This window comes from Shewanella psychrotolerans (assembly GCF_019457595.1).
Taxonomy (GTDB): domain Bacteria; phylum Pseudomonadota; class Gammaproteobacteria; order Enterobacterales; family Shewanellaceae; genus Shewanella; species Shewanella psychrotolerans.
This window is the reverse complement of the sequence record NZ_CP080419.1, coordinates 1,441,790-1,499,460: the sequence shown is the minus strand read 5'-3', so window position 1 is coordinate 1,499,460 and position 57,671 is coordinate 1,441,790. Positions and strand designations below refer to the sequence as shown.

Sequence of the window (57,671 nt, the reverse complement as noted above, 5' to 3'; positions counted from 1 at the left end):
CTGTATCTCGCTCGATAACCTCTAATGGCTGCCCTGTATGATTGGCCAACATTTGGTTTAATTTGTTCTTAATTCCAAGGATCTCTTGCGCGTGAATCGCGATATCAGACGCCTGTCCTTGAAAACCACCTAATGGCTGATGGATCATTACCCGTGAGTTAGGCAAACAATGTCGTTTACCTTCGGCACCACCGGCTAGTAGGAATGCGCCCATGCTTGCAGCCTGACCGATACAAACGGTACTGACGTTAGGCTTAATGAATTGCATTGTATCATAAATAGCCATACCCGCAGTAACCGAGCCACCTGGTGAGTTGATATATAAATAGATATCTTTATCTGGGCTTTCTGACTCTAAAAACAACAACTGAGCTACAATAAGATTCGCCATATGTTCTTCAACTTGGCCAACCAAAAAGATGACGCGCTCTTTTAAGAGACGAGAATAGATATCATATGAGCGTTCGCCTTTAGCTGTTTGTTCAACAACCATTGGGACAAGTGCATTCAGTACAGATTCTGGCGCATTTTGCATTGTTAACTTCCCTAAATAAAAATGGCTCGCATGAGGAGCCTCATACGAGCCATTATAAATGGCTAATAGCCATTTAAGTCAAGCTTAGGTTACGCGCGACCGGTAGCCTTGTTCATAAATTCTTCGAAATTAACCTCTTTTTCGGTCACTTTCGCAGATTTAAGCAATGCTTCTACCGCTTGTTCTTCTAACGCAACGTTACGCATGTTCTGCATCATCTCTTGGTTGCTGTTGTAATATTCAACAACTTCACTTGGATCTTCATATGCTGAAGCCATAGATGCGATCAACGCTTGTACGCGATCGTCTTCAGCTTTAAGTTCGTTAATCTTAATCACTTCACCAAGAAGCAGACCAACTTTTACGCGGCGCTCAGCTTGCTCGGTAAACAGATCCGCTGGTAACTCAGGCATGTTAGCAGTTTGCTGACCAAAACGTTGCATAGCTTGTTGACGAAGTACATTCACTTCACCATCAATCAAAGCTTTTGGCAGGTCGATTTCGTTTTGCTCAAGTAGACCATTTAAAACTTGATCTTTAACATTCGCTTTAAGCGCTTGCTCAAGTTCACGGCTCATGTTCTTAGTGATTTCAGCTTTAAGTGCCTCTAGGCCACCTTCTTCAACACCAAACAATTTAGCAAACTCATCATTAACTTCTGGAAGGTTAGCTGCTTGAACTTCTTTAAGGGTGATTGCAAATTTTGCAACTTTACCTTTTAGGTTTTCTGCGTGGTAATCTTCAGGGAAAGTCACCTCGATTTCGAACTCTTCACCCGCTTTATGACCTTCAACACCAGATTCGAAACCTGGGATCATGCGGCCGCTACCAAGTTGAAGTTCAAAATCTTCAGCTTTTCCGCCTTCGAACTCTTCACCGTCGATAGAACCAACGAAATCGATTTTCGCCTTGTCACCTTCCGCAGCTTCACGATCAACAGCTTCGAAAGTAGCGTGTTGCTTACGTAACGTTTCGATCATGCTGTCTACATCAGCATCAGTTACTTCCGCTTTAGGCTGTTCAACTTCAATCGCATCTAGACCTTTTAGTTCTACTTCTGGGTAGATCTCGAAAGTAGCCACAAACTGGAAGTTTTCAGCATCAGTTTCGCCAGGAACGAAAGTGGGTGCACCAGCTGGGTTTAACTTTTCAGCGATGATTGCTTCAATAAAGTTACGCTGCATCACCTCACCAGTGATATCTTGACGAATCGCTTTACCGTAACGCTTATTGATCACGCTTACAGGTACTTTACCTGGACGAAAACCAGGAATACGAGCGCGCTTAGCTTCGTTTTTCAAACTATCTGAAACGGCTTTCTCGATCTGCTCAGCTGGAACAGAAATAGTTAGACGGCGTTCTAAACCTTGTGTTGTTTCTACAGAAACTTGCATTGTTTTACCTCGAAATATGTCAAACGTCTTTTTGTAATAGCCGAATATTCAACTATTAAGGTATTCGTTTCTTGATCTAAAAAAACGACTAAAATGGCTTGGTAACTGGGTTTGGCAGTCGTCGCACATAGTTGAAATTTATCAAGACGCGACATTATAGCCACGGTTTTCTGCATAGTCGAGCCTGAAAGTTCGAATTACAGACGTAAAAAAAGCGACTCAAGGTCGCTTTTTTTATTTTCTTCTTAAAAAAGAAGTGGGGTGACTGATGGGACTTGAACCCACGACAACCGGAATCACAATCCGGGGCTCTACCAACTGAGCTACAATCACCACTGTTTGGTACGCCCGGCAGGATTCGAACCTGCGGCCATCCGCTTAGAAGGCGGATGCTCTATCCAACTGAGCTACGGGCGCTTCGTTATGAACTGGGTTCATATCCTAACTGGGCTAGAGAATGTTTTCACACTCGCTAAAAATTTGGTCGGTGATAGAGGATTCGAACCTCTGACCCTCTGGTCCCAAACCAGATGCGCTACCGGGCTGCGCTAATCACCGAAGGTCTTACATGTCTCGTCGAGAACGGAGCGCATCTTATCCCCTCACTTAATAGTCGTCAACGATTTTTTTTAAAAGGCCATTTAGGTGCTGAATTTAACACCTATCCGATAATAAATCATACAAACCCAAGGTTTATTGCATTTGTTTTATACTCCCGCAGCCCGATAAAACGAATGTAATTGTCCCCACTAGCGCCAAGGGTTATCGCCCATATTTATTATTCTTAATATAAAACGGTCTGTTATACCGCTAAATCAATGACACTGGTTATCACCCCTGTTAAAATGTCGCCGATTTTATTATCGCGCCATATAAAGGAACTCCTACCCCCATGACAGCCCAAATAATCGATGGCAAAGCGATCGCCCAATCCATTCGAACTCAGTTAGCCGCGAAAGTAACCGCCCGTAAAGAGGCAGGGCAACGTGTACCAGGTTTAGCCGTAATACTTGTAGGTGCAGATCCTGCCTCTCAAGTTTATGTTGGTAGTAAACGACGTGCATGTGAAGAAGTTGGCTTTTTATCTCAATCATTTGATCTACCATCGGATACCAGTGAAACAGCACTACTTGAACTAATCGATCAATGTAATAGCGATCCTGCTATCGATGGCATCTTAGTGCAATTACCACTACCAAAACATATCGAAGAATCAAAAGTCATTGAACGGATCCGTCCCGATAAAGATGTCGATGGTTTTCATCCATACAATGTAGGACGCTTAGCGCAACGTATTCCCGTGCTACGCTCTTGTACCCCAATGGGGATCATGACGTTAATTAAATCAACTGGTGTTGATACATATGGCCTTGATGCGGTAGTTGTTGGTGCATCAAACATCGTGGGGCGTCCAATGACCTTAGAGCTGCTCCTTGCAGGCTGCACCACAACCACTTGTCACCGGTTTACTCGCAACCTTGAAGATAAGATCCGCCGCGCAGATTTAGTTATCGTTGCCGTAGGCAAACCAAACTTCATTCCTGGTGATTGGATTAAACCTGGCGCTATCGTTATCGATGTGGGAATTAATCGTTTAGACGACGGTAAACTTGTCGGTGATGTGCAATATGACGTCGCAGCAGAGCATGCTAGCCACATTACCCCAGTTCCTGGTGGTGTAGGACCAATGACGATTGCGAGCCTACTCGAAAATACGCTTTACGCAGCGGAAAACTATCACGATTAGCCTGGCTTCTGGCTTCTGGCTTCTGGCTTCTGGCTTCTGCAAACATAAAAAATGCCTGCGTTATAATAACGCAGGCATTTTTACTAATACGATTTTTAACTCGGACAATAAATTACTTCTTACGCCAAGTTGTGCCTTCAGGGCCATCTTCTAAGATAACACCTAGGGCATTTAACCCATCGCGAGCCACATCTGCTGCAGGCCAATCTTTTTCGGCGCGGGCGCGATTACGCTCTGCAATCAAGGCTTCAATTTGAGCTACTTCATCATCGCTGCCCTCGCCTTTGAAAAATGCATCAACATCTTGATCTAAGATCCCCAGCACGTCGGCAAGCTGCTTCATGCTAACACCAAGCGCTGAAGCCGCAGCCATATCATCGACCTTAAGACGATTAATTTCGCGCACCATATCAAATAATACTGAATAAGCTTCAGGCGTATTGAAATCGTCATCCATTGCCGCCTTAAATTTAGCAACAAATTCCTCAGCAGGTGCAGCATCAACCGTTAGATCTAACCCCTTTAAGGCGGTATAAAGACGCTCTAACGCCGCTTTAGCCTGCTTAAGGTTGTCTTCAGAATAATTAAGCTGACTACGATAATGACCCGATAATAGGAAATAGCGCACTGTCGATGGTTCATAATGTTCAAGCACGTCACGAATGGTAAAGAAGTTGTTTAATGACTTAGACATCTTCTCTTTATCAACCATCACCATGCCAGTGTGCATCCAATAGTTCACATAGGGTGTGTCGTGGGCGCAGCAAGATTGTGCTATCTCATTTTCATGATGTGGGAACTGCAGATCAGATCCACCACCGTGAATATCAAAATGCTCACCTAAATGCTTGCTGTTCATCGCAGAGCATTCGATGTGCCAACCTGGACGGCCAGGTCCCCATGGAGAGTCCCAGGTAGGCTCACCTGGCTTAGACATTTTCCATAACACGAAATCCATAGGATCGCGCTTATTCTCATCAACTTCAACGCGAGCCCCCGCTTGTAGCTGGTCTAAATTCTGACCAGATAAGCGCCCATATTCAGGAAATGAGGAAACGCTAAAGAGTACATCGCCATCGTCTGCAATATAAGCGTGCTCACGCTCAATGAGGCGCTCAACCATCTCGATAATTTCTGGAATATGTAGGGTCGCACGAGGCTCAAAATCTGGGCGTTTCATATTAAGCGCATCAAAATCACGATGCATCTCACCAATTAAACGTTCTGTTAATGACTCGCAGCTTTCGTTATTTTCAGCAGCACGCTTAATAATTTTGTCATCGACATCGGTAATATTACGCTGAAAGTTAACGTCATAACCGCTATAACGAAGATAGCGAACGATCATGTCAAAACTAACAAACGTACGTCCATGACCAATATGACACAAATCATAAATGGTAACCCCGCAGACATACATGCCGACTTTACCTGGCTGTAATGGCTTAAATTCCTCTTTTTGGCGGGTAAGACTGTTGTATAGCTTCAACATTGAGATTCTCTATAAATAATTGACAACAAATAGGAGAGTCAGTTTACCACCTGAAAACCAACGCTTCCAGCATGATAGCGTGAATCTAAAGCGTTTTTTGTCCTCAAACACATTCCCGACAAATTGCTGACTAAAAGCGCAGCAAATTGACACGCTTCAAACACAAAAGTCAGGAGAATCGCTTTATGCGTTAAAGGTAATAGGCTAGAATCGAGCGCTATCCGTTACAAACGATGAGAATGAATCAAATGATCATAATGCAAACCAATCACGGCGAAATCAAAATTGAGTTAGATGCCGAAAAAGCACCTGTAACCGCAGCGAACTTCGTTAAATATGTAGAAGACGGGTTTTACGATGGTACTATCTTTCACCGTGTGATTGACGGTTTCATGGTTCAAGGCGGTGGATTCACCGAAGATATGGCCCAAAAACGCGTTAACGAATCTATCGAAAACGAAGCGAACAATGGTCTATCTAATAAAGTTGGCACCATTGCAATGGCAAGAACGTCAGATCCGCATTCAGCAACAGCCCAGTTCTTTATCAACATTAACGACAACACGTTCTTAGATTTTAAATCAGAGTCTTCACAAGGTTGGGGTTACTGTGTATTTGGTAAAGTTGTTGAAGGTATGGACGTTGTCAACCAAATCAAAGCTGTTGCGACTGGCAACCGCGGTATGCACCAAGATGTTCCACTAGAAGCTGTGATCATCGAAAAAGTGACAATAGCAGAATAATCCATTGCTAAATCATACCCTGTTCGTGGGCGACCTGCATTTAAGTGCTGATCGCCCCGATATTCTCAACGCTTTTTATCAATTTCTCGATCAGATCAGCGCTGAATGTGACGCTTTATATATTCTTGGCGATCTCTTTGAAGTCTGGGTCGGTGACGATATTGCAGAGCCTTTTGCTATTGAATTAGCAGCAAGGTTAAAGCAGTTCTCAACTAATACGCCGCTCTATTTCATTCATGGTAATCGTGATTTTCTACTAGGTAGACAGTATGCCGCGTTAGCAGGCATGACGTTATTACCAGAAGTACATCGACTTAACTTATATGGACAAACAACGGTGCTGCTCCACGGCGACAGCTTGTGTACTTTAGATAAAGCGTATCAACGCTTTCGCTGGTTTAGAAACCAGCCTTGGACAAAGTTTATCTATAATCACCTACCTAAAAACCAGCGGGTGAGCATTGCCACAAAACTGCGCAGTAAAAGTCAGCAGAGTAATCAGCAAAAAAGCAATACCATCATGGATGTCGAACAAACGGCCGTAAACGCCTTGATGGATAAAACCGACGTCGATTTGATGATCCATGGCCACACTCACAGGCCTTTTATCCATCACCTCAAAAATGAGCGACAACGCATTGTGGTCGGCGACTGGTATGATCAAGGTAGCGTGCTAACAATTACTCCTGATGAGATAAGTCTTACAGCGTTGCCGTTCCGCTAAATTACCGTAAATAGCTTTTTATCAAGCACTAACACGCGGTATTTTAATCGCTAAATTGGACGCCCTGAGTGAAATTTAAACTCACTGTCTGGCGAGCAAATCAGCTCAGCTTCCACCTTCGCAAAATGCTCGACTCGCACAGCAATATCCTCGGCAGATATTGCTTGGGCAAGGGTTAAGTAATCTTGGTAGTGACGCGCCTCAGAGCGCAATAGAGACACATAGAATTTCTGTAGCCCTTCGTCTAAATAAGGTGCTAACTTAGCAAAACGCTCACAAGAGCGTGCTTCAATAAAAGCACCAACAATCAGCTTGTCTATTAATGTGGCTGGCTCATGTGTACGAACGTGCTTCATCATTCCCTTAGCGTAACGCCCAGCAGTTAAGTTTTGATAGGGAATATAGCGAGCCTGCATGATCTCTAACACTTGTTCAAAATGATGAAACTCTTCTTTTATCAAGCGAACCATTTTTGCAATCAAGTCGGGACCATAATCCACACCCGCTTTAGGCTTCAACTCGCCTATCAACTCATTCTTTTTAGCTTCTCTAGCTAAAAAGCCCTCTATTGAACGCTGTTTATTATAAACAAACTCCTCATAAGGTTTGGCCCAATTAAGCAGTAATTCACCGCTGGCTTTATCAATCGCATACTTGCGAATTAAAAACATTGCGGTCTGCGCCGCCTTTAGCTCGCAATTACAATGATCGATCAATAACGCCGATAGCTGCTCTGGTCTTATCGCCTCAACTATCCACTCATCAGGGGTTTCGCATTGCAGAAACTGCTTTATTGGCGCTAATAACGCTTGCATTGAACACTCTATAATGGTGGTAAAACAGACCGAGTATTTTAACAAAAAACCGTAAGTTAGGCATATAGTTCCCACTAACATTTCAAAGTTAGCTTGACTAGTAGTAGTTTATGTTCAATAAATAAACTAAGTCAGTCACAATAAAATGACTGTTTGGGAGCCTAAGGTCTATTTGGTAGCAGACCAAAAGGCATGAGGGTTCGTCTGAAGTTTGGCGAGCGCAGGTTAAAGCTGAACAAGGATAACTATAATGATATTGAATCACTTAATGGGGTTATACACTCATCCAAAAGAAGAGTGGCACACAATTGAGAAAAACCACGAAGCAGTCAAGAGCAGCCTAAGTCATGTCCTATTGATCGCATTAATTCCATCAATTTGTACCTATTTCGCCTCCACGGCAATCGGATGGAACTTAGGGGTATCCGATCCACTTTTTCTGACGTCCAATAGCGCATTAGTGATGTCAATTAGTATGTATTTTGGCCTTATCGCAGGAGTATTTGCGCTGGCGTATCTCGCCTTTTGGATGGCTAAGACATTCGATGCCGAACCCAGCTACACCCAGGCATTAGAATTAGCGGCTTATACCGCGACACCATTATTTATGGTTGGACTCGCGGCACTGTACCCATCCATTTGGTTTATGATGGTTGTCGGCCTAGCCGGTCTTTCCTACTCGATATATCTGCTGTACACCGGCGTCCCGATTATTATGAATATTCCTGAAGAAAAAGGCTTTATCTACGCCAGTTCGGTTGTTACAGCGGGTCTGGTATTACTGGTCGCGTTAATGGCGTCGAGCATTATTTTATGGAGTATGGGTTTAGGCCCAATGTATCAATAGCCAACTGAATTACTCAATGAACCAATAGCTCACAATGTCTATAAATTAAAAAAGGCTTTAGGGGAAACCCTAAAGCCTTTTTGTCCATCCATAACTGACAACGTTATTAATTTGAAGAATCTCGCAGGGCAACGGTTAAATTAAATACTAAGTGCTCAGGGGAAGAGTCTTTGCTATCGACACAAAAATAACCTTCACGTTCAAACTGATAGGCTTTTTCAGCTTCAGCATTAACCAAACCGGCTTCCACTAAACCGTGTTTAACCACCAACGAATTAGGGTTTAGCACTTCATCCACCGTATCTGCCGCAGCAGGGTTGGCTTGGTTAAACAACTTATCGTAAAGACGGAATTCGGCTTTAGCGGCAGTTGTCGCCTCAACCCAATGAATAACGCCCTTTACTTTACGACCATCAGCAGGGTTTTTACCCAATGTTTGATCATCATAAGTACAGTAAATTGCAGTGACATTGCCATCAGCATCTTTCTCGCAACGCTCGGCTTTAATCACATATGCATTACGTAAACGCACTTCTTTGCCTTGGACTAAGCGCTTGTATTTCTTATTCGCCTCTTCACGGAAATCATCTGCATCGATGTAGATCTCACGACCGAAGGCTAGGTCACGATGCCCCATAGACTCAATCGTTGGATGCGCAGGCGCAGTCAAATGCTCAACCTGCCCTTCTGGATAATTTTCAATAATAAGCTTAACAGGATTAATCACAGCCATGGCTCGTGGTGCATGCTCATTAAGCTCTTCACGAATACACGCATCAAGCATGCCTACTTCAACCATATTCTCTTGTTTGGTGACACCAATGCGGCGGCAAAACTCACGGATAGATGCAGGCGTATAACCACGGCGACGAAGACCTGCAATGGTTGGCATACGGGGATCATCCCAGCCTGACACCAAACCTCGAACCACAAGATCGTTAAGCTTACGCTTAGACATCAAGGTGTATTCAAGATTTAGACGCGAGAACTCATACTGACGAGTACGATTAGGCGCTTGGAAATCGTCGAGGTTATCCAACACCCAATCATACAAGCGGCGATTATCTTGGAATTCCAAAGTACACAATGAATGAGTAATGTTTTCGATTGCATCAGAGATACAATGAGTAAAGTCGTACATTGGGTAAATGCACCACTTGTCACCCGTTTGATGATGGTGCGCAAAACGAACACGGTAGATAATAGGATCGCGCATACACATAAACGGCGATGCCATATCCACTTTAGCCCGCAGTGAACATTCACCTTCCTTGAACTCGCCTTTACGCATTTTTTCAAATAACGCTAAGTTTTCTTCAACAGAAGTATCGCGATAAGGACTGTTTTTTCCTGGCTCTTTTAAGGTGCCACGATACTCACGAGTCTGTTCTCCATTAAGAAAACAGACATAAGCTAGCCCTTTATTGATCAGCTCAACAGCATATTGATGAAGTTTATCGAAGTAATTCGACGAGTAGCGAATATCGCCATCCCATTGAAACCCTAACCACTGCACGTCGGCCTGTATAGAGTTAACGTAATCGATATCCTCTTTCTCAGGGTTAGTATCATCAAAACGTAAGTTACATAGGCCCTTATAGTCTTGAGCTAAACCGAAATTCAAACAGATCGACTTTGCATGACCAATGTGAAGATAACCATTTGGTTCTGGCGGAAAACGTGTATGTACATTGCTATGCTTACCGCTTTCTAAATCTTCATCTATGATATTACGAATGAAGTTACTTGGACGAACTTCAGTGTCCATATGACTCATGGAAATCCTCTTTACCAACAGTGCTATCACCAATCCGCATTCTAGCCGATCAGTATCAATTAGGGAAAACCAGCATATTCCTACAGATCTGGTTGAGTTACAACGGGTCATGCATAAAAACCGTCATCATTTGCGACAAAAATAAAAAAGCAGCGACGAATCGCTGCTTTTCAAATGATGAGAAGGTCTACTCAGTCACAACATTAATTACCGGAATGATATTTTGTGGCTTCGGTGCTTTGCGCTTTAACCATAAATAGAAACTGATCAGCGCGACAAAGAAGAAACCAATCCACAAACTCGACTGCAACGGATGAGCGGCAAACGTAGCAGCCTGATAGAACACTGTCGCAGTGCCATAGGCCAAACCAAATGTCCATGTTGCCGCGAACGTCGCCCAACGCGAACCAAACTCACCAACCAAAGCGCCCATCGCCGCAACGCAAGGGGTATAAAGCAAAACAAACAGTAAATATGCAAATGCCGCTACCACACCAGAAAACCCAGCTTGCAATGCGCTGAAAGTCGTCGCTTCAACTTCTAACTCAGCCGATGCCGATTCAACAGTTGAGAGATCTCCGACAGAAAGTGATAACGGATCATCTGGCGCAATACCAAATAAGTTTTCTGGGATAGTCGCCAACGCCTCAGAAAAGCTTTCACTTAACGGCTTAAGCGCTTCCTCATCACCGGACGCTGTCGAATACAAACTGTTTAGAGTACCAACTACCGCCTCTTTAGCAAAAATACCTGTGATAATACCCACGGTGGCAGGCCAATTATCGGGTTCAATGCCCATAGGAGAAAACAGCGGAGTCACTTTTTGACTCGCCACACTCAATACTGATTCAGAGCTATTTTCATGACCAAATGAACCATCTATACCAATAGCATTGATAAAGTTAAGCAAGGTCACCACGATAACAATGGTTTTACCCGCCCCTTTGATAAAACTCTTAGTACGCTTACCCGTGCGAGCCATCACAGCCTTAAATTTAGGCTTCTCGTAATTTGGCAGTTCCATTACCACAGCGCTGCTAGTGCCAGGTAGTATTGTTGAGCGCAATAATAACCCAGTACCAATTGCCGCTAATATTCCGATGATGTACAACAAAAATACAAGATTTTGACCCGATTCAGGGAAAAAGGCCGCTGCAAACAGTGCGTATACTGGAAGACGCGCGCCACAAGACATGAATGGCGCCATCATGCCCGTAACAATACGCTCACGCTCACTACCTAAAGTACGCGTAGCCATAATGGCAGGAACCGAACAACCAAAACCGACGATCATAGGAACAAAAGCTTTGCCAGGCAGACCAATACGACGCATCAATCCATCAACGACAAATGCCGCTCTCGCCATGTAACCTGAACCTTCTAATACAGAAAGAGCCAAGAATAAGGCTGCAATAACAGGAATAAAAGTCGCAACAGTTTGAATACCTTGGCCAACACCACCAGCGATGATGGTCACTAACCACGCTGGGGCACCAATATTACTCATCCAAGAACCAAGATGATCGACAAATAACGCCCCTGCGGCGATGTCAAAGAAATCGATAAATGCGCTGCCCACGTTAATGCTAAACATAAACATTAAATACATAACCAATAAGAAAATTGGAATGCCTGCAACAGGATGCAGTATCATTTTATCGAGACGATCACTCATCGTCTGCACATCACCATTAGTCACAGATTGGTTAAACACCTTTTGAACAAAATCAAAACGCGTGGTGGCCACCATGATCTCAATATCTTGCCCTTGAGCCGCCAATCCTTCTGAACACTGTGCAACTTCGGTAAGCATTTGGCCATTCTTACACTGACCACAACCTAAACCGTTAGCTAACATAGCTAAAGCTCGGCCACGACTTAGACTCTCATCGCGGCTATACAGGGCTGCAATACCCGATTCAATCTGTTCATCATAACTGAGAACTAAAGGGGCTTCGGAGACCTTGCCATCGAGCAGATCGACAACTTGTGCCTTTACCTGTTCAATATCGGCTTCATCTCTTGAGCAGACAGCAATAACAGGACAGCCTAACTGCTCGCTCATTGCCGATGTGTCAATTTCAATCCCATGAGCCTTAGCCGCATCGATCTTATTGATCACTACGACCATAGGAATACCTAGTTCCCTCAGCTGCACAGTAAGATAAAGATGCCGTTCTATATTCGTTGCATCAACAAGGTTAATAATGCCATCCATAGTGGCATCAGCAAGATATTGTTGCGCAATCTGCTCATCGAGTGAACAGTCACAGCTACTGCCTGCGGGCAACAGATCGTAGATACCAGGAAGATCGGTTAATAATACATCGGTGCCATTAAGCGTGAACTGACCCGTCTTTTTCTCAACCGTCACGCCAGACCAGTTACCAACCTGTTGATTCGCGCCAGTAAGGGCATTAAAAAGGGTAGATTTACCCGCGTTTGGGTTACCTACAGTGACACAATGAAATTGTCTAGCCATGAGCAGCATCCACCTCGATCACATCCGCTAAATCTTTACGCATACATAATTTGCTGCCGCGAATCGCCAACTCGAGCCCAGAACCTAAGGGGGCTCTTCTCAATAAAGTAAAAGAGGTATTCGGTGTTATGCCCATCGATAAGAGTTTGCGTTTAACAACTGCTGGCAGGTCTATTTGACCAACAGCTGAGATAACGGCGCTATCGCCTGGCTTCAATTCGCTTAATTTCATATCGTATTACTACCTTTTCAGGCCTCGAATAGTCTTAACTAACACCGATTCTAACGGAGCATCCGCTAAAATAACTTTATCTAGATCAATATTTGGGATTGGAAACGATAATAGTTTTCAATTGTATTTTATATTATGTGACAGATATCTCAATCAGTAAAACCATTTATTAAATGATAATGATTTTCATTGCGACAGCAATCATAAGCATCTAACCAAACAGATATGTGATCCATGTCACATTTCACGCTAATTCCTTAAAAAACCTAAGTTACCAAATCAAATTGACAACATTATTTTCACACAAGAATCACATTTTCAGCCTATTATTTAGGTTTGGTAAATTAGCCATTAATTAATAACAACAATTAGAAACTTAGCGCAACCTGCTTGGGACGGAAAATGATGAAAATGGACTCTACTTTTTTAATAAGCCAACTTAAAAACCTCGGTTTATTAGCAACATCACTGCTATTTAGTATCACTGTCATGGCAACGCCATGGGATAAAACCCCAGCAAAAGAGGTTGAACAGATCCTCGATGAAAAATTCGCCCAAGGGCAATACTCGCCAAAAGGCGCAGACACCTGCCTAATGTGTCACAAGAAAAGCCAAACCGTTATGGCGCTGTTTGATGGCGTTCATGGCAATGCTCAGGTCAAAGGCTCACCAATGGCAGATCTGCAATGTGAAGCTTGTCACGGCCCCATGGGCAAGCATAACAAGGGAGGCAAGGAACCTATGATCACCTTTGGTGCCAACTCCCCCGTTCCCGCCTTCAAACAAAACAGCGTATGTATGAGCTGTCACAACGATGATAAGCGCATGGCATGGGATGGAAATCATCACGATACGGCCGATGTTGCCTGTAGTGACTGCCATCAGGTGCATACAGGCCATGATCCCATCTTAGACAAGACCCAAGAGGTCGACGTTTGTACCACTTGTCATACCCAACAGAAAGCCGATCTGCATAAACGCAGCTCACATCCTATGCAATGGCAACAGATGACCTGTAGCGACTGTCACAATCCTCACGGCAGCCTAAATGACGCTAGCCTTAAACAGATGAGCATCAACGAAAACTGTTATGCCTGCCACACCGAAAAACGCGGCCCTAAACTGTGGGAACATGCTCCTGTCACAGACAACTGCGCCAATTGTCACAATCCCCACGGCAGCGTCAACGAAGCTATGTTGACCGCTAAACCACCACAACTCTGCCAACAATGCCACGCCTCTGATGGACACACCTCCAATGCCGTCTTTGGTAACACTCCAAACGCATTCAATGCCGGTCAAAGCTGCATGAACTGCCATAACCAAGTTCACGGTTCTAACCATCCATCTGGCAAATTATTACAGCGTTAATAGGGAGCATTAGCATGAATAATTACAATCGACATAACGCGCTACCGCTTCGTCTTAGCACCCTAGCATTCGCCATTATGAGCACCATGGCTTACAGCGAAGGATATGGTATATCGTCGGCAAACCGAGACTCATTAAAGCTAGACGGTTGGAAATGCCAGCGCTGCGCCGTCACAACTGGCGCTCATGGCCAGGTAGGCATAGGTGCAGCCCACAATGATGGCGAAGATAGTCGTTTTGGCAATACCACAGGAACAGACGAGGATGGCGTCGTCGCCAGTCTCGAAGCCAATGTGACTCATCAAAATGAAACCGGCTATAGAACAAGATTCAAAGCTGATAGATTAGGTTATGAAAACGGCTCTGCCGATCTCACCACGGGTAGACCCGGACAATATGCCATTACAGCCGCTTATCGCGGCACTGCGCACTATGATACCAATCAAGCATTAACTCCCTATAAAACCCAAAATGGTCGTTGGCAATTACCCCAGCAATGGCAAGCGGGCGCGACAACAGCGAAAATGAGCGATCTTTACACCAGCAGCCTAGCAACAGCATTAAAGATAGCCAGAGATCGCTATCAACTAAATGGCGCTTATCGCGGTGATTTCTATCAGGCTGAGATTGATTACCAGCATGAACAGCGCCAAGGCCAACGTGCAGCCAGTGCTAACCTGCTGACAAACAGTACCATGCTTGCCCAGCGCATCGATGATTCAACCGATGAGCTCAGCGCTAAGTTATATCTACGCGGTGACAATTGGTTAGCAGGCATAGATGCTGAATTGAGTCATTACAACAACGATGAACAATCACTGCACTGGCAGTCCGCTTTCACCCCAACCTTTGGTGCAGCCTATTCTGGACAAAGTGCGGTAGCGCCAGACAATAAAGCCTATCGAATTGCAGGCAATACGCAATTTTCAGACGCTGGCCAGCAAGTGTTAATGCATATTGGGTTTACTCGCATGACCCAAGATCAGGCTTATCTGCCTGCGACCATCAATGGCCCTTCACCAATGTTGCCCAGTGCTAACTTAGATAGCCAAGTCGATATTATTGAGATGAAACTGAACTACTCAGGGCGAATCACCCGTGAACTTTCCCTTAGAGCAAGTTATGACTATCGCGACCGCGATAACAAAACGGAGATCAATAGCTATCCACAAATTGTTACTGACAGCTACTACGCAGGAAATGCAGCCAACCCCGAGTACGACAGAACTAAGCAGCAGGCAAATATCGCAGCAAAATATCGTATCGCACGCGCCGCCTATATCGATGTTGGTTATGAATATGATCATAATAACTACAGCGATTTAGACCGACAAAGCCTGAAAGAGTCGACCCTGTTTGGTAAATTTAACTATCGGGTGTCACCACAATGGCAACTGTGGCTAAAAGCCCAAGCCAGTGACCGTTCAGGCAGCAATTATGAAGCGGTAAATACCACATCGAGTCCGAGCAATCCACTACTTAGAAAAAGCTATTTGGCCGATAGAGAACGCCAACGCTATGCCTTGTACACGAGTTATTCGAGCGGCAGCTACAACATCAGTGCAAATGCACATTGGATGCAAGACGATTACACCGATACCCTCATTGGGCTTACAAATGTTAAAACCCAAGGCTATGACCTGTCAGCACAATACGCTATTAACGATAATCTCAATCTGAATGCCTTTTTGAACCAAGATTGGCGAGATAGCGATCAAGCTGGCAGCAGTAATTACGCAACGCCCAATTGGTATTCACGCTCAGAAGAGCAATCCACACTGATTGGTGCTGGCATCAATTACGCCAATTTAATGGATAAAAAGCTCAAGCTCGGCCTAGATTACACTTATGCAGATGGTCAAATCGATACCCAAGTCATGCAAGGATTGCATTCCCCTTATGGCAACTACTATTCAACCAAACATAACCTTAATGCTTTTGCTGATTATCGAGTCAGTGAAAAAGTTGGCCTGCGATTCGATTGGATATATGAACAATATCAAGATGCCGATTGGGCGAATCAAGGATTAGCCCTTGATGCAGTGCCCAACCTGCTGAGCTTTGGAGACTTAAGCCACGACTATAGTGCCCACTACTTTGGACTGACATTGAGTTATCAACTCTAACTGATGCCAATCACCAAAATGCCAAGGAAGATATGATGAAAAAGATGACAAACATAACATATTACGGGGCCGCTATCGGACTTGCTATCTTGCTCAGTGCCTGTGGAGGCGATGATGGCTCCCCAGGAAATCCAGGGGAGCCAGGTGGCCCACCAGCGATGGATATTAGTACGTTGCAGATCTCATTTGATGAGGTCGCTATGCAAGATGGTATTGCGACGGTTAATTACCGAGTCACCAACCAGGATGATGAGCCTGTAGTTGGCGTGGCAACTAGCACCTTTATTGCCGCGCAGTTACTCCCTCAAGGCTATACCAATGCAGGTGACAGCTCACAATGGCAATATTTCACCTCGGAAACCTGTGCGACTAGTTGTCCAGGAGAATACATCGACTACAAAAACGGTAACTATAGCTATACTTTTAGTGCGGCGTTTAACGGCATGAATGAGGTCAGCTATGAGGCGGGAGCCACCCAACGAATAGTCATCAAAGTCGGTGGAGATAGTCTGCCTGATGGTACCCAGTTACCCGTCACTAATCAGCATTTTGATTGGCAAGCACCTGAGACTGGCCAAAGCAGCAAACCAGTATACACCCGCAATATTGTTAAGATAGCAAGCTGTAATACTTGCCATAACGACTTAGCTTTCCACCGCGGTAGATATAATCAGGTAGAGACCTGCGTCGCCTGCCATAACGCTGATCATGTGAGTAATTCAGATAATATCTTCCCACAGATGATCCATGGTAAACATTTAACCGGGTTCCCAGGCTCTTTAGCTAACTGTCAAACTTGCCACGCTGAAGATGAAACATTAGCTGAGCAGCAAAATTGGGCCAGAGTGCCTACAATGGAAAGCTGCGGCTCATGCCATACTCGCATCGATTTCAAAGCTGGAGAAGGTCATCCAGCTCAAGCGAATAACGCGAATTGCGTCGCCTGTCATAACTCAGACTGGACAGCTAGCGTCCACAATGATGGTGGCAATGATGACGCCTTAGCTCAGTTCCTGCCACAGATTAGTGCGGCATCGTTAGCAGGTGATACAGTCTCATTTACCATCACGTTGCAAAATCCACAATCGGGTGAAATCTACACAGAGAGTGCCGATAATCTCAGCTTTATTTCAGATCTGCGCGTCTACGCCAATTGGGGAACCAGTTTCGACTATGCCACTCGTTCACCCAAATCAATAAAGCTTAAAGAAGTCACTCCCCTCTCTGGCAGTGCTGGACGTTATAGTTACCAAATTGCAGGCGTCACTGTTCCTGTGGGTAGCGAGATGGATAAAGGTACCTTAGCGATCCAAGGCAAGATTTGCGCTTCAGAAGGCGTATTAGGAGACTGTAACAACGAAGCTAATGCCGAAATCACGATCAAATCAAGCCATCAATTCTACAGCGCTCAATCGCTTTCTGATAGCGGACGCCGCGTGGTAGTGACCAATGACACCTGTGGCAGTTGCCATGGGGATCAACAACTCAACTTCCACGGCTCGCGAAATGACTTAGAGGGACAGTGTCAGATTTGTCACAACCCGAACATGGTCGCCGATGCAACCGACAATCCATCAACGGCAACGGCCGACTTTAAGCACTTAATCCATGGTATTCATAGCGGTAATCGAGAAAGCTATGAATCAATCAATTACCCTGGTGATATAGGCAACTGTACTCAATGTCATACGCAAGATAGTGGTATTGCCACTGTAGCACTGCCACTTTATGCCGGGGTTACCCCCCTAGCAATTGCAGGCGACCTATACACCAGTCCAACTGCGGCGATCTGTAGCGATTGCCATAACGGTGACACAGCCAAGAACCATATGATCCAGCAAGGTGCCGTATTTATGGGGACTCTGTCAGATGCTACCGCAGGTACTGAAAGCTGCACGACCTGTCATGGTCAGGGCGCTCCGGCAGATGTGTTAAAAGTTCATCCAATTAAGTAACCCGTGGAGGCGCTAGTATGGCTAGCGCCTATCCTAACAAGCATTGATAGATTAAAAATGGAACGCACTATGATGGATATAATGAGAAAGGTGAATCGATGGAGCCTCATTACCCTAAGTTGCAGCACGCTCCTGCTGGGTTGTGGCAGTGACGGGAAGGATGGTGAAGATGGCGCTGACGGCCCTATCGGTATCAATATCGATGACACACCGACCGTAATGGCAGAATTTACGGAGGCCTCGGTCGAAGATGGACAAGTAAGCGTGACCTTTAAGCTGGAAAATGCCAATGGCGTCGCCGTACTCGGCCTCACCAAAGATTATGATTTACGCTTTGGAATCGCCCAGCTCGCTAATGTCGTCGAAACTATAGACGGTCAGGAGTTTGATAGAGGCTACCAGTGGCAAGCCTATATCAATTCGTTAAGACAGCCAGGTTCTTTACCTGAAGATACTTCAGGGCTTAACCCCTCACCTCAGTACCAAGCAAACGTTGAGGCCGCAAGCAGCTGTGAAGACTGCTTAGTCGATAATCAAGATGGTAGCTATCGCTACACCTTCCAGCAAAACGTAGCCAATGTCACCGAACCTCTTAGCATCAGTTACAATGCTGACAATACCCATCGAGTGACACTGGAACTGAAACTGCCTCAAGCAACGGCCAACGCCCACCATGACTGGCAACCATCAACCGGTGCGACCAGTTCAATCCAGACGCGCAATGTCGTCAGCAAAGAGGCCTGCATGAACTGTCACCAGGAGGAGAGTCTGGCGCTCCACGGCGGTCGGCGCATCGATCTGGAAAACTGCGCCAGTTGCCACACCACAACCTCTGGCGATCCAGAGAGTGGCAATAGCATTGCATTTGCCTACATGATACATGCCATCCATAAGGGGCAGAACAGAGTCACCAGCACCCCTGAAGGCTATGTTCCCGCGCCTTATAAAATTGTGGGGTATAATGGAAGCCTGCACGACTATGGCAAGGTAATGTTTCCACAAAAGCCCGCAGCCAATTGTGCAGCCTGTCACGTCGAGGGCGAAAGTGCCCCTAGCGATGCCGCGCTGTTTAAGACCGATCAGTCAAACCTTGCCTGTATTGGCTGTCACACCGAAAAACCGTCACAAACTCACTCCAGCACCAACTGTGTTGCCTGTCATAATGCCACGGATACCTACTCAGGCACAGGTAACGCCGAGAAGCGTCATGGTGATGTCCTCAAGGCTTATGCGCTAGCCCAGGCCATGGGAGTCAACTTTAGCAACATAGGCTTAGACGCCGATGGGAAACTGAAGTTTGATGTGCAAGTTACCGATGCTTCAGGAAATGCAATCGGCGCCGACTATATTGAGCTGGGAACCCGAGTGGTCGTCGCTTGGGATGTCGATAAAGACTACCCAGCCTATAGCGACGCATCCTACAGCAACCGCCGTTTCAGGTTATCCGATGCCACTTACGACGATGCCAGCAAGACCTTTAACATTGTCGCTAACACCTTCGATATGCCACTAGATGCCACAGGCAAGACATTTGAACTCTGGTCAGCCATTGAGGTCTGCTTCAACAATGGTGGCTATGGTGTGGCTGAGGTGGTGATGACGGCCTGTAGCGATAACACCCGTTCGGTGGCGGTAAAAGAGGCGCCTTACCAATTCGTCTGGTCTGGTACTGGTGTCGACGAGAACGGGCAAATCGCCACGCGCCGTGCTATCGTCGATGCGGCAAAATGCCAAACCTGCCACAATCAGGAAAACCACCACTACAACAATGGCTACAACTGTCAGACCTGTCACACCTCTGATAAAACCACACGAGGAGATGAAGGCTACCCTGGCGGTCGTAAATCAACTAGCTTCGCCTTTAAGGCGCACGAAGCGGAAGGTCATTACCTGAAATACGCAGGCGTGCAGTCAGGCACAGTACTGAAAACAGACTGTCTCACCTGTCATACCGATGGAGGCTTTGAACTTGGCCGAGCCAGCAACCGCGTCTGGCGCTATGGCGATACCACCACAGGCATTGATATCTGGGTCTCATCCGATGCAGGTGCCTGCCTCAGCTGCCACCAGAAGTACCTTAAGGATTCTGGTGCGGCCCATATCCAGACCAATGGCGGTATCTTAGATGGTATGAGTGCTGATGACGTTCGCAACCGCGCGGCAGAGAGCTGCTCAACCTGCCATACACCAACTCAATTACTGGGTATTCATAACCCTTAATCGTCAGCTCAGAAAAGGAGGCTTTAGCCTCCTTTTCTTCACCCCGCCAACCTTTAAACAACATTCATACAACCACAAAAATACAGATTGTGACCAAACCAGGCGCAATCGATCATCAACCTCAGCCAGTGAGTTTGTCTTAGATCAATACATAAGCTAATAAACCCCCCATTTATTAAGCTTCACTTAAGGTAATGGCCAACTTTCCACTGCACCGTTTAACTTCGAGACAGAGCACAACCAGTAAGCAACTGTAATTATTGGGATTTAACATAGCTATCATTTTGTAACACCGTAAATAGATCCGCTTCACGTTTGGGCTGCCCCGTGCTCTCCATCTACCCCCTTTTGAGTAATATGCGCCCAAGGTGTCGCCAAGTCATTGAGGCAATAGCAATAACTCTGGCTCACCTTGTTCATACCAAAAATAAAATTGAGATCACTCTCATTCTCATGCAGGGGAAAAATGATGAAACGGTATTCAATCAGTACCGCTGTCAAAACAGCTTTTGGTGTTGGGGCCTTGTCCCTAGCGCTTGCCGGTTGTGGTGGCAGCGACGGTAAAGATGGTGAAGACGGCAAACCAGGTGAAATCGCAATTGATATCAACAGCGCAACCGCAGTCCAAACTAAAGTCGAGCTAGCAAACTATGATGAGGCTTCAAAAACACTAAGTTTTGAATTTAGCCTAACCAATCCCAATGGCGTCGCAGTAACAGGATTAGAAAATCTAACAGATCCGCTCAGAATTGCATTCGGCCGCATGGGCACACGCAGCGAAGCCTTTACTCCATTCAGCTTAGAAGACGGTACAGAAGTCACGGCTAGAGCCGATGGTGATGAAGAGATCTGGCTTTCTTACCGTAATGCCAGCAAAAATGGCGTACCAATGACAGGTTCTGACAACTGGCGCACAACTCGTGACTGCCCAGAAGGTGAAACCTGTCTTGCGTATTTAGGCCAAGGTAGATACAAAATCACCGCTCCAAATATCATAGACACTAACGGTTTAGACTACGATTATGATGCCAACCAGATCCAAGGCATCTATGTGATGACCTATGGAGTCGGTCAAAACAAGCTGAAAAATGTCGAAGCCTACTATTGGGATCCTATAACAGAGCAGTCTGTCGCCTCGCCTAAGAAGGTGCTGGAGATGGATACTTGTACTAACTGCCACGTTGGTCAAGACCATATCCGTCATGGTAACTATGGTAACACCGCCGATGGTTGTGGTTTCTGCCATACCGATTACACCGTTTATAGCGGCTCAGGTGTTGACGGAGAAGGTAATACGGTTGAATTTAACTTTGATGGTTCCATCAAAGGCCTAGTGCACGCGATTCATACAGGTATCACTGAAGGTGATCGCCGTGAGCTGGCAAAATTCAATACTGTCATTGCTAACGCAAGTAAAAACCCAGCGTTTGCATACAAGTTTGATGGGGCAGCGCTCGATAGCGAAGGCAACCCAAAGGCCGAGCTAAACTTCCCAGCCTCAACAGCCAACTGCCAAAGCTGTCACATTAGCTACACCACGACTGAAGAGACGCTGCCAGAAGGACTGACTCCTCATGCTATGGCATGGTTTGCTGATAAGGATGCCGTTGCCTGTCAAACTTGCCACGGTGATTACCATTACGGAAACCGCACTGAGCTTGTTGGAGAAGAAACCCAGCTGGTAGGCTGTGTCGCCTGTCACAGTAGCCACGACGGTAACACCCGTGGCGGCGCCTTCCGTCACTTCGCAGGGCATGAGCAAGAAAGCAGCGAGGCGGCATCACAGGCGGGGACTCTAATTGATGCCAGCTACAGTCAGATCAACTGGGATGAGGCTTCAAATACCTTAAGCTTTACCATGCACTTAACCAAAGGCGAAGAGATCGTATCTGGTGACTATACCACTGGCATGCGTCTCTATGTGAACGCTGTTGACGCGACAACGCCTGATGCTTTCCTCGCCGGACGCACCAGTGGTTCAGTCAGCGCGAATGCCGACGGTAGTTACAGTGTAACGGTTAATGCTGCGAACCCAGGTTATGGTCTTCCATCTCTGGCTGATGCTATCAAGGCTGGGGCTAACATTGCCATTACCCCAAGCTTTAAGACCTGTTTTACTAATAAGAGCTCAGATCTACTCGCCTTAGTCGACGGCGTTTGCCCACTCGACAGTCGCGATAGAGAGAATCCACTAAGCGCTAACGCTGCAACAACGGCATTTTTGACCCTAAGTGGTGAACAGGCTCCTGAACGCGCCAGCGCCGTTGACTATGAAAGCTGCGCAAGCTGTCACAACAACGACATGGTTGCCCGCAAAGGCGATACGCACTACCGCAATGCAGACGTGCACACTTGTGCTCAGTGTCACGAAGCCGGCGACTACAACAGCCTAATCGTTCGTGTACACGGTACATTCGGTAAAGCCCATGGCCGCGAAGATGTGCAAGCATTGGTGAGCAGCGCAAACTGCAGTGCATGTCATAGCGACAGCAGCTTCGGTCTAGAAAACGCCCGTTCAACCCCAATGCGCTGGAATAGAAAAGATGAAACTTTCTCTAGTCCACAAGCGGGTGTTTGTGCCTCATGCCACGTCTCATCAAGCTATGAGATCGGCGGAGGAAAAGAGGCGGCTAAATCACACATCGAAAGCATGGGTGGTGTCGTTGCGGGTAGCTACGAAGAAGCTATGCTTAACAGCGAGTCATGCCTAACCTGCCATAGTGCAGAAAAGGTTGCCGAGTTGCATAAGCAAGACTAAAAAAGTCGGTTTTAAATCATTAAAAGAGTGGAAAGCCTGGCTTTCCACTCTTTTTTTGTTTACCACACCCGCTTTAACTTCACCGAATAGTTTTCGCACAACTGCCCACACACTTATAAACAGCCGATCACCCTCCCGATCCCCCCTGTTCACATTGCCACAATGATTTAACAAACCCACCATTTAACTGACTGACTTTCTTAAGTGAAAATGAAAATTTCACTTTAAATGCATTTTTTTACCTACCTCTAAAGAAATAGTCAGATCTCAATCACATAAGCTGACTGAAACACCTGCTAAAAAGCTGCCATTTCGATAGCCTTAGAGGTGGAAATTAATTCCACACACTAAGCGGGTGTTTTCAACGTAGAAAACAATTACAGCACTCTGTTTCAGTGCTTGTTTTTATTGAATAACAATCAATTAGTGATGATTAAAACTATTGCAGGGAATAATCATGATGAAAAAGTTCAATGTTAATGCAGCGACAAAAGCTGTATTAGGTGCCGGACTTATCTCTCTCGCTTTATCTGGTTGCGGCAGCGACGGTAAAGATGGCGAAGATGGCAAGCCAGGTCCTATTGCTAACCCTATTGGCGAGGTTTCACACCTAAAATCGACTATTCAATCGGCCAGCGTAGATGACGCAGGTATCCTCACCATCAACTTCAATCTATCTGACGCTAACGGCGTTGCGGTATTCGGTCTCACACCAGCAGATATTGGTGCAGTTTCTTTTGGTCGTGTCGGCAACGAAGAGGAAGTGGGCAGCACAGATCTCGAAGGCAACCCACGTGATATCTGGCTAAGCTACTTTAATAAAGATAAAGGCGATGACCACTACACTGGCTCCTCCTACTTCAAAGGTTCAGAGTGTGAAACTTGCTTAACCGATAATGGTGACGGCAGCTATACGCTAGTGCTGGATAAACCTATCGACACCTTAGGCAAGTACGACTATAAGGCAGACGTCACTAATGGCATCTACCTCGGCGTTAAGGCGAGCAACTTTGCCGGTTCGTCAATGGTTGATAACAGCTTCTTCTATTGGCAACCAAGTTCTGACACAGTTCAAGATAAGCCTAAAGCTGTGATTGCAAATGATACTTGCCAGAACTGTCACCGTCCTAGCCAAGAAGGCGCTCTTGCCATGCATGGCGGCAAGCATGTCACACTTGAGTCTTGTACCTTCTGTCATACCGACTACAACACGTACATGAAAGACGAGAAAGATGACGCTGGCAACGTGGTACGTAGCTATGAGTTTGATGGCTCAATCAAAGGTATGGCACACGCTATCCATAGCCACTCAACTTACAATGGAATCTACCCACAAAGCGCGGGTAATTGCCAAACCTGTCACCAGGCAGATGAAAGCCTGACGATGGCTGACGCCTGGAAGGCTGACTTGGATACAGCAACCTGTATGAACTGTCACAACAGCCAAGATGCAGTACCAAGCTGGCACTGGGACAGCGAAAACAATCAAATTAAGGAAGACAAGCAAAACTGTGTGAGCTGTCATAACGATCCAAACGGTGGTGTACGCGGTGCAGAATCGGCCCACTACCTGAAAAATGACAATGCACAATCAGCAGCTGCAAAAGTGACCTTTAACAGCATGAGCTATGATGCTGATACTAAGACAGTAACGGCTAACATGACTGTGAGCTTAGGTGATACTAAGGTAACGTTGGCACAAATCGATCCTACGCCATACAAATATGGTGGTTTCACCAGTGCCATAGTATTCAACGGTGTGGTCAACGATGACTTCCTCGTGAACTACCAGAAGGTAGGTTACGACAACTTCGCTGCGGGCGAAGATGGGTCAATCAATGTCACTATCACAGATGGTGCATACAAGGTTGCTCAGGTTCTAGAAACCCCTGATGTGGCTGTTGCGCTAAGCAGCCAACTGCACATCTGCTTTGACGGCAAAGGCGCATTAGCCGACTGTACAGTCACAGAAGGCGTTGCAACCAATGCTGGCCCTTACGTGCCTTCTGACACAGCCTACTTCGCTGCCGATGGTACCAAGGTTGACCAGTCTCCACGCGTACAACATGCAGACATGACCGCTTGTCAGCAGTGTCACACTACTGCGATTAAGCATCGTTTCAGTAACGATATGGATGGCTGTGCAAGCTGCCACAATGGCACACGTGACAAGAAAGGCGCAGGTTCTTCTAACCTAGCTTATATTGTTCATAGTCAGCACTATATCAGGTTCCCTGAAAACTCAGAATTATTCTTCTTCAAGAAAACTGAGTGTCAGGCATGTCACGGTGACAAGGGATTCTCCCTTTCTAAGATAGATCCGAAAGCCGCACCTGTTGCCTTTGGTACGACTGATGGTAACCGTTTAAGTGACGCTAACGAGCAACTAGTGGTATCACCACAAACTGCTGCATGTGTTAGCTGTCACCAGGGAACTTACGGTATAAACGACGCAATGGTTGCACATATTCAGACTAACGGTGGACTGATCAAGCAAGAGGGGGCACCTCTCTCTACCTTAGGTGTACCAGCTAGCGATTATGATAGCCTCAACCCAGCAGAAACTTGCTCTACTTGTCATAATGACAGTCAACTGCTAGAAGCTCACGCTAACTGAGGTAATAGTCACTAGTGACTTAGCCTTCCCCTGATGGCTCATCGGGGAAATTCTGATAGCTAAAGGGAGGCACCGCCTCCCTTTGTTTTCAATAAAGAACAGCGAATACTAAAATAACAACAAAAATCGCAAAACTGTTTCATTTTGCAACATTTTTTTCATCAAACCTCGCCTTTATTAGCCCTTAAACCTACCTCTTTAGAAATAGAAAGATCTGGGTCACACATTAGACTCAGTCAGGCAGATTTTAGCCGTCTGTTACGTTAGCATTTCCTTGGGGATTTCTATTTCCAGCATTGACTTAGGCTGCACTACTTATAAAAGAGAATCGGCGCTATATAACAGGCCATGCACTTAAGACGATGCCAAACCTATGCAGGGAAAAAATGATGAACGTACAACACAATAAATTTAAGCTGCTTCTCGCAGCAGGTGCTGTCTCCATGGCTCTTACCGGTTGTGGTGGTAGCGATGGTAAAGATGGTAATCCGGGCAACCCAGGTGGCCCAGCAGCCGACGCCATTGAAGTGCTTCACCTTGATGTCACCAAGGTGGACTATGACAACGGTATTCCAACTATCACCGTCTTTGCGACCAACGAAGAAGATCTTCCTGTTATCGGTCTAAAAGATCTTGAAGTAAAAAAAGTAGTTCAACTGCTGCCACAAGGCGCAACCGGTGCCGGTAATGCCGCCGAATGGCAATTCATTGGCTCACAAAAAGCCTTTACCGATCATAAAGATGGTAACTACACCTTTACTATCGACGTGGAAGGTTACAACTCAGAGCTAACTCAACGCTACAACGTTATCGCCAGTGCATCAACACTGCTTGATGGTGTAACTGCCGTACCACGTACTGAGATCTCAGAAGATTTCTCAGGTGAAGGCTATGAAGCCCTTTACACTAAAAATGTCGTTGATACCGCCAGCTGTAACAGCTGTCACGCCGAAGGTGAGAAGATCTATCACAGCTACACAGATGTAGAAACCTGTGTATCTTGTCATACTCAAGAGATGGCTGATGACAAAGGCAAGCCGCAAGTTTCCTTCGGCCATCTAGTCCACAACGTGCACAACGACGCTAAGATGTACGGTCGTAACATGGATAAGAGCGCCGAAACCGCTCATCACATAGTGCAAGACAACTGCCAAACCTGTCACGTGCAGTCAGAAGAGCTAACCGAGTGGGGCAACTGGTCACGCGTTCCAACCATGGAAACCTGTACTAGCTGCCACGTCAACGTCGACTTCAAAGCGGGTAAAGGTCACTCTCAGCAAAATGACAACAGCAACTGTGTTGCCTGTCATAACGCGAGCTGGACTGCCGAGCTCCATACACAAACGGGCAACGACAAGAAAGCCCTTATCGACCAGTACGGCCTAAATGCGGAATCTGTTATCAACGCTGAAACCAAAGCAGCAACCATCAGTATTGAGGTTGTCGACGCCAGCGGCGCAGCCGTTGATATAAACACCATTCTGCCAATGGTACAGCGCTTCGAGATCGTCACTAACGTAGGGCCTAACAATGTTACTTTAGGCTACGGCGGAAAAGATTCTATCAATGCCGTGAAGAATGGCGTGGTCGATGCCAAAGCGATGATCCAAGATGGCAAGCTGGTTTACACCACAAGCAAAGATCTTAAGCTAGGTGCCGAAGGTGCCGACAACGAAACCGCCTTTACCTTCGTTGGTTGGGCTATGTGTTCAGACAAGGGTGAGTTCGTTAACTGTGACGATCCAGCTTTCGACGGTAGTGATACTGATAAGTACACTGGTATGAAAGCCGATCTGGTCTTTGCCACGCTATCGGGTCAAGCACCAAGCATGCGTCATGTCGACTCAGTTAACTTCACTGCCTGTGCATCTTGTCACACCAAAGAGTTTGAAGTGCACAAGGGTAGCCATCATGCTGGTTTCGTGATGTCTGAGCAGCTTTCACACGCAAAAGATGCTAACGATATGCCTATCATAGGGGTTGATGCTTGTGTGGCTTGTCATACTCCAGACGGTACTTATGCTGGTGGCGCTAACAAAGGCGCGCTAGAGATGAAATTGCACGTGGTTCATGGCGAGCAAGGCATCATCAAAGATTGTGCCCAGTGTCACAACGACTTCAACCTGGACGCTTTCAAAGCTAAAGGCGCACTAGCGACCGCTGCTGGCCAGTACAGCACGCCTATCGCGGCGACTTGTACATCATGTCACACCAGCGATAGCGTCAAGGCTCACGCCGAAAGCCAAGGTGCAGTCTTTAATGTTGATAAAGATGTCGCTAACGATGCCGCGCAACTGGAAACTTGTTTCTACTGCCACGCACCTGTTATCGAAGATCACACAGCGGTGAAGATGTAATTTGCACATCTCAAATTGAAAACCGGGGGAGTCACCTCCCCCACTTTTCACGACTATTTTGTGCAAATTAGGATGCCTATTATGAAAATCACAAATCAATTCAAAAGCCTGATTCCGGCGGTGATGGCAGCTGCAGTGCTGTCGCTTGGCATAAGCCAAGGCGCGGTTGCCTCTAAGTGGGACGCTAAGATGACCCCTGACGAGGTGGAAACCACGCTAGACAAGAAGTTTGCCGAAGGCCAATACTCGCCTAAAGGTGCCGACTCTTGCCTTATGTGTCACGGCAAATCAGAAAAAGTCATGGATCTGTTTAAAGGCGTACACGGCGCTGCTAACTCGAGCAATAGCCCGATGGCCGGTCTGCAGTGTGAAGCCTGCCACGGCCCTATGGGTAAACATAACCGCGGCGGTAACGAACCGATGATTGCCTTCGGTCCTGACTCAAGCCTGTCAGCTGAGAAGCAAAACAGCGTCTGTATGAGCTGTCACAAAGATGACAAGCGTATAGCATGGAACGGTGGTCACCACGACAATGCCGATGTGGCCTGTGCTTCTTGTCACTCGGTTCATACCGAAAAAGATCCCGTGCTGTCAAAAAACACTGAGATGGAAGTCTGTACTAGCTGTCACACTAAGCAAAAAGCGGATATGAACAAGCGATCTAGTCATCCAATGAAATGGAACCAAATGACCTGTAGCGATTGTCATAATCCACACGGCACGATGGCTGATTCAGACTTGGTAAAGCCAAGCGTGAATGAAACTTGCTACTCGTGTCATGCTGAAAAACGCGGCCCAAAGCTATGGGAACATGCTCCCGTAACTGAAAACTGTGTGACTTGTCATAATCCACACGGCAGCGTAAACGAAGGTATGCTAAATACTCGTGCACCTCAATTGTGTCAGCAATGTCACGCTAGCGATGGCCATGCCAGCAATGCATACCTGGGTAACACAGAACAAGGCTCAACCGTGGGTGGTAACGCCTTTACCGGTGGCCGCAGCTGCTTGAACTGTCATAGTCAGGTCCATGGTTCTAACCATCCATCTGGCAAGCTATTCCAGCGCTAAGGAGACGAGAAGATGAAATTCAAATTAAATTTAGTCACGCTCGCCCTGATCGCTAATACCAGTGTATTTGTGCCAAACATCGCATTTGCAGATGGCTATGGTGTACAAAATGCCAACACTGACAAAGTAAAATTTGATAAGTGGGCATGTAAGCGCTGCGCTATTGATACTGGCGTATCAGGTTCGGTAGGTGTTGGCGTCGGTTATAACGACAGTAACGACATCCACTCTGCTAATGCATTTGCGGCAGAAAATGAGTTTGCGGGTAAAGTCGATGCCGATGTCAGATACACCAACGAATCAGGCTATCGCACTACAGTAGAAGCGCAAGATTTGGGCATGGAAAACGGTCATTTAGACGTAAATACCGGTAGGGTGGGTCAATACAAGATCAACTTAAATTACCGTCAAATCGCGACTTACGACACTGACAGTGCCATGACTCCATATCAAGGTGTAGGCGGTGACCACCTCACTCTACCAAGCAACTGGCAGACTGCAGGTTCAAGCCAGGATATGAATGAGCTGTACAACAGCCTTAATCCACTTGAACTCTCCCTCAAGCGCAAGCGCGCTGGCCTAGGCTTCGAGTATCAGGGTGAGGAGTTGTGGAGCACTTACATCAACTATGAGCGTGAAGATAAAACGGGTCTTAAGCAGGCATCAGGTAGTTTCTTCAATCAGTCTATGATGCTGGCTGAGCCTGTGGATTACACCACAGATACCGTTGAGGCAGGCGTCAAGTTCAGAGGCGATAACTGGTTTACCGCCCTGAACTATTCAGGTTCTAGCTTTAAAAACCAATATAGCCAACTGACCTTTGACAATGCCTTTAACCCAACCTTTGGCGCGCAAACTCAAGGTGTTATGGCGCTTGACCCTGACAATGAAGCACATGTTGTTTCATTGATGGGCCAATACACCGCCGGTAGCACCATCATGAGCGGCCGCGTACATTACGGTCAGATGAGCCAAGATCAGGCGCTGGTGACCTCTGGTTACGGTTATCAAACGCCAGTAGATGCAGTGGATGCTAAGGTCGATATGTCCGGTGCTAACCTAAAGGTCGTGTCTCGCATCAACCGCACGGTTCGTGTTAACGCCAGCTATGACTATAGCGACCGCGATAACAAGACCAATGTGGAAGAGTGGACTCAGATCAGCATCGACTCCGCCACAGGCAAAGTGGCCTACAACACCCCTTATGACTTCACGACACAAAGAGGTAAAGTGGGTGTTGATTTGCGTATCAGCCGTGGCATGAAGCTTGATGTCGGTTACGACTACCGCCGCGACGAACGTAGCTACCAAGACCGCGAAACCACTGATGAGAACACGCTGTGGGCTAAGTACCACCTAAGCGCATTCGACAAGTGGGATATGTGGATCAAGGGTAGCTATGGCGAGCGTGATGGTTCGCGATACCAAGCCTCTGAGTGGACCTCAAACGAGTCAAACAGCCTGCTGCGCAAGTACAACCTTGCTGACCGCCAGCGTACCATGGTCGAGGCTCGTGTTAGCCACACACCAATCGATGCGCTGACTATTGACTTTGGTGGTCGCTACGCTCTGGATGACTACAACGAAACCCAAATCGGTCTAACTGAGTCAAAAGATGTCAGCTACGACATCAACCTCAGCTACCTGCTCAACGACGATATGATGGTTAACGCCTTCTACAATCGTCAGAACATTGATTCAGAGCAGGCTGGCAGCACCAACTTTGGCGCACCAAACTGGTTTGGCTTAGTCGAAGATCAGGTCGATGTGGTTGGCGCTGGGTTTAGCTACAACAATCTGTTAGAGAAGAAACTACGTCTTGGCGTAGACTACACCTACTCAGATTCAAGCAGCAACACTCAGGTACAACAGGGAATTGCTGGTGACTATGGCGATTACAATGCCAAAGTCCACAACGTCAATTTCTATGGCCAATACCAGGCCACCGATAAGATGGCGGTCCGTCTTGACTATAAGATGGAAAAATACCAGGACAATGATCCAGGTAACAGCATAGCGCCAGATGACATTTGGAACGTCGTCGGATTTGGTTACAACAACCACGACTACAATGCCCACCTGATCATGCTTAGTATGAGCTACAAGCTTTAATAGCTATGCAGTCATAGCTAATTGCCTTTAAAACCCGCGCCCGTCGCGGGTTTTTTATGCTTTATCATTAATGGTCATCTCGAAAAAGCCTTAACCAAGGCTAGTGTCAGGGAAGTTTTTGCCTTAAGCTCAGGATCCAATTCCTAAGCCGTTAACATCGCCTTGTTTTTTCTCGACACACAACTTGCCCAACAGATAGTCGATCGCACCATGGCGATCATCGGCCACAATATCAATGTCATGAACAGCCAAGGAATGATCCTGGGCTCTGGCGACCCACACAGAATCGGCTCCATCCACGAAGGCGCCCTGCTGGCCATCAGCCAGAATCGCACCGTAGAACTCAACAACGCCAGCGCTGGTAGCCTGCATGGGGTCAAGGCGGGCATCAATCTGCCGCTGCACTATCAAGGCGAGATCATCGGCGTTATCGGTATTACTGGAGAGCCTGAGCACCTCAGGGCCTTTGGCCAGCTACTAAAGATGACCGCCGAGATGATTGTTGAACAGGCTAACTCAATTGAACTGATCCAATGGCAAAACCGTCAGCAAGAGGAGTTTATTCTGCAGCTAATTAAAGGGAAATATAATGATATTGAACAGCTCGAAGCTAGGGCAAAGAGACTCAATATTGACCTTTATATGCCCCGCGTCGCAGCCGTGATCCAAGTGCAGGATGATAACAGTGACACAATGGGTAACCCGCTATTAAAACAAGTGCTTAACCTGCTTAAAAATCCATCGAGAGGCAATCTTATCGCCATGACCTCGATGACAGAGTTGGTGATCCTTAAACCTGCGTTTCTGGATGGTAAACAGTGGAATGCAAGTCTTGAAAGTGAGCGTATCGACCAGCTACTTAAACGTATTCCAACAGAGATAAGTGTCCAGTTAAAGATAGCCCTAGGACACTATTTCCCTGCCGCGACCGATATTCATCACTCTTACCAAACCGCAAAAGAAACCCTTAGATTTGGCATGCAGATGCAACCCAAACAAAGCAAATACCTATTTGAAGATTTCGCGTTACTGGTGATGTTGTCGGGACTCAAACAAGATTGGCGCGGTCAGCAACTGCTCACGCCATTTAGCAGGTTAATTGAGCACGACAATAACCAGCAGCTACGAAAAACTCTGGCGGCGTATCTTACTCATTTAGGGGATCAGGGCGCTTGTGCAAAGCAGCTTTATATCCACCGCAATACCCTGCGCTATCGGCTCGATAAGATCAGCCAAATTACTGGGGTTGAACTCAACAACATCGATGGTTTGCTGCAACTCTATCTCGGACAGGTTTTATTGAATGACCCAAGTTAAGCAGTAACACGGTTTGCTAAAAATCATACTCAAACCGTCGATTAAAACTGACAGTAAAAAATGAACCATTTAAAAAGGCCATTAAAATTCAGCGTCAACTTCAAAGGTCAGTCGCTCACCCGTAATAGGATGATTAAGCACTAAGCGCTCGGCGTGCAGATGCAAACGGTTAGCGCGCGCGCCATAGAGATCATCGCCAATGATCGGCAGATCAAGCCCATCAATATGGGCACAATGCACCCGCAGTTGATGGGTACGACCTGTTTGCGGATAGAGATATAACCAAGTGTGGTTATCGTCTCGCGCCTTAACCTGCCATAGAGTATGTGCATGTTTACCATGTTCAAAACAGACCAGCTGACGCGGCCTATCGTCAAGGTCGACTCGCAGTGGCAAGCTAATCTCACCCTGTTCACCTGCGACAATGCCCGCCAGTTTAGCCACATAACGTTTCTCTACCGTACGGCCAATAAACTGCTGTACCAGCGTCCTATTCGCCTCTTTGCTCAATGCGATAACCATCAGCCCCGAGGTCGACATATCCAAACGATGCACGATCAAAGGTCCAGTCGCAGTAGGAAACCGCTGCTTCATCCGTGCATAAACTGAATCACTGATATTCTTGCCTGGCACCGACAAAAACTCAGCCGGCTTATTGATCACCGCCATCGCCTCATCTTGGTACAAAATATCGATAACTTTACCTTCAGCGGGATTACTCAATAATGGATTGTCATCCATCTCAATACCTTTGAGCATATGGTTCAAAATTGGCTGGCATTTACCATGACAAGCACCATAAAACTGCTTATGTTGTTTGACCTCTGACTTGGGCGATGCCCCCCACCAGAACTCGGCTATCGCTAGCGGAGTCAATCCATGAGCAAAAGCATATTGCAATAACTTAGGCGCCGCGCACTCACCTGCCCCTGCTGGCGGCTGCTGATTTGGCGCATCTTTAAAAATCTGATTAAGGTCGCGCAGCTCTCCCGCTTGATTTAAAAACCGATACTGTGCAAACAACTTTTGCTGCAAGGCGTTAGACTGTGTTGCTCGCTGTGCTTTAAGCGATTCAATCTCAGTCTCTAACAATTGTAGTGAGTCGCTCACCTCTGCAATAAGGCCATCCCAATGCCGCTTTATCGCTTTGAGCCGATTCTTTTCCGCCACACTCTCCTTGCCCAGTTGCACATTTAACCCTGCCAACGACTGTTGTGATAATTCAGCTTCAGCCTGAGCGCGCTTTAATTTGCGCACTTTACGCCCTTCGATAATCGTCGCGCGCATGGCTTCAAGCTCATCATCAGCCTCTTGTTCTAATGTGGCTAACCGCTCTCTTAACTCCGATAGCTCACTCGAGCCCTCAAGCTCGGTTAACTCACGGGTTAACTGATTAATCCCCTGTTGCTCAGCATGAAAAAAGCTGTCTTTAGTCAACATATCGAATATAGGCGGCACAAAACCATCGATAAGATTTTGCTCTGCCAGCTTGCCAGAAAATGCCGCCAAGTAGCCGAGCTCGCCACCGTTATTGCGAACGAGAAGCACACCAAACATCTTGCCGATAATCTTGTTTGTGTCCTTGCCTAAGCCAAAGTTATGTTGCCAATCCGTTTGGCTACTCAGATAAGCTTGTAGCTCCTTCGCCGCCAATACACACAAAGGGTGCGGCTCATAATAAAACGGAAAGGTAAAACGTTCAGGGAGTTGATAACTATCGATCGGCGATTTAAACGCGGTAAAACAGTGCTGAGCTTGGTACATAGATTGTTGACATCTTAACGGTAACAGAGAGCGAAACAAGGCTAGTACGGCACAAAGCCAGCACAGCTATAATGAGGCGTGATTTTACGCTGTCATGGCAGTGAAGTCATTATTTAGCGATCAGATGAATTCCTCGTCGAATGAAGGGTTAGTATTTTTGGGTTGCTTGAGTAGCGTTTGGCCGCATCTTATTTGTTAAGTGTGTTTGAAGGTCACACCTTTATGGTTGCTAATTGCCTGCCGCACGCTTTATGTGCAAGCACTCTTTTGGCTCGGTGAGTGAAGCGCAGCTTCGTGCTTACGAACGAGAGGCAGGGATTGCCGAACTGGCTTTTAGATAGGGATATCGTCGTGAGTCATCCCTATACGCTCCACGGCGGCATCTGACGTGAATGGATTCACAAATGCCGCGATGACATGGATGTCAGAGAGCGACCCTGCCGCCAAGGGCCAAAACTGCGCTTACACCTGTCTCTAACGCCTCTTCAATTTAGCCACATTGGTGTGAATTCAGAGTTAAAAACTAACGTGTTTTTGCCCCAAAGTCAGCTAGTCGTAAGCCCCTAGAACAGTAGACACTTCACAGCGTTATATATCCATTAAACTAAAATCCAGAATCTCATGACTTTCATTGGAAATCCAACCAAGTCAAAAATCTCCCCTTAGATCTAAATCCACTACTCTAAATGTAATTAATTACAACCAAAACGTTTGACATAATGAACACCAATAGGCAGACTGAAATTTGTCTAATCTGTTTAAAGCGCCATTAAACTGTGCGTGAACGATGGTCATCGCTATCGACACAGCGAGAACAATCGGTACAAATATAAACTCATACTCCATTTATTCATCAGGTGATCTATGCCAATAACACAAAAAAAAACCGCTAAGAAACCCACGATATTAATGACTATGGGTCAACAAGACCGTAACGGTCATCCTTATCAAGTCATGACCCACAAGTATATGCAGCCTATCGTCGATATTGCCGACTGTATTCCACTGCTAGTCCCTACCTGTTTTGGTATCGAAGATATCGACCAATATCTAGATATGGTTGATGGTGTTTATCTTTCTGGTGCGGGTTCAAATATCGACCCGAGTCTGTATGGACAGGAAAACTTGACTCCGGAGAAAGCCCAAGATGTGAACCGCGATCTGTTCGATTTGGCTATTATACGTGGTGCAATTGAACGTAAACTGCCGATCTTAGGGATCTGCCGTGGCATGCAAGAGCTAAACGTGGCCTTGGGCGGCGATCTGCATCAAAAGGTTTATGCTGAAGACCATCTAAATGATCATCGTGAAGACCCAAACACCTCGATAGAGGAGCAGTACGGCCCGCGCCATAGCATCAATATCGAACCTAACACTTGGCTGCATGCGCTACTGGGGGACAAAATCACCATTAACTCGCTCCACGGTCAAGGGATCTGTACCTTAGGTAAAGGTCTCGAACCCCTTGCCCATGCCGAAGATGGTTTAGTAGAAGCTATTCATGGCCCAGCCTATGGACAGTTTATTCTTGGCGTGCAGTGGCATCCTGAATGGCAAGCAAATGACAATCCCGATTCAATCAAGTTATTTAAAGCCTTCGGTGATGCCTGCCGCAACGAATTCGCTTTGCAGCAAACCGATGATCAATTGACCGCATAACACAACAGCATGGGTGACAAGCATACTGCCCGTTTTACAGTCACCCAGACTTAATCTGGCCCATGAATGTGCAATTGCACAAAAAACCCTCATAAAATCCTGATAAATTTGTCACCTTTGATAAAGCCTAATTATCCTAATGTACGGATAATATCCATAGCCTGAAATACCTTAGCCCTCACCTTAAGTGGCGCTGACTATGCGGGTCAATGTTCTAACAATCAAATAAATATAACCCAAATACAGGGGCACCCTATGAGCCTAGTACTGATTCTGCTAGCCGTGATCGCGTTTATCGTTATTGCGACATCCAAATTTAAGCTACATCCGTTTTTAACCCTTATTATTGCGTCATTTATTGCCGCATTTGCCTATGGCCTGCCAAGTGCCGATATCGCTAAAACCATCACATCCGGTTTTGGTGGGATCCTCGGTTATATCGGTTTAGTGATTGTTTTGGGGACGATTATTGGCACCATACTTGAAAAAAGTGGCGCAGCAATTACCATGGCGGATGTGGTCATTAAAGTGCTCGGTAAACGCTTTCCAACGCTCACCATGTCTGTTATCGGCTATCTAGTTTCGATACCCGTATTTTGTGACTCTGGCTTTGTGATCTTAAACTCACTGAAACAATCGATGGCCAATCGTATGAAGGTCTCAAGCGTATCAATGAGTGTCGCACTGGCCACAGGCCTTTACGCCACTCACACCTTTGTACCGCCAACACCAGGCCCTATAGCAGCGGCAGGTAACTTAGGCCTTGAATCAAATCTCGGCTTAGTCATCGGTGTGGGTATATTTGTAGCGGCCATTGCAGCCCTAGCGGGCATGTTGTGGGCCAATCGTTTTGCCAATGTTGAACCCGATGGTGAAGGTGCTGAGGAGCTTAAAAACAGCGTAGAAGAGTTTGATAGTTTAAAAGCCGCTTATGGCACATTACCTAGCCCAACGAAAGCGTTTGCACCTATCTTTGTTCCTATCTTGCTGATCTGCTTGGGATCTATCGCCAAGTTTCCCTCTCATCCCCTAGGTGAAGGCTCGTTTTTTGAAATATTCGCCTTCCTAGGCCAGCCAGTGAACGCCTTGATGATAGGTCTCTTTTTATCTCTATCTCTACTTAAAAGTGATGACAAAATTAAGGAGTTCAGTGAGCGCATCAGCCAAGGGCTAGTCGTTGCAGCGCCTATCCTTCTTATTACAGGTGCTGGCGGCGCGTTTGGTGCGGTGTTAAAAGCCACCGAAATTGGTAATTTCTTAGGAAGCTCATTATCGGCACTGGGGATCGGCATCTTTATGCCATTTATTGTCGCTGCGGCGCTAAAATCTGCCCAAGGTTCTTCAACTGTGGCCTTAGTGGCAACCTCAGCGCTAGTTGCTCCCATGCTTGGAGATATCGGACTTGCTAGCGACATGGGGCGCGTGCTCACAGTAATGGCCATTGGCGCAGGTGCAATGACCGTATCCCATGCTAACGACAGCTTCTTTTGGGTTGTCACTCAGTTTAGCCGCATGAGCGTAAAGCAGGCTTATAAAGCGCAGACCATGGCAACTTTAATACAAGGCGTTACCGCCATGATTTTAGTCTACCTACTTAGCCTCGTTTTACTCTAAAAGCGACAATGGCTGCCGTGATACCCTTTGGTATCATGGCAGCCATTAACAGATGTTCTATCCCTGACGTATAGGAAATATCAATGAAAATAGTCATTGCGCCCGATTCATACAAAGAAAGCCTGAGCGCTATGGAAGTTGCCAACGAGATTGAACGTGGATTTCGTCATGTGCTACCCAATGCTGACTATGTCAAGGTCCCCGTTGCTGACGGAGGTGAAGGGACAGTGCAATCAATGGTGGATGCGACAAACGGCAAAATCATTGAACTCGAGGTGGTCGGCCCCCTTGGCAAACCTGTCACGGCTCATTATGGTATTTTGGGCAACGAGCATTTAGGCACAAGTGTAAACAGTACCCAAACGGCCGTGATCGAGATGGCCGCGGCATCTGGACTACATCATGTTCCGGTCGGCCAGCGTAACCCGCAACTGACAACTAGTTACGGCACTGGCGAACTGATCTGTCACGCCCTTAATGCTGGCATAAAACATATTATTATCGGCTTAGGTGGCAGTGCCACCAATGATGCTGGAGCGGGTATGCTACAAGCGCTCGGCGTGCAACTACTCGATAAGAACGGTCAACCGATTAATGCCGGCGGTGCAGGGCTTGAAGCGCTGCACACTATCGATATCAGTCAGGTGCACCCATTACTTTACCGCTGCCAAATAGAGGTCGCTTGCGATGTTAACAATCCACTTTGTGGCGAAAAGGGCGCATCGGCAGTCTTTGGTCCACAAAAAGGAGCAACACCAGCGATGGCCGAATGCCTCGACAGTGCGTTGTCCCATTTTGCCGACATCACCTCTAAAACCATATTAACAGAACATCGTCATACGCCAGGATCGGGCGCGGCTGGAGGTATGGGATTTGCTGTACTTGCTTATCTCAACGCCGAGCTCAAACCTGGTATCGATATCGTCATGAAAACGGTCGACCTAGCCAGTGCGCTCAATGGGGCAGACCTAGTGATCACCGGAGAGGGTCGCCTCGACAGCCAAACATTACATGGTAAAACGCCAATGGGAGTCACACGCGAAGCCAATAAACAAGGCATTCCTGTTATCGCTATCGCAGGCTGCGTGAGTGATGATGCTAATGTATTACTCGATCACGGTATCGATGCAATATTCTCGATAACTCCTAGAGCCATGGCGTTGGAACATGTATTGGCCAGTGCCAAAGACAACCTTTACCACTGCGCAGTGAATATCGCCCGCTTGTATCGGCTAGGTCATTAATCCCAAAGCCCATTAACATAAAATGCCCTGGAATTAACCAGCGTTAACACTCCCAGGGTTCTCTCAGGGCTTTACGCCCCTACCGCTACTCATTTCACTTTTCCCCCTTGATGCGGTATAAAGCTTACAGTAAAGTTAGCTCCCTTTTTCGTCCGCCTGTTTTCTATTATAAAACAGACACAAGTTAAGCGATGCACCTCGATGACATCTAAGCAGACACGACAAGCAACAGCCTCTGAAGAAGCGTTACTGCGTATTTTCACTTTGCCAGAAGCGCCCAACTCAACCTTGAGTCAGATTGAAAAAAATCTATCTGAAAACTTAATGGGATTCTTAAAAGAAAATATCGTTGCCGTCGAGAAACCCTTAACTGAAATAGAGAAAGATTTTCAGGCCCATCAAATCCCGACTTCACCTAGCTTTGTATCCGATTATGCCGAGCAGATGATGCAGACCTTAATCGCTCACAGCGTACATACCTCTGCGCCGAGCTTTATCGGTCATATGACCTCTGCTCTGCCCTATTTCGTGCTGCCATTATCGAAGATGATGGTGGGGCTAAATCAGAACTTAGTCAAAATTGAAACCTCAAAAGCCTTTACCCCATTAGAGCGCCAAGTGCTCGGCATGATGCACCATATGGTATATGGCCAAAGTGATGATTTTTATGACAACTGGATGCACAGCGCAAGTCACTCACTGGGGGCATTTTGCTCTGGCGGTACGGTCGCCAATATTACCGCGCTATGGATCGCCCGTAACCGCCTACTTAAAGCAGATGGCAATTTTAAAGGCATCGCGGCATCTGGACTGATGGCGGGTCTGCGCCATTATGGCTATGACGATTTAGCTATTTTGGTCTCAACCCGTGGCCATTATTCACTAGGCAAAGCTGCCGATCTGCTTGGGATCGGCCGCGACAACATCATCAGCATTCCCTGTGCCAAAGATAACAAGGTCGATGTAGCTAAGATGCGCGCGGCGGCCATCGAACTTGAGTCACGTAATATTAAGCTGATGGCGATTGTTGGCGTGGCGGGTACAACAGAAACAGGCAATATTGATCCCCTGAACGAGCTAGCGACATTAGCATCTGAGCTTAATTGCCATTTTCACGTTGATGCAGCATGGGGCGGCGCGAGTCTACTATCGAATAAGTATCGCCATCTATTGGCGGGGATTGAACGTGCCGATTCAGTCACCATCGATGCCCATAAACAGATGTATGTCCCTATGGGCGCAGGTATGGTGTTATTTAAAGACCCTGAATTTGCCAACGCTATTAAGCATCACGCTGAGTATATTCTGCGTAAGGGTTCTAAAGATTTAGGCAGCCAAACCTTGGAGGGCTCACGCCCGGGCATGGCGATGTTAGTGCATGCTTGCTTACAGGTGATTGGCCGTCACGGCTATGAAATTCTGATCAACAACAGCCTAGAAAAGGCGCGCGATTTTGCCGAGCTTATTCAACAGCAAGAGGATTTTCAGTTGGTGTCTGCGCCAGAGCTATGCCTACTGACCTATCGTTATGTACCCGCCAAGGTGCAGACTTTACTCAAACAGGCGGTGCTGGATGACAATCTCGACTTAGTCACCCGAATAAACCAGCAACTCGATGGCTTAACCAAGTTTATACAAAAACGTCAACGAGAACAGGGGAAGTCATTTGTATCGCGTACCCGCATCACACCAGACAATAACTTAGGCTTAACCTCAGTGGTGTTTAGGGTGGTATTAGCCAACCCACTAACAGGTCACGATATTTTGCAGCAAGTGATTGAAGAGCAAAGAGAGATAGCGCTACAAGACTCGTTATTTTTACCGCAATTGTTATCGTTAAAATAACAGTTAACTTTGAACTAAGGGTTAGCCGTAAACACGCGCAGAAATAAACCCTATCTTATCTCCAACGAGCCGCCTTATTCAACGAAGCGGCTTTTGGTTTCATCATCAGGCATTAAACAGAGCGGGCGTTGGCCAAATAAGCGGTAACGATTGCGCGCAATAAAATCATACCCCCAATCACGTAGCCCCAGCGGCAACCAGCGCAGAACACGCAACCAAGGCCAATAACCCGTTAAAGATTTAGCAATTTCAATTGCTGCCTCACTCTTGATAAAAACCTCGCCATCTTTTATCAAGTAGACGGTATCCGCTTGTGCCGCTAATGGTGAAATAGATGCCTTAGCAAGCAAAGCTTGCGCAATGGGAGTCTGCAAGGCAACAAATTGAAACACCGCCTTGGGGTCACGGGCGATAATAAACCTCACCGCCCCATGACATAAATTACATACGCCATCAAAAATCACTAACGACGAAAGATCAGACTTCGTCATACTATTGATTAGTAAGTGATTAGTAATCTCCTTGTTGGCCTGTTTTTGTTGCATCAAATCAATAAAATCCTCGAGTTCCTGCCCCGGTGTGGCCGCAAAAACCGATCGAGGCACACAAGCCCAGTAATGCGATCGGCCCTGATATGTCGAAAGTCATCACCGAGTTCACCACCTCAGCAAGGCCATAAACAAGCAGCTAAAACCACATTGCCCTCTTTGGTTGCCATCAATAACCGCAAAATAGTGACTGCTGCTTGCGGCAATTTAGCCCCAAACCAAAGGTGCTTGTTGTAACATCACATTTTGCTTGTTATCTCGGTACCGATATCGGAGCTCAATATCCTGTAAAATACTGAGTGACATAACGATCTTAACGTGTCCCTACTGACAACATAGTGTCTGTAGGGACAAATTAACTTTAAAGAGGATTAACCTGGCAACTCTTGTTGATGGCTCTTAATCAACTTAGCCATTGACTGCGCTGCACGCGCTTGCACCGTTTGTAAGCTATCTGTATCAACAAACTGCTCGACCACTTCGTAGTAACATTTCACCTTAGGTTCAGTACCTGACGGGCGAACGATAACCCTAGCACCATCATCGAGCTGATAGATAAGCACATCGCTATCGGGCAAGTCGATAACCTCCTCACGACCGTCCGCATAATAGCGCGTGCCAACGCTGATATCATCGACCGATACCACTGCTCGACCAGCAATTTGACTCGGTGCCAATGCTCTTAGCTGCTCACCAATAGTGGGAGCGCCGCTATCTGCTGTTAGCGCAATGCTAACCTGTTGATTGAGGTAAAACCCGTGCTCACGATAGATAATTTCTAGCCTATCCCAAATGGTTTGATTGTTCGCAGCAAGCTCAGCGGTCAACTGAGCAAAGGCCACTAAGGCAGATAGACCATCTTTGTCCCACACCATACTGCCTATGGTGTAGCCCAGCGCCTCTTCGTAGGCAAACAAGAATTGATTATCTCGAGTTTGCTTTGCCATCCCCACGTTCGTGAGCCATTTAAAGCCTGTTAACGTGGTTTCACATATGCCATTCATCGAGGCGCTAATCTTAGATAACAAGCTAGATGACACTATCGTTCGGCACGTCAGCCTTTGATTATCGGGAGCATGAGACAATAGATAATGCCCCAACAACACCCCAACCTGATCACCTGTCAACATTTGATATGCCTCACTGGCGGCCATATCAGCTACGGCCTCAAGTTTCCTAACTGCCACCGCAAATCGATCAGCATCGGGATCGTTTGCACACGCTAGCATAGCCGAGTGTTTATGCGCCTCTGCCATCACCAAATCCATCGCTCCAGCTTCTTCTGGGTTTGGAAAATTAACCGTTGGAAAATCGCCATCGGGCTCTCGCTGCGCAGCCACCGAATAGACCTGGGTAAACCCCGCATCCTTGAGCACAGTTTCGGCCATGTCAGCACCAACTCCATGCATTGCTGTATAAGCTAAACTCACTCGCGCTGGTACGGTATGATTTTGCAAAGTGATCGCTTGTTTAATAGCACAACGATAGGCTTGATAAAAATCGTCACCCAGTATGATTAACTGACCAGAGGCAATAGCCTCATTATGGCTCATTAGCAATATAGGCTGAGTTGCAGCATGCTCGATACGCGCTGCGATTCCACTATCATGAGGAGGAATGATCTGTGCACCATTCTCCCAGTAAACTTTATAGCCATTGTATTGCGGTGGATTATGACTCGCGGTAACAACAATGCCCGCCGCCGCATGTAAATGCAGCACCCCAAAGGCAACTAGCGGCGTAGCTGCAACCTTCTCGGTAAGGTAAACCTTAATACCTGCACTCGTTAAAACGGCTGCGGTATCATGGGCAAACTGCTTTGAATCATGGCGACCATCGTAACCGATAATAACGCCGCGAGTTGACGCATCCTTTATCTGAGCTTTAAGGTATTCAGCCACCCCTTTCGATGTTTGTTGAACCACTAAACGGTTCATTCTCATTGGGCCAGCTCCCACCACACCACGAATACCTGCGGTGCCAAACATAAGACGCCCGCTAAATCGCTTGGCTAATTCGTCACTATCACCGTTATCAAGCAAAGTGTGGATCTGTTTACGACTCTTTTCATCAGCATCGAGACTGAGCCAATGTTTAATCTTTGCTTGTAAATGTACTTCCATAACTCAACCCCTTCTCGCACTAGAAAACCACATAATGCAACCACTATAATGAGAACAATTACTATTAACAGTATGCTCGTCAACGCTCAAGGACAAGTGAATTTGCATTAAAGCATGGGGAAAGTGTCAGAAAATGAACCTAAAACACGATAACCATGCTGGTGATCGCTTTTATCGCAACAAGACTAATTCAATAAGGGCTTTAACAACTTGAGTTTGAGGATCGAGTTTAATATTACGGCGATATCGTTTTAGGCAGTAGCAACTGGCAACGAAAATACGACAGCCTAAAGTTAACTCTGTGCTATAGCCACCCGATTTTTCCCCGCATGCTTAGCTTGATAAAGGGCGATATCCGCTCGTTTCAGGGTATCTTCATAGGAGTCGTCTTGCGGCTCAATCGTCGCGACACCAATGCTTACTGTAGCAAACAATCCATCTCGAGCCAGTTTTTGTAACTCGTCATTAAAAGCAAGCCTGAGGTGTTCTGCAAATGCCATAGATTGATCTTGGTTTGTTCCTGGTAGCGAGATCACAAACTCATCACCACCATAACGATAAGCGCTATCGGTTTTTCTAAAATGAATTCTACAAGTTTTGGCAACGGCAACAATCGTCTCATCACCGACCTGATGACCCAATTTATCGTTGATCAATTTTAAGTGATCTAAATCTAACATTAAAATAGCGGTCGGAATGCCGTAGCGTTGTAAACTGTCATATTGAAAGGTTAAATCTCGCTCTAAACGACGCCGATTAAACAGTCCCGTTAATTGATCGGTATCACTAAGTTCTCGCAGTTGGATTTCAAACTCATGCCGTTGGGAAATATTACTAGCAACCCAAAGTACAACCTCTTCGTCATCAACTAAAAAATCCAGCGCTTGAATACGTCCCTCGAACCAAATTGGCTGTGCAGGTCCTTCATCAGGCAAGCCTTTTACATCCTTGTTGCTTAGTTCATACTCTTCGACCTGTAATTTTTTACTGCTAAGTGCGCGCTCAATGATGCTTAAAAACCAATTTGCCTTATTCGGAGTCAACACCTCGTCAAGGGTCAATCCGACTAAGTTGCTACCATCATGATAATAACGGCTATCTTTACCACCAAACACGGCAATATATTTACCGCTTTTCGATAAAATGAACGCAGGATCGGGTAATGCCTCTAACACTAACGTCATTTGTTCATTATGGATCATAAAGACAACCTTAATTTCAAGACGCGTTAATCGAGTAATCCTTATCGAATTTTAATTCCACTATACCGACACGCCTAGGTGAACTGTTTAAAAAACATACTCTACTGCTATGAATTTAGTCTTATTTATAGATCACAGCAAGATTAAATCACCACTTTAATACCAAGAATGAATTTAACTTTTAATAGCCTGAGCTTATTAATTCGATATGCTTCATTATGACGAAGGTAAATACTAGAGAACCTGAAATCGGATTAAATTATAGTCAATCGGCTTAACGAGTTCGTTACTCGGCAAGGCATCGATTTTACCTAATATGAGGTCAACGCAAATACATTAGCGAAAACAATTATTCATTAAACCATAACTGCCTTTCACTCAATAAGTTCTTAGAGCTATCGGACAAAAACGGATTATCAATTCTAAACTCTCGACGTGTAAGAAGGTTAACACGCTCTAGTACGCCGCGAGTGATTGCGTGATCATAAAATAGGCTGTCAAAACTGCCATCGGCCAAAGCGGCCCTAAGACCATATTCAATTCTTTCGGCTAATAAATCATTATCTTGTCTAACAAAAAAATAGATTGGGGCAGGATAAATGATGACGAAAGTTGTCTCGACCATCAAATTGGATCGACCGACGAGTTCGCTCCAAGGCTCATGTATTCCTCGAAGATAGTAATCAAAACGTTTTTTATTGAGCATTGTTAGGAGATTATGGTCGGCGCCTCGGACTAAGGTAAAGCCTTGTTTTTGAAGAATATCACTATCGGGCCAATCAAGCCCTTGGCCTACGGGGATCCTTTGCAGTTCTTCTAGGTCATTAATATCAATAAATTTATCTTCATCTTCTTTGCGGATAACGGCAATGCGATAGCCCAAAAGCCCTTTCAACAAAGGGAAATAGACAGGCTTTAATTGTTGTTCTCTTTCGATAGAGCTCATGGTCCAAACAACATCCAGTTCGGACTCTTGCACAGACTTGATAGCTCTACGCTGAGGCATATCGATTGCTACGGCTTGCAACTCGAAATCGCCATACTGCTGCTGGCTCTTCTCCATCGCTAACCTTAACAGGTCGATAAAGTAAGTTTGCTTGAGATCAATATATTCATCAGACAGGTTATAACGTACTTGACTTGGAGTTTGAGTAGGATCGGCCCATATCAATTGACTAAACAAAACCAACAACAGAATACCGACTCTAACGATAACATGCAGCATACTTCTCTCCCTGAGTTGACAGGCTCTGTCCCTATGCTTATTTCCACTTTTTATCGATCTTATACCAATCAGTATAAGAAAGTGGTCTACTCAGCGTGTTTTTTGGCAACTCATTCACAAGGCGAATCGATGAAGGAATGCTTGTTCCCTTGTCAGACCATTCAACGCAGAAGTCGTAAGCCAAAAACACACCTAACCGGCGAGTTTTAGCACTTTTGATGCTGTGTTAACGAGTTTGGCCCTAGTTCAACTAGGCTTTTCACTCGTTGCAAACACATCGTTATACTAAGTTGGTATTAGCTATCACGACGGTATAGAGAAATCAAAATGAGTATAGCACTAATCAGCCGCACTGTGAGTATACCGATTGGGATTGAAACTGAGCATGAATTGGGTTCACTAAATAGCGTTAAAATGGTGTAAACTGGCGCTGTCCAACAGCCAAAGTAGATCATCTCCACCATGAGTCAAAGTAAGTGCGAATGCCATATAACCGTTACCGATCCAAGTAGCGATGCCTGTAGTTTATTAGCTAAGCAAAGTCAGCACTCGAAACAGACTATCAAGCAGGCAATGGCAAAAGGCGCTGTATGGCTGACTCGTGGTAAGTATACCCAGCGCTTAAGGCGAGCAAAAAAATCGTTAAAAGTCGACGATCAGCTGCACCTATACTACAACGCAGATGTGCTGGCTCAAACCGTCGATGACGCCCAATTATTACTCGATAAGGGCGACTATAGCATTTGGTATAAGCCGTACGGCATGTTATGTCAGGGATCAAAATGGAGCGACCACACCACCATCAATCGCTTTGTCGAAACTCACCTTACCCCGCAGCGTCCGGCGTTTATCATTCACCGACTCGATAGAGCTGCAACGGGTTTAGTCATTATTGGTCACAGCAAAACCACCACCGCAGCGCTGGCCGCACAATTTGAACATCGTCAACTCGATAAACAATACCGCGTAATTGTTGCGGGTGAATTTCCCCAACAACAGCAAACGATAACAACAGATGTCGATGGCAAAAGTGCGTGTTCTCATGCTCACTTGGTGGAGTACGATGGCGACAATAATCGCTCGTTGGTCCAAGTCAAAATAGAAACGGGTCGTAAGCACCAAATTCGAATCCACATGGCTAGCATGGGTTATCCTGTCATTGGTGACAGGCAACATGGCGCTGCAGTGGAAGGCGATCCAAACCTGCAATTAACCGCATGCTTCCTAAATTTCACCTGCCCCGTGAGTCATGAGCCAATGCAGCTGGCACTGCCCGAGGCGTTACAACCCAGTCTCTTGGCCCTTAAGGCTTGATCTGATCCTCAGCAGGCGTTAATGGCAGCGGCTCCTCACCCTCGAGTATCTCATCATAGCCTTTCGGTGGTGGCGTCCAACCACGCTCACTGGTGGCATGTTTATCACTTCGGTCGGCAAGCATTTCTTTCTTAATCGTTTCTTCAAGCTCGATAAATAATTTACGGTAATTGTTATCGAAGCGTTCACCAGAGCTGTCATCACACCAAGCCTGATAAAGAATATCTGAGCTGCGCTTCTCTACCCGTCTAAATATATTTTTCTGCTGCTCAACATGAAATGGATGAAAGCCTAAACATCTCATTGCATCGGCACCCAATTCTAACGCTGATAACAATGTCTCTTTTTGAATATAATCCGCCCCTGCACTACGAAGCATATAAGCGTGGCCGCGGTCGAATGCCCGCGCTAACACTTTGACCTGTGGATAGGTTTTCTTCACATACTTGACCACCTCGGTGGCACTGTCAGGGTTATCCATAGAGACCACCAACAAAGATGCCTCTTCGATACCAGCGGTATGCAGTAGATCGGCGCGACTGGCATCACCAAAATAACTCTTGATGTTTATCTTACGTAATACATCGATCTGGCTAATATCATGGTCCAGCACTACGGTTTTGACACCATTAGCGGTCAAAAGACGATTGACCACCTGACCGAAACGTCCCATACCAGCAATGATAACCGTGCCTAGCTCGTCGATATCATCGGCCTTTCGTTCACTTTTAGCGACCCGATAACGCGGTTGAATTAACTTTTCAAAGGCGATAAATAACCCTGGAGTTAAGAACATACTGATTGCCACGACCAGGGATAAAGTCTGCGCCATGTCTGTCGGCAAAACATGATTTTGCACCGAGAAACTCAAGAGGACAAAACCAAACTCCCCCGCTTGCGCTAGACTAAGGGCAAATAACCAGCGGTCGCTTTTACGGATCTTAAACAATACACTGAGTATCAATAACACAAAGGCTTTTAGCAGCATCAGCCCTAGGGTCAACAGGATAATAATCCCTAATTGTTGCCACAATATCGCAAAATCAATCCCCGCTCCTACAGTGATAAAAAACAGTCCTAGCAATAAGCCTTTAAAGGGATCGATGTTGGATTCAAGCTCATGACGAAATTCACTGTTAGCTAAAATCACTCCCGCTAAAAAAGTGCCTAATGCCGGAGATAAATCTACTAAACTCATTAATGTGGCAATTCCTATCACCAACATCAACGCAGTAGCGGTAAAAATCTCCCTCAACCCAGAACTAGCAACAAATCGAAATAGTGGACGACTAAGGTAATGGCCAGCCACCACTAATCCTGCTATGGCCGTGGTTATCACCATGGCATAGGCCCATGAAGGCAGTCCAGCCACTAAACTTATGTCATCATGCTGTTGTGCTGCGCTCGTCGTCACTAATTGTGCCTTATCGACTAAATCAGGTAAGGCGAGTAACGGAATAAAGGCAAGCATTGGGATCACGGCCATATCTTGAAATAGCAACACAGAGAACGCATTACGGCCACCTTCCGTTTTACCGAGCCCTTTCTCATTGAAGGTTTGCAACACTATCGCTGTCGACGACAGCGCAAAAACCAGCCCTATCGTGAGTGCGATACTCCATTGAAACTCAAGCCAGATAGCGATGCCCATGACTGCGAATGCCGTTAGTACAACTTGCAGTCCGCCGAGTCCCATTAATCGATGCCGCATCCCCCATAACATCTTAGGTTCTAGTTCTAACCCCACCACAAACAGCATCATCACCACACCAAATTCGGCAAAGTGTTGAATAACACTGGTCTCTTCGCCGACCAACCCAATAACTGGCCCAATGACGACACCTGCAATCAGATATCCTAGCACCGAACCTAACCCAAAACGTTTAGCTAGAGGAACCGCTATAACCGCAGCAACCAAATAGATGAAGGCTTGGAGAAAGTATCCTGTCATCGCTATTCTCCCCTGATGATGCTATCTAGCTGGTCGTTTAATTTATCGAGTTTGGCGGCTTTACGTAGATCGAGACGATCTTCGATTAATGCTTTAAGTAATCGTTGCCAATGATTGATATAGAGTGACATTCGGTTATCTTCTATTGCCGTTCTGGCACCAAATAAGGCTAACGGCGGTAGATAACGCATTCCTGTAAGGCTGGCAGTCTGTTCTAACGGCGCGAGTAACTGTCTAATTGTAAAATGATTATATCCTTGGCTCTTATACGCATCCTCTTTGCCACCCGCGGTAAGAGCACACAAAAACAGTTTACTTTTGAGCGCGATACCATCGGTACCATAAGCAAAGCCATATTCAAGCACTAAATCTTGCCACTCTTTTAAAATCGCTGGAGTGGAATACCAATAGAGAGGAAATTGAAAAATGATAATGTCGTGGTCGATTAGCCGTTGTTGTTCACGCTCAATATTGATATCAAACCGAGGGTATTCACCATAAAGATCGACAGCGGTGACCCCTTCAATCGATTTTGCGGCCTCAAACAGCGGCATATTAACTTCTGAGCGATGCTGAGAGGGGTGAGCGAGTAACAAAAGTATGCGTTTACGGATAGTTGACATGAGCGTCCAATCTCGACGAGAAGGCTGACGAAAGGATAATACCAAAATCGCGCTAGTGTATTGACAAAATAACGGTGAAACCAGAGTAATTCAAGCTAAAGCCAGGGAAATATTGATGTTTCTAACTTAATATTTTTCCACATTAACGTTTTAAATTTCCGTCCAATGACACGATTAAATTGAGGAGCCCTAAGGATAACAAGCGTCACCCTAAGGCAGCGCTTGTTATCACCTGAAAAATACAACAAAACGCGAAACTGCCCCTAACGCTTTAAACTATTTTCCCAAGGCGTCATGGCGCTCATATCTTCGAGGTTATAAGGGGTTAACTGATAAACATAGTAGTTCAACCAATTACTGACCAATAGACTACCATGGCTATGCCAGCGCGCGACCGGCTCTTGATTAGGATCATCATTACGGAAATAATTAAGTGGCACATCTGGGTTAAGCCCTTCGCCTAAATCCCGTAGATATTCGTCCTTTAACGTCGCTTTTTGATATTCCGGGTGGCCCATAACAAACAAGTTTCGGTTACTGCGACTGAGCACCATGTATGCACCGGCCTCTTCAGATTCGGTCAATACTTGCAACTCTGGATGCGCTTTTAATTCGTTGATATCCATTTCGGCAAAACGGGAATGAGGTGCAAAGAATTCCTCATCGAAGCCACGCAACAAGGGGAAATAATGTTTACTACGGTGATGATTAAACACACCTGAACGTTTTTTTTGCAGCAACTTTCGCTGTAAACCATAAAGATGATACAAGGCAGCGTGCGCCGCCCAGCATAAAAACAGTACCGATGTCACATGCTCTTGAGACCAATCGATGATCTCACGAATATGGTCCCAGTAGGTCACATCTTCAAACTCCACTTGCCCAAGTGGTGCGCCTGTAATAATTAAACCATCATAATTTTTATGGCGTACATCATCGAAATCACGATAAAAATTATTCATGTGATCGATTGAAGTGTGTTTTGACTCTTTGTCATGAATACGCAGCAGGTCGACATCGACTTGAAGTGGTGTATTCCCAAGCAATCGAAGTAATTGCGTCTCGGTCTCGATCTTATTGGGCATCAGATTGAGGATCAACACCTTCATAGGTCTGATATCTTGATTCGCCGCCCGAGTTTCAGACATGACGAAAATATTCTCGGATTCTAGGATCTCTGCAGCAGGCAGATTATCAGGAATTTTTACCGGCATACCGCGCCTCTTACAATCTCGTTAAACATACGTCTGACGCATGCTATGACCATAAAGTCGACGCGATAATGGAAGGTATTGAGCGAACCACTACCTGCCGACTCTCTGTACTAATACCGACATAGGAGCTTGCGAACTAATGTCGATGGGATATGACTGAGTACTAATAAACATCAGTTTGTCACCTAAACTAATCTTAGCTCCAACAGCATAGGTGTGTCCTTGCTCAAATTGATCTGCTGGTATTATGAATTGGAACGGTGCAGGTGTTGTCACATTGCTTCGCTCAAGCTCAGCGATAACGACGGCTGGCGCATCCATCAAGGACACATCTTTAACTTGAACCGTTAATATCGCATCACTTGGCAAGGCAATCCGCTCTTTAAACCAAATTTCACCTTGGATCTCAACACTGGCATTTGGGGTTGCACATCCACTTAACACAGTAACAATCGCCCCAACAGATAAAGCAGACGTTAACCAATTGTTCATACTCTGACTCCTTATCATACATAAAGACTTCTAGATGTCCATATGTCTATGTTATAAATCTTGTTCTTAACACGTTATATTCTTATCATAGGACAACCATTTGTTGTCGAATATCCTCATGACTCAAGCAACAGCCATAATTGTGGGCGCAAGTTCACTGCTCAGCCGCGAAATAGCCAAACAACTCTCTGCTCAAGGTGTAGAACTTAGCCTTCTTGTACAAGATCCTGATTCACTCAGCGAATTTGCTCAATCACTACCAAACAAAGCTAAAGTGTACCCGTTACAAATTGACCAACCTCAGGCCATTATTACCACGATAGAATCACTCTGGCAGGAGCTAGATGGCGCTCACTTAGTCATAGTTAACACCGGGCTTAATAGCTATGATCCCAGCCTACCATGGCAGCCTGAAGAAGATATTATTACCGTTAATGTGCAAGGCTTTAGCGCCATATGCAATACGGTATTTAGGCTATTTACCCAGCAAGGCTACGGCCAACTGGCGGCAATTAATTCAATAGCAGGACTTCGTGGTGGCCCCAGTGTGGCATATCATGCATCGAAAGCTTACGCGGCGAACTATTTAGAAGGACTTAGCATGCATGCTCAGCGCCTTAAGCTTCCAATAACCATTACCGATCTGCAGATGGGTTTACTGGATAAAGCCGCAATGCAACAGAGTCGTCTCTGGCTATCACCGCCCCAAGAAGTTGCCCGTCAAGCTATCAAGGCAATGCAGAAGGCAAAGCGCAGAGCCTATATCACCAAGCGCTGGCGGCTCGTCGCCTGGCTAACTAAACTGCTACCGGAATTTATCTACAACACCCGTCACTGGCGCACCAAAGAAGAACGTAAAGCGGCAAAAGCAGCGAAAAAAGCGCAGTAACCTGATACGTTAGAAGTCGATAATAAAAAAGGAGCCATTTGGCTCCTTTTTTATTATCGAAAACTCAGATTTAGAAAGTGTAACCAAAGCTCACCATGTAAACCCATGGGTCGATGTCGGTTTCAATTTTCACTGGAGCATCGCCTAAATTGAATTTAACATCAGTGCTAATTTGTGCGTACCAAACAGAAGCGTTAAACAGCCAATTCTTATTGAATTGATAGTCAAAACCTACTTGCGCAGCCCATCCCCAAGAGTTACTTAGGCTAAGGTCAGTCAATGCTCCATTCAGATCATTAGTGAATTCGTTATCGAAGAAGTTAGTGAAGTTCACACCCGCACCTATATAAGGACGTAACTTAGATTCAGCAGAACCGAAGTAATACTGAGCCACTATAGTTGGTGGAAGATGTTTAGTTTCGGCAATTTTCGTATATCCATTTCCATCATCTAAATTCAACGAAACATCATGGCTAAATGGCGTTGCCGCTAATAGTTCAATACCCCAGTTATCAGTCAGCATGTAACCAAAGTTAAGACCTAGCTGAGTGTTATCATCAACTTTGAACTCACCAAATCCAGCCACATCTTGACTAGATTCATTAGGTGCAACCATCACAGCACCAGCGCGAATAATAAAGTCGCCAGCTTGATGTGCAGAAACTGAAGCGGCAAAACCAGTAGAGAGAAGAGTTGCAGCGATTAGACCTGATACGATATTTTTTTTCATCATTCCACTCCATTAATACAACAGCATATGTCGTTTTTATTATCAAATTCCTTAACATTTGCGCGCATCCTGCCAGAAACAAATCTGCTACATCTTGATCCAAATCAACAATCGCTCACCCTACCTAATTAGTTGTAGCCATAATTGATGCCGATCACAAAAAACAAACAAACATTGACAATACACCTTTTAATTTAGTGACAAACCTCACCTTTTTATCTTGTGTCGGAGCAACAATAATCCGTATTAACAAAAGAATTCGATATTTGCCGCTAGCGTTAAAATTGATACAAAACAACTGACGAAACCACACAATCGATAGGAGAAATAATGAAAGACTTTATGAAAGATAAAAAGGAGCGGTCCTGATGTCGTTAACCTAAATCCCGCATAAGAGAGAAGAAACGTCTATGATCAGGTGCTAAGGTCAACAACGATAAAGCCAAAAACCAATATTACATAACTAAAACAGTGAGTTTTGAGGTGATAACACCTCTTCTACTTATTGTTATACCAATCAGCATAAGAAAGTGATCTACTCTGGGTGTTTTAGCACTTTTGATGCTGTGTTAACGAGTTTGAGCCGAGTTCAACCATGCTCTTCACTCCTTGCAAACAACAAGGTCTTGTATCTTCCCGACATACTTAAGACATTCCCTCCTCTCTAGAGATCAGGTGTTGTGAATGGCTTTAGTGCACGACGATATGGATATAGGAGGTAGACTAACCCATGGAGCGATTACCGAAGATGCTAGAACCGAGGAGCAATGAAGGATTTTGCCTCATCAGCGCTAAACCTTTAGTGCTAAATTGTCACTGAGCGATCATATCTTTATACTCTTTGGTGTTATTACTGCCTAGGGCTAGCTCAGATTATTGACACAAAAAAGGAGCCTAAGCTCCTATTTTTCAATGAAAAACTAATGAGGCCCTACTCAGCTACACTTTTATTCAGCGAGAATAATGAATCAGTATGGAGCTTTAAGTGTCAAGCAAGAATCATTGTCTCAAGCATTGATTAGCTAGCGCGACGTTGCTCTTTTCATCACTACCTCGGTAGTGTACTTGCCATTATTAATAACCGGGAACTTATCGTAGGTCTGGAAAATGACTTTCCCTTGATACTCAATCATGGCAACCACGCCATAATTAACTGACTTATCAATGGCTTCTGCGCCAAAGGTAAATTTAAATGGCACAGGTGCCCGTGCAATATTAAACGATTTTTGGGCAATAATCACACCAGGGGTATCCAGATCGATAACCGCAATAGTAATAGCACTCCCTTGAGGTAGTGCTATCTTCTCTAAATAGCCAGCCGCTCCATTAACGATCACTGGCGGTTCAGGCTCAACGGTGACACAAGCACTAAGAATAAAGAAACAAAACAATGTGATAATGCTATTAACTTTGATACTCATAAATTCAACCTACAACATAGTTATCATCGCTTAGTAAAACGAATTAATCCTTCTTGAGTAGTCGATGCCACCAACTCCCCACTTTGAGTGAAAAACTCTCCTCGTACATACCCTCTTCCCCCACCAGCATTAGGACTATCGATGCTGTATAGCAGCCATTGACTCAAATCCAGCGGACGATGAAACCACATAGCATGATCTATGGTCGCCAAATGCATACCCGGTGTTAAAAACGACACGCCATGAGGCTGAACCGCCGTGACCAAAAAGTTAAAATCAGAAGCATAGGCCAGCAGATACTCATGAACAGAAAGATCATTTGGCACCTCGCCGTTAGCACGGATCCATACATAGCGCTTGGGATCACTATGTAGGGGCGCAACAGGAGTCGATGGATTCACCAAACGCATCTCCAGCGGCGAGTCTGCCATATACCTCTCAAGCACTTTCGCAGGCACTTTATCACGCAAGGTCACAGCCAACTCTTGCTGATTTAACAATCCTTCAGGCCCCGGGACATCAGGCATAACGCTCTGGTGATTAAATCCCTCTTCCTCTGACTGAAACGAGCAGGTCATATAGAATATTGGCCTGCCCTTTTGAATTGCTTTAACTCGTCTGGCACTAAAACTTCCACCGTCACGCATGATCTCAACATCATAGACGATAGGTTGCTTTTCATCTCCCGCACGTAAAAAATAGGAGTGAAAAGAGTGAACCAATCTATCGCTTGGCACCGTTTGAGCGGCAGCGCTTAATGCTTGCCCCATGACTTGGCCACCAAACACATGACCAAAACCTAAGTCCTGACTCTGCCCACGGTATAGCCCGACTTCTATCTGCTCAAGCGAAAGTAGTGATAACAGATTATCTAAAACGTGGCTCATTTCACCCCCCATCAACAACATCGATTTATTGATCGCTAAGCTTACCCTAGAATAGCCACATGTTACTAGGACATGTTGCGCTTTAAAGGCATGTTTATCAGTGAGCTTTTTGAGTAAATATCAATATTACGTTCAGGTAACACACGATCACGATTAAACTTATTCGATAATGATATGGCGCTCTAATGCACTCCTTTTTGCCCAAGCTGTCACTTGGTCTTCTGCACTAGGGTGTTGGCAACAAGGTGCTGCGCGTTCGATCTCTAACCATCGATGCAACAATACCTCTGGCTTACAGTGTTCTTCATCTAGACGAATATGTTGATATTCGGTAAAGCCACCTCGACTGACACTACCAGCCGCAACTAACAGATGTTGCCCTGTAGGGGCATGTTCAGAGCTGAGAAATAACATAGCCGCAGTTACCGAAGAGGTCGTAAACAATGGCTTAACCGAAGGCGCTAGATGATGTTCAGTCATCTGAGTCAACGCATGAGGAGTGATGGTATTGACGCAAATGTTATACTCTTTACCTTCCATAGCAAGGCTATTGGCTAAACCGACTAATGCCATCTTACTGGTACTAAAGCTTGTCTCGTACATATTGCCATATAGTCCACTGGCGGCGCTGCTAATTAATATACGGCCATAGCTCTGCAGTTTCATCAAAGGCCAAATCAACTTAGTTAAATAGAAACAACCATTCACATCAACATCTAACTGATGTTGCCAACGGTCTTTGGTTAACAGATCAAATGGACAAGGATGATGGATACTCGCATTGTGGATCAGAATATCTATCTGTCCCCATTTTTCATGGATGTTATGAACCGCATCAATTAATGCCGTTTCATCACGAACATCGATAGCAAAACTTAACGTGTCTGCCCCCAGTTGATTTAGTGTCTTTACGGTATTGTCTAATTCAGAATAACGGCGATTAGGTTCTTTCGCATCACTGTAACCTGAATCGATAAGCGCAATACGCGCTCCTCGCGCAGCCAAGGCGATGGCGTAGGCTCTTCCTAAGCCGGCTCCTGCTCCTGTGACGACAGCAACCTGTTCATCAAAACGCATCACCTAGATCCCTTTTAAATTCGGCGGTTGACTCGCGTTTACTTTAAGCAAGGCTAATTTAACAAAATCATTAAAAATTAATTAGATAAATTACAGTAAAATGCGAATCCAACCCGACTCACGAAGTACTATAACAGCACATTTGTCACCGATAATCTTTGAAGTTGACAGCAGATTTAGCTATGTTTCAGTGAATAATCGTGCTCGACATCAAACTTTTCACATTTTATTAACAGCCAATAATTGCAATCCCGGCTCAATCACAAAAGAACGCAACCGAAACCCAAAAATAAAACGAAGCAGTTCACAGAATGCTAATACAAGCGCTTCATCGACATTGTGTTTTTTGTTATGCTAACGCACACAATGTAGGCCTATATTGCCTTCCTCCTCTATTTGTTAACAACTACGAACATAGATAATGAATCCTTGGATCTTAGCTTCACGACCACGCACTCTTCCAGCGGCTATTGGCCCACTATTGGTCGGTAATACACTGGCACTTCATCTTGAACAGTTCAGCTGGCTTATTGCATGCACATCAATGCTTTGTGCAATTCTACTGCAAATTGCAGTAAACCTAGCCAATGATTACTTCGACTTTAAGAGTGGCATCGATACCCAAGAGCGTATCGGTCCAGTGCGAGTGACCCAGAGTGGGCTATTGGCACCAGAAAAAGTCCGTAATGCGATGATTATCTGCCTCATACTAGCGCTAAGTGTGGGTTCATTACTGATTTATCATGGTGGATGGCCTATCGCTATTTTAGCTGCAGCGTCAATATTGGGCGCGCTCGGTTATAGCGGTGGCCCGTATCCACTCGCCTCCCATGGCTTAGGCGAAGTAGCAGCCTTTATCTTCTTTGGCTTAGTTGCCGTAGTCGGTAGTTATTACTTACAGGCCAACGACACCAGTACAGCGGCTTGGCTATTAGGAAGTGCTATAGGCCTATTTAATGCTGCGGTTATGTTAGTCAATAACACTCGTGATATTCCGACTGACATTAAAGCAGGAAAATTTACCCTCGCGGTACGAATTGGCGAAGGCCAATCTCGTGTGCTTTATCAAGCGTTAGTGTATCTGCCTTTTGCCTTGATCATTGGTGGTTTTTTAATGGGGCTATTGCCAGGACTGCCAGTCTTACTGGGTGGACTAT

The 57,671-nt window shown here is 45.8% G+C and carries 41 protein-coding genes and 3 tRNA genes (2 of these 44 running past the window's edge); 21 read left to right on the top strand and 23 right to left on the bottom strand.

Going from position 1 to position 57,671, the window contains the following annotated elements; translation table 11 throughout:
- The 5 genes from clpP to K0I62_RS06630 form a co-directional block, all read right to left on the bottom strand.
- Nucleotides 1–535, bottom strand: partial view of an ATP-dependent Clp endopeptidase proteolytic subunit ClpP gene (gene clpP / locus K0I62_RS06650; RefSeq protein ID WP_220070696.1) — the 5' portion only. It extends 77 nt beyond the left edge of the window; only the first 535 of its 612 coding nucleotides appear in the window; it begins with the start codon at nt 533–535; its stop codon lies beyond the left edge, outside the window.
- 89 nt (nt 536–624) lie between these two features.
- On the bottom strand, nt 625–1,929 hold the full coding sequence (gene tig / locus K0I62_RS06645) for a trigger factor (protein ID WP_220070695.1): 1,305 nt from the start codon (nt 1,927–1,929) through the stop codon (nt 625–627).
- A gap of 257 nt (nt 1,930–2,186) precedes the next feature.
- Nucleotides 2,187–2,262, bottom strand: a tRNA-His gene (locus tag K0I62_RS06640).
- 7 nt (nt 2,263–2,269) lie between these two features.
- Nucleotides 2,270–2,346 (bottom strand) — tRNA-Arg (locus K0I62_RS06635).
- A 64-nt stretch (nt 2,347–2,410) separates the two neighbouring features.
- A tRNA-Pro gene (locus K0I62_RS06630) sits at nt 2,411–2,487 on the bottom strand.
- 334 nt (nt 2,488–2,821) lie between these two features.
- Here K0I62_RS06630 and folD point away from each other — a divergent pair.
- The gene (gene folD, locus K0I62_RS06625) at nt 2,822–3,676 is read left to right on the top strand and encodes a bifunctional methylenetetrahydrofolate dehydrogenase/methenyltetrahydrofolate cyclohydrolase FolD (RefSeq protein ID WP_220070694.1); all 855 of its coding nucleotides are present in this window, start codon (nt 2,822–2,824) and stop codon (nt 3,674–3,676) included.
- A gap of 112 nt (nt 3,677–3,788) precedes the next feature.
- On the opposite strand, the gene cysS is transcribed toward folD, so the two are convergent.
- Nucleotides 3,789–5,168 (bottom strand): cysteine--tRNA ligase, encoded by a 1,380-nt coding sequence (gene cysS, locus K0I62_RS06620; protein ID WP_220070693.1) that lies wholly within the window; start codon nt 5,166–5,168, stop codon nt 3,789–3,791.
- A gap of 248 nt (nt 5,169–5,416) precedes the next feature.
- On the opposite strand from cysS, the gene K0I62_RS06615 reads away from it, so the two are divergent.
- Complete coding sequence (locus K0I62_RS06615) at nt 5,417–5,911, top strand: peptidylprolyl isomerase (RefSeq protein WP_220071301.1); 495 nt, start codon at nt 5,417–5,419, stop codon at nt 5,909–5,911.
- A gap of 4 nt (nt 5,912–5,915) precedes the next feature.
- Nucleotides 5,916–6,635 carry a UDP-2,3-diacylglucosamine diphosphatase gene (locus K0I62_RS06610; protein ID WP_220070692.1) on the top strand — a complete coding sequence of 240 codons (720 nt, stop codon included), beginning with the start codon at nt 5,916–5,918 and terminating at the stop codon, nt 6,633–6,635.
- Nucleotides 6,636–6,685: 50 nt separating this feature from the next.
- On the opposite strand, the gene miaE is transcribed toward K0I62_RS06610, so the two are convergent.
- Nucleotides 6,686–7,450, bottom strand: a complete 765-nt coding sequence (miaE, locus tag K0I62_RS06605; RefSeq protein WP_220070691.1) for a tRNA isopentenyl-2-thiomethyl-A-37 hydroxylase MiaE — start codon at nt 7,448–7,450, stop codon at nt 6,686–6,688.
- A gap of 250 nt (nt 7,451–7,700) precedes the next feature.
- On the opposite strand from miaE, the gene K0I62_RS06600 reads away from it, so the two are divergent.
- Nucleotides 7,701–8,297, top strand: a complete 597-nt coding sequence (locus K0I62_RS06600) for a Yip1 family protein (protein WP_220070690.1) — start codon at nt 7,701–7,703, stop codon at nt 8,295–8,297.
- Nucleotides 8,298–8,403: 106 nt separating this feature from the next.
- On the opposite strand, the gene glnS is transcribed toward K0I62_RS06600, so the two are convergent.
- From glnS to K0I62_RS06585, 3 genes are all read right to left on the bottom strand, one after another.
- Nucleotides 8,404–10,074 (bottom strand): glutamine--tRNA ligase, encoded by a 1,671-nt coding sequence (gene glnS, locus K0I62_RS06595; protein WP_220070689.1) that lies wholly within the window; start codon nt 10,072–10,074, stop codon nt 8,404–8,406.
- A 187-nt stretch (nt 10,075–10,261) separates the two neighbouring features.
- Entirely contained in the window at nt 10,262–12,556 is a 2,295-nt protein-coding gene (gene feoB, locus K0I62_RS06590) for a Fe(2+) transporter permease subunit FeoB (RefSeq protein ID WP_220070688.1), read from the bottom strand.
- The gene (locus K0I62_RS06585; RefSeq protein ID WP_220070687.1) at nt 12,549–12,788 is read right to left on the bottom strand and encodes a FeoA family protein; all 240 of its coding nucleotides are present in this window, start codon (nt 12,786–12,788) and stop codon (nt 12,549–12,551) included. Before K0I62_RS06585 ends, feoB begins: the two co-directional genes overlap by 8 nt.
- Before the next feature lie 405 nt (nt 12,789–13,193).
- Between K0I62_RS06585 and K0I62_RS06580 the strand changes: the two genes are divergently transcribed.
- The 10 genes from K0I62_RS06580 (at nt 13,194) to K0I62_RS06535 (ending at nt 32,692) form a co-directional block, all read left to right on the top strand.
- On the top strand, nt 13,194–14,159 hold the full coding sequence (locus K0I62_RS06580) for a DmsE family decaheme c-type cytochrome (protein WP_220071300.1): 966 nt from the start codon (nt 13,194–13,196) through the stop codon (nt 14,157–14,159).
- Between the two features lie 14 nt (nt 14,160–14,173).
- Nucleotides 14,174–16,285 (top strand): MtrB/PioB family decaheme-associated outer membrane protein, encoded by a 2,112-nt coding sequence (locus K0I62_RS06575; protein WP_220070686.1) that lies wholly within the window; start codon nt 14,174–14,176, stop codon nt 16,283–16,285.
- A 35-nt stretch (nt 16,286–16,320) separates the two neighbouring features.
- Complete coding sequence (locus K0I62_RS06570; RefSeq protein ID WP_220070685.1) at nt 16,321–18,240, top strand: OmcA/MtrC family decaheme c-type cytochrome; 1,920 nt, start codon at nt 16,321–16,323, stop codon at nt 18,238–18,240.
- A gap of 69 nt (nt 18,241–18,309) precedes the next feature.
- Nucleotides 18,310–20,460, top strand: coding sequence for an OmcA/MtrC family decaheme c-type cytochrome (locus K0I62_RS06565; RefSeq protein WP_434086830.1), 2,151 nt, complete (start codon nt 18,310–18,312; stop codon nt 20,458–20,460).
- A gap of 466 nt (nt 20,461–20,926) precedes the next feature.
- Nucleotides 20,927–23,218 carry a multiheme c-type cytochrome gene (locus tag K0I62_RS06560; protein WP_220070683.1) on the top strand — a complete coding sequence of 764 codons (2,292 nt, stop codon included), beginning with the start codon at nt 20,927–20,929 and terminating at the stop codon, nt 23,216–23,218.
- Between the two features lie 457 nt (nt 23,219–23,675).
- Nucleotides 23,676–25,835 carry an OmcA/MtrC family decaheme c-type cytochrome gene (locus tag K0I62_RS06555; protein WP_220070682.1) on the top strand — a complete coding sequence of 720 codons (2,160 nt, stop codon included), beginning with the start codon at nt 23,676–23,678 and terminating at the stop codon, nt 25,833–25,835.
- Nucleotides 25,836–26,221: 386 nt separating this feature from the next.
- Nucleotides 26,222–28,192: an OmcA/MtrC family decaheme c-type cytochrome gene (locus K0I62_RS06550; RefSeq protein ID WP_220070681.1), complete on the top strand. Its 1,971-nt coding sequence runs from the start codon at nt 26,222–26,224 to the stop codon at nt 28,190–28,192.
- A gap of 81 nt (nt 28,193–28,273) precedes the next feature.
- Nucleotides 28,274–29,263: a DmsE family decaheme c-type cytochrome gene (locus K0I62_RS06545; RefSeq protein WP_220070680.1), complete on the top strand. Its 990-nt coding sequence runs from the start codon at nt 28,274–28,276 to the stop codon at nt 29,261–29,263.
- 12 nt (nt 29,264–29,275) lie between these two features.
- The gene (locus tag K0I62_RS06540; RefSeq protein WP_220070679.1) at nt 29,276–31,375 is read left to right on the top strand and encodes an MtrB/PioB family decaheme-associated outer membrane protein; all 2,100 of its coding nucleotides are present in this window, start codon (nt 29,276–29,278) and stop codon (nt 31,373–31,375) included.
- 162 nt (nt 31,376–31,537) lie between these two features.
- Nucleotides 31,538–32,692 carry a sugar diacid recognition domain-containing protein gene (locus K0I62_RS06535; protein ID WP_220070678.1) on the top strand — a complete coding sequence of 385 codons (1,155 nt, stop codon included), beginning with the start codon at nt 31,538–31,540 and terminating at the stop codon, nt 32,690–32,692.
- Nucleotides 32,693–32,773: 81 nt separating this feature from the next.
- On the opposite strand, the gene K0I62_RS06530 is transcribed toward K0I62_RS06535, so the two are convergent.
- On the bottom strand, nt 32,774–34,456 hold the full coding sequence (locus K0I62_RS06530; RefSeq protein WP_220070677.1) for an RluA family pseudouridine synthase: 1,683 nt from the start codon (nt 34,454–34,456) through the stop codon (nt 32,774–32,776).
- Between the two features lie 864 nt (nt 34,457–35,320).
- Between K0I62_RS06530 and K0I62_RS06525 the strand changes: the two genes are divergently transcribed.
- The 4 genes from K0I62_RS06525 to panP all read left to right on the top strand — a co-directional run bounded on the left by K0I62_RS06525 (nt 35,321) and on the right by panP (nt 40,818).
- Nucleotides 35,321–36,115, top strand: a complete 795-nt coding sequence (locus tag K0I62_RS06525; protein WP_220070676.1) for a gamma-glutamyl-gamma-aminobutyrate hydrolase family protein — start codon at nt 35,321–35,323, stop codon at nt 36,113–36,115.
- Nucleotides 36,116–36,370: 255 nt separating this feature from the next.
- Complete coding sequence (locus tag K0I62_RS06520; protein WP_220070675.1) at nt 36,371–37,729, top strand: GntP family permease; 1,359 nt, start codon at nt 36,371–36,373, stop codon at nt 37,727–37,729.
- Nucleotides 37,730–37,812: 83 nt separating this feature from the next.
- A complete protein-coding gene (locus K0I62_RS06515; protein ID WP_220070674.1) occupies nt 37,813–38,973 on the top strand; it encodes a glycerate kinase in 1,161 nt (386 codons plus the stop codon).
- A gap of 201 nt (nt 38,974–39,174) precedes the next feature.
- Entirely contained in the window at nt 39,175–40,818 is a 1,644-nt protein-coding gene (panP, locus tag K0I62_RS06510; RefSeq protein WP_220070673.1) for a pyridoxal-dependent aspartate 1-decarboxylase PanP, read from the top strand.
- Nucleotides 40,819–40,892: 74 nt separating this feature from the next.
- On the opposite strand, the gene K0I62_RS06505 is transcribed toward panP, so the two are convergent.
- The 4 genes from K0I62_RS06505 to K0I62_RS06490 form a co-directional block, all read right to left on the bottom strand.
- A complete protein-coding gene (locus K0I62_RS06505) occupies nt 40,893–41,363 on the bottom strand; it encodes a thiol-disulfide oxidoreductase DCC family protein (protein ID WP_258405096.1) in 471 nt (156 codons plus the stop codon).
- A 374-nt stretch (nt 41,364–41,737) separates the two neighbouring features.
- Nucleotides 41,738–43,489: a phospho-sugar mutase gene (locus K0I62_RS06500; RefSeq protein WP_220070672.1), complete on the bottom strand. Its 1,752-nt coding sequence runs from the start codon at nt 43,487–43,489 to the stop codon at nt 41,738–41,740.
- A 293-nt stretch (nt 43,490–43,782) separates the two neighbouring features.
- A complete protein-coding gene (locus K0I62_RS06495) occupies nt 43,783–44,691 on the bottom strand; it encodes a sensor domain-containing diguanylate cyclase (RefSeq protein WP_220070671.1) in 909 nt (302 codons plus the stop codon).
- A gap of 349 nt (nt 44,692–45,040) precedes the next feature.
- A complete protein-coding gene (locus K0I62_RS06490; RefSeq protein ID WP_220070670.1) occupies nt 45,041–45,916 on the bottom strand; it encodes a substrate-binding periplasmic protein in 876 nt (291 codons plus the stop codon).
- 462 nt (nt 45,917–46,378) lie between these two features.
- On the opposite strand from K0I62_RS06490, the gene K0I62_RS06485 reads away from it, so the two are divergent.
- Nucleotides 46,379–47,230, top strand: coding sequence for an RluA family pseudouridine synthase (locus K0I62_RS06485; RefSeq protein WP_220070669.1), 852 nt, complete (start codon nt 46,379–46,381; stop codon nt 47,228–47,230).
- On the opposite strand, the gene K0I62_RS06480 is transcribed toward K0I62_RS06485, so the two are convergent.
- The 4 genes from K0I62_RS06480 to K0I62_RS06465 all read right to left on the bottom strand — a co-directional run bounded on the left by K0I62_RS06480 (nt 47,220) and on the right by K0I62_RS06465 (nt 51,510).
- Nucleotides 47,220–49,181, bottom strand: coding sequence for a monovalent cation:proton antiporter-2 (CPA2) family protein (locus tag K0I62_RS06480; protein WP_220070668.1), 1,962 nt, complete (start codon nt 49,179–49,181; stop codon nt 47,220–47,222). The two genes, K0I62_RS06485 and K0I62_RS06480, sit on opposite strands and share 11 nt — an antisense overlap.
- Before the next feature lie 2 nt (nt 49,182–49,183).
- On the bottom strand, nt 49,184–49,804 hold the full coding sequence (locus K0I62_RS06475) for an NAD(P)H-dependent oxidoreductase (RefSeq protein ID WP_220070667.1): 621 nt from the start codon (nt 49,802–49,804) through the stop codon (nt 49,184–49,186).
- Between the two features lie 263 nt (nt 49,805–50,067).
- Complete coding sequence (gene metA, locus K0I62_RS06470; RefSeq protein WP_220070666.1) at nt 50,068–51,018, bottom strand: homoserine O-acetyltransferase MetA; 951 nt, start codon at nt 51,016–51,018, stop codon at nt 50,068–50,070.
- Nucleotides 51,019–51,108: 90 nt separating this feature from the next.
- Nucleotides 51,109–51,510 (bottom strand): YbaY family lipoprotein, encoded by a 402-nt coding sequence (locus K0I62_RS06465; protein WP_220070665.1) that lies wholly within the window; start codon nt 51,508–51,510, stop codon nt 51,109–51,111.
- Nucleotides 51,511–51,628: 118 nt separating this feature from the next.
- Here K0I62_RS06465 and K0I62_RS06460 point away from each other — a divergent pair, with 118 nt between their 5' ends.
- Nucleotides 51,629–52,399, top strand: a complete 771-nt coding sequence (locus K0I62_RS06460) for an SDR family NAD(P)-dependent oxidoreductase (protein ID WP_220070664.1) — start codon at nt 51,629–51,631, stop codon at nt 52,397–52,399.
- A 70-nt stretch (nt 52,400–52,469) separates the two neighbouring features.
- Here the strand turns inward: K0I62_RS06460 and ompW are convergent, their stop codons facing one another.
- The 4 genes from ompW to K0I62_RS06440 form a co-directional block, all read right to left on the bottom strand.
- Nucleotides 52,470–53,132 carry an outer membrane protein OmpW gene (ompW, locus tag K0I62_RS06455; protein WP_220070663.1) on the bottom strand — a complete coding sequence of 221 codons (663 nt, stop codon included), beginning with the start codon at nt 53,130–53,132 and terminating at the stop codon, nt 52,470–52,472.
- Between the two features lie 1,019 nt (nt 53,133–54,151).
- Complete coding sequence (locus K0I62_RS06450; RefSeq protein ID WP_220070662.1) at nt 54,152–54,550, bottom strand: YbaY family lipoprotein; 399 nt, start codon at nt 54,548–54,550, stop codon at nt 54,152–54,154.
- 23 nt (nt 54,551–54,573) lie between these two features.
- On the bottom strand, nt 54,574–55,437 hold the full coding sequence (gene tesB / locus K0I62_RS06445) for an acyl-CoA thioesterase II (RefSeq protein WP_220070661.1): 864 nt from the start codon (nt 55,435–55,437) through the stop codon (nt 54,574–54,576).
- Between the two features lie 159 nt (nt 55,438–55,596).
- Nucleotides 55,597–56,514, bottom strand: a complete 918-nt coding sequence (locus K0I62_RS06440; protein ID WP_220070660.1) for an SDR family NAD(P)-dependent oxidoreductase — start codon at nt 56,512–56,514, stop codon at nt 55,597–55,599.
- Between the two features lie 421 nt (nt 56,515–56,935).
- On the opposite strand from K0I62_RS06440, the gene K0I62_RS06435 reads away from it, so the two are divergent.
- Nucleotides 56,936–57,671, top strand: partial view of a 1,4-dihydroxy-2-naphthoate polyprenyltransferase gene (locus K0I62_RS06435; protein ID WP_220070659.1) — the 5' portion only. Its footprint extends 140 nt past the window's final position; only the first 736 of its 876 coding nucleotides appear in the window; it begins with the start codon at nt 56,936–56,938; its stop codon lies beyond the right edge, outside the window.

Coding starts and splice junctions, on each gene's coding strand:
- tig (WP_220070695.1), bottom strand. CDS start 1,929: ATGCAAGTTTCTGTAGAAACAACACAAGGTTTAGAACGCCGTCTAACT.
- folD (WP_220070694.1), top strand. CDS start 2,822: ATGACAGCCCAAATAATCGATGGCAAAGCGATCGCCCAATCCATTCGA.
- cysS (WP_220070693.1), bottom strand. CDS start 5,168: ATGTTGAAGCTATACAACAGTCTTACCCGCCAAAAAGAGGAATTTAAG.
- K0I62_RS06615 (WP_220071301.1), top strand. CDS start 5,417: ATGATCATAATGCAAACCAATCACGGCGAAATCAAAATTGAGTTAGAT.
- miaE (WP_220070691.1), bottom strand. CDS start 7,450: ATGCAAGCGTTATTAGCGCCAATAAAGCAGTTTCTGCAATGCGAAACC.
- K0I62_RS06600 (WP_220070690.1), top strand. CDS start 7,701: ATGATATTGAATCACTTAATGGGGTTATACACTCATCCAAAAGAAGAG.
- glnS (WP_220070689.1), bottom strand. CDS start 10,074: ATGAGTCATATGGACACTGAAGTTCGTCCAAGTAACTTCATTCGTAAT.
- feoB (WP_220070688.1), bottom strand. CDS start 12,556: ATGGCTAGACAATTTCATTGTGTCACTGTAGGTAACCCAAACGCGGGT.
- K0I62_RS06585 (WP_220070687.1), bottom strand. CDS start 12,788: ATGAAATTAAGCGAATTGAAGCCAGGCGATAGCGCCGTTATCTCAGCT.
- K0I62_RS06580 (WP_220071300.1), top strand. CDS start 13,194: ATGAAAATGGACTCTACTTTTTTAATAAGCCAACTTAAAAACCTCGGT.
- K0I62_RS06575 (WP_220070686.1), top strand. CDS start 14,174: ATGAATAATTACAATCGACATAACGCGCTACCGCTTCGTCTTAGCACC.
- K0I62_RS06570 (WP_220070685.1), top strand. CDS start 16,321: ATGAAAAAGATGACAAACATAACATATTACGGGGCCGCTATCGGACTT.
- K0I62_RS06565 (WP_434086830.1), top strand. CDS start 18,310: ATGATGGATATAATGAGAAAGGTGAATCGATGGAGCCTCATTACCCTA.
- K0I62_RS06560 (WP_220070683.1), top strand. CDS start 20,927: ATGATGAAACGGTATTCAATCAGTACCGCTGTCAAAACAGCTTTTGGT.
- K0I62_RS06555 (WP_220070682.1), top strand. CDS start 23,676: ATGATGAAAAAGTTCAATGTTAATGCAGCGACAAAAGCTGTATTAGGT.
- K0I62_RS06550 (WP_220070681.1), top strand. CDS start 26,222: ATGATGAACGTACAACACAATAAATTTAAGCTGCTTCTCGCAGCAGGT.
- K0I62_RS06545 (WP_220070680.1), top strand. CDS start 28,274: ATGAAAATCACAAATCAATTCAAAAGCCTGATTCCGGCGGTGATGGCA.
- K0I62_RS06540 (WP_220070679.1), top strand. CDS start 29,276: ATGAAATTCAAATTAAATTTAGTCACGCTCGCCCTGATCGCTAATACC.
- K0I62_RS06530 (WP_220070677.1), bottom strand. CDS start 34,456: ATGTACCAAGCTCAGCACTGTTTTACCGCGTTTAAATCGCCGATCGAT.
- K0I62_RS06525 (WP_220070676.1), top strand. CDS start 35,321: ATGCCAATAACACAAAAAAAAACCGCTAAGAAACCCACGATATTAATG.
- K0I62_RS06520 (WP_220070675.1), top strand. CDS start 36,371: ATGAGCCTAGTACTGATTCTGCTAGCCGTGATCGCGTTTATCGTTATT.
- K0I62_RS06515 (WP_220070674.1), top strand. CDS start 37,813: ATGAAAATAGTCATTGCGCCCGATTCATACAAAGAAAGCCTGAGCGCT.
- panP (WP_220070673.1), top strand. CDS start 39,175: ATGACATCTAAGCAGACACGACAAGCAACAGCCTCTGAAGAAGCGTTA.
- K0I62_RS06505 (WP_258405096.1), bottom strand. CDS start 41,363: ATGCAACAAAAACAGGCCAACAAGGAGATTACTAATCACTTACTAATC.
- K0I62_RS06500 (WP_220070672.1), bottom strand. CDS start 43,489: ATGGAAGTACATTTACAAGCAAAGATTAAACATTGGCTCAGTCTCGAT.
- K0I62_RS06495 (WP_220070671.1), bottom strand. CDS start 44,691: ATGATCCATAATGAACAAATGACGTTAGTGTTAGAGGCATTACCCGAT.
- K0I62_RS06490 (WP_220070670.1), bottom strand. CDS start 45,916: ATGCTGCATGTTATCGTTAGAGTCGGTATTCTGTTGTTGGTTTTGTTT.
- K0I62_RS06485 (WP_220070669.1), top strand. CDS start 46,379: ATGAGTCAAAGTAAGTGCGAATGCCATATAACCGTTACCGATCCAAGT.
- K0I62_RS06480 (WP_220070668.1), bottom strand. CDS start 49,181: ATGACAGGATACTTTCTCCAAGCCTTCATCTATTTGGTTGCTGCGGTT.
- K0I62_RS06475 (WP_220070667.1), bottom strand. CDS start 49,804: ATGTCAACTATCCGTAAACGCATACTTTTGTTACTCGCTCACCCCTCT.
- metA (WP_220070666.1), bottom strand. CDS start 51,018: ATGCCGGTAAAAATTCCTGATAATCTGCCTGCTGCAGAGATCCTAGAA.
- K0I62_RS06465 (WP_220070665.1), bottom strand. CDS start 51,510: ATGAACAATTGGTTAACGTCTGCTTTATCTGTTGGGGCGATTGTTACT.
- K0I62_RS06460 (WP_220070664.1), top strand. CDS start 51,629: ATGACTCAAGCAACAGCCATAATTGTGGGCGCAAGTTCACTGCTCAGC.
- ompW (WP_220070663.1), bottom strand. CDS start 53,132: ATGATGAAAAAAAATATCGTATCAGGTCTAATCGCTGCAACTCTTCTC.
- K0I62_RS06450 (WP_220070662.1), bottom strand. CDS start 54,550: ATGAGTATCAAAGTTAATAGCATTATCACATTGTTTTGTTTCTTTATT.
- tesB (WP_220070661.1), bottom strand. CDS start 55,437: ATGAGCCACGTTTTAGATAATCTGTTATCACTACTTTCGCTTGAGCAG.
- K0I62_RS06440 (WP_220070660.1), bottom strand. CDS start 56,514: ATGCGTTTTGATGAACAGGTTGCTGTCGTCACAGGAGCAGGAGCCGGC.